The organism is Bradyrhizobium sacchari, assembly GCF_002068095.1.
GTDB classification, from domain to species: domain Bacteria; phylum Pseudomonadota; class Alphaproteobacteria; order Rhizobiales; family Xanthobacteraceae; genus Bradyrhizobium; species Bradyrhizobium sacchari.
In genome coordinates, this window is sequence record NZ_LWIG01000002.1 from 69,288 (window position 1) to 125,442 (window position 56,155).

45 protein-coding genes are annotated in these 56,155 nt (G+C 64.5%); 15 read left to right on the plus strand and 30 right to left on the minus strand.

The window, feature by feature from the left end; genetic code table 11:
- The coding region (locus tag A5906_RS43815) for a DUF4118 domain-containing protein (protein WP_245326590.1) at positions 1-1,754 on the plus strand (1,754 nt) is incomplete at its 5' end.
- The gene (locus A5906_RS04805; RefSeq protein ID WP_080134138.1) at positions 1,751-2,440 is read left to right on the plus strand and encodes a response regulator; all 690 of its coding nucleotides are present in this window, start codon (positions 1,751-1,753) and stop codon (positions 2,438-2,440) included. The genes A5906_RS43815 and A5906_RS04805, both read left to right, overlap by 4 nt.
- Before the next feature lie 132 nt (positions 2,441-2,572).
- Here the strand turns inward: A5906_RS04805 and ku are convergent, their stop codons facing one another.
- Positions 2,573-3,457: a non-homologous end joining protein Ku gene (gene ku / locus A5906_RS04810; protein ID WP_080134139.1), complete on the minus strand. Its 885-nt coding sequence runs from the start codon at positions 3,455-3,457 to the stop codon at positions 2,573-2,575.
- A gap of 118 nt (positions 3,458-3,575) precedes the next feature.
- Between ku and ligD the strand changes: the two genes are divergently transcribed.
- Positions 3,576-6,242 (plus strand): DNA ligase D, encoded by a 2,667-nt coding sequence (ligD, locus tag A5906_RS04815; RefSeq protein WP_080134140.1) that lies wholly within the window; start codon positions 3,576-3,578, stop codon positions 6,240-6,242.
- Positions 6,243-6,354: 112 nt separating this feature from the next.
- On the opposite strand, the gene A5906_RS04820 is transcribed toward ligD, so the two are convergent.
- Complete coding sequence (locus A5906_RS04820) at positions 6,355-6,519, minus strand: DUF3309 family protein (RefSeq protein ID WP_080134141.1); 165 nt, start codon at positions 6,517-6,519, stop codon at positions 6,355-6,357.
- Positions 6,520-6,697: 178 nt separating this feature from the next.
- Between A5906_RS04820 and A5906_RS04825 the strand changes: the two genes are divergently transcribed.
- A complete protein-coding gene (locus A5906_RS04825; protein WP_080134142.1) occupies positions 6,698-7,015 on the plus strand; it encodes a polyhydroxyalkanoic acid system family protein in 318 nt (105 codons plus the stop codon).
- Positions 7,016-7,018: 3 nt separating this feature from the next.
- Here the strand turns inward: A5906_RS04825 and treY are convergent, their stop codons facing one another.
- The 6 genes from treY to A5906_RS04855 are packed head-to-tail and all read right to left on the minus strand — an operon-like array spanning position 7,019 to position 21,028.
- Entirely contained in the window at positions 7,019-9,805 is a 2,787-nt protein-coding gene (gene treY / locus A5906_RS04830; protein WP_080134143.1) for a malto-oligosyltrehalose synthase, read from the minus strand.
- A gap of 1 nt (position 9,806) precedes the next feature.
- Entirely contained in the window at positions 9,807-11,558 is a 1,752-nt protein-coding gene (treZ, locus tag A5906_RS04835; protein ID WP_080134144.1) for a malto-oligosyltrehalose trehalohydrolase, read from the minus strand.
- On the minus strand, positions 11,555-13,633 hold the full coding sequence (gene glgX / locus A5906_RS04840) for a glycogen debranching protein GlgX (RefSeq protein WP_080134145.1): 2,079 nt from the start codon (positions 13,631-13,633) through the stop codon (positions 11,555-11,557). The genes treZ and glgX overlap by 4 nt, the downstream gene beginning before the upstream one ends.
- Positions 13,634-13,636: 3 nt before the next feature.
- Positions 13,637-15,784, minus strand: a complete 2,148-nt coding sequence (gene glgB, locus A5906_RS04845) for a 1,4-alpha-glucan branching protein GlgB (RefSeq protein WP_080134146.1) — start codon at positions 15,782-15,784, stop codon at positions 13,637-13,639.
- Positions 15,777-19,070, minus strand: coding sequence for a maltose alpha-D-glucosyltransferase (gene treS, locus A5906_RS04850; protein ID WP_080134147.1), 3,294 nt, complete (start codon positions 19,068-19,070; stop codon positions 15,777-15,779). The genes glgB and treS overlap by 8 nt, the downstream gene beginning before the upstream one ends.
- 11 nt (positions 19,071-19,081) lie before the next feature.
- Positions 19,082-21,028: a maltotransferase domain-containing protein gene (locus A5906_RS04855; RefSeq protein WP_080134148.1), complete on the minus strand. Its 1,947-nt coding sequence runs from the start codon at positions 21,026-21,028 to the stop codon at positions 19,082-19,084.
- Positions 21,029-21,232: 204 nt separating this feature from the next.
- Between A5906_RS04855 and malQ the strand changes: the two genes are divergently transcribed.
- Together malQ and A5906_RS04865 are read left to right on the plus strand one after the other, a co-directional pair.
- Positions 21,233-23,194: a 4-alpha-glucanotransferase gene (gene malQ / locus A5906_RS04860; RefSeq protein WP_080134149.1), complete on the plus strand. Its 1,962-nt coding sequence runs from the start codon at positions 21,233-21,235 to the stop codon at positions 23,192-23,194.
- A gap of 30 nt (positions 23,195-23,224) precedes the next feature.
- Complete coding sequence (locus A5906_RS04865) at positions 23,225-25,027, plus strand: glycoside hydrolase family 15 protein (protein WP_080134150.1); 1,803 nt, start codon at positions 23,225-23,227, stop codon at positions 25,025-25,027.
- Positions 25,028-25,208: 181 nt separating this feature from the next.
- Here the strand turns inward: A5906_RS04865 and A5906_RS04870 are convergent, their stop codons facing one another.
- From A5906_RS04870 to A5906_RS04895, 6 genes are read right to left on the minus strand one after another with little or no spacing between them, the layout of a single operon-like run.
- A complete protein-coding gene (locus A5906_RS04870) occupies positions 25,209-26,021 on the minus strand; it encodes a Cof-type HAD-IIB family hydrolase (protein ID WP_080134151.1) in 813 nt (270 codons plus the stop codon).
- Positions 26,018-26,524: a gluconokinase gene (locus A5906_RS04875; protein ID WP_080134152.1), complete on the minus strand. Its 507-nt coding sequence runs from the start codon at positions 26,522-26,524 to the stop codon at positions 26,018-26,020. Before A5906_RS04875 ends, A5906_RS04870 begins: the two co-directional genes overlap by 4 nt.
- Positions 26,525-26,546: 22 nt before the next feature.
- Positions 26,547-27,296 carry a 6-phosphogluconolactonase gene (gene pgl, locus A5906_RS04880; protein ID WP_080134153.1) on the minus strand — a complete coding sequence of 250 codons (750 nt, stop codon included), beginning with the start codon at positions 27,294-27,296 and terminating at the stop codon, positions 26,547-26,549.
- A complete protein-coding gene (zwf, locus tag A5906_RS04885; RefSeq protein WP_080134154.1) occupies positions 27,293-28,804 on the minus strand; it encodes a glucose-6-phosphate dehydrogenase in 1,512 nt (503 codons plus the stop codon). Before zwf ends, pgl begins: the two co-directional genes overlap by 4 nt.
- A gap of 40 nt (positions 28,805-28,844) precedes the next feature.
- Entirely contained in the window at positions 28,845-29,843 is a 999-nt protein-coding gene (gene gnd / locus A5906_RS04890) for a phosphogluconate dehydrogenase (NAD(+)-dependent, decarboxylating) (RefSeq protein WP_080134155.1), read from the minus strand.
- 13 nt (positions 29,844-29,856) lie between these two features.
- Complete coding sequence (locus A5906_RS04895; protein WP_080134156.1) at positions 29,857-32,706, minus strand: bifunctional transaldolase/phosoglucose isomerase; 2,850 nt, start codon at positions 32,704-32,706, stop codon at positions 29,857-29,859.
- A 285-nt stretch (positions 32,707-32,991) separates the two neighbouring features.
- On the opposite strand from A5906_RS04895, the gene A5906_RS04900 reads away from it, so the two are divergent.
- The 4 genes from A5906_RS04900 (at position 32,992) to A5906_RS04915 (ending at position 38,510) form a co-directional block, all read left to right on the plus strand.
- Positions 32,992-33,270 carry a hypothetical protein gene (locus A5906_RS04900; protein WP_136614976.1) on the plus strand — a complete coding sequence of 93 codons (279 nt, stop codon included), beginning with the start codon at positions 32,992-32,994 and terminating at the stop codon, positions 33,268-33,270.
- Positions 33,271-33,734: 464 nt separating this feature from the next.
- The gene (locus A5906_RS04905) at positions 33,735-35,678 is read left to right on the plus strand and encodes a PrkA family serine protein kinase (RefSeq protein WP_080134158.1); all 1,944 of its coding nucleotides are present in this window, start codon (positions 33,735-33,737) and stop codon (positions 35,676-35,678) included.
- A 19-nt stretch (positions 35,679-35,697) separates the two neighbouring features.
- Positions 35,698-36,975: a YeaH/YhbH family protein gene (locus A5906_RS04910; protein ID WP_186465165.1), complete on the plus strand. Its 1,278-nt coding sequence runs from the start codon at positions 35,698-35,700 to the stop codon at positions 36,973-36,975.
- Positions 36,972-38,510: a SpoVR family protein gene (locus A5906_RS04915; RefSeq protein ID WP_080134160.1), complete on the plus strand. Its 1,539-nt coding sequence runs from the start codon at positions 36,972-36,974 to the stop codon at positions 38,508-38,510. The genes A5906_RS04910 and A5906_RS04915 overlap by 4 nt, the downstream gene beginning before the upstream one ends.
- Before the next feature lie 230 nt (positions 38,511-38,740).
- On the opposite strand, the gene A5906_RS04920 is transcribed toward A5906_RS04915, so the two are convergent.
- From A5906_RS04920 to A5906_RS04945, 6 genes are all read right to left on the minus strand, one after another.
- Positions 38,741-39,172: a DUF1801 domain-containing protein gene (locus A5906_RS04920; protein WP_080134215.1), complete on the minus strand. Its 432-nt coding sequence runs from the start codon at positions 39,170-39,172 to the stop codon at positions 38,741-38,743.
- A gap of 2 nt (positions 39,173-39,174) precedes the next feature.
- On the minus strand, positions 39,175-39,393 hold the full coding sequence (locus A5906_RS04925) for a hypothetical protein (RefSeq protein ID WP_080134161.1): 219 nt from the start codon (positions 39,391-39,393) through the stop codon (positions 39,175-39,177).
- Positions 39,394-39,436: 43 nt separating this feature from the next.
- The gene (locus A5906_RS04930; RefSeq protein ID WP_080134162.1) at positions 39,437-39,856 is read right to left on the minus strand and encodes an SRPBCC family protein; all 420 of its coding nucleotides are present in this window, start codon (positions 39,854-39,856) and stop codon (positions 39,437-39,439) included.
- Positions 39,853-40,176: an ArsR/SmtB family transcription factor gene (locus A5906_RS04935; RefSeq protein WP_080134163.1), complete on the minus strand. Its 324-nt coding sequence runs from the start codon at positions 40,174-40,176 to the stop codon at positions 39,853-39,855. Before A5906_RS04935 ends, A5906_RS04930 begins: the two co-directional genes overlap by 4 nt.
- Before the next feature lie 216 nt (positions 40,177-40,392).
- Complete coding sequence (locus tag A5906_RS04940) at positions 40,393-40,842, minus strand: DsrE family protein (protein ID WP_080134164.1); 450 nt, start codon at positions 40,840-40,842, stop codon at positions 40,393-40,395.
- 33 nt (positions 40,843-40,875) lie between these two features.
- Positions 40,876-41,496 carry a hypothetical protein gene (locus A5906_RS04945; RefSeq protein ID WP_080134165.1) on the minus strand — a complete coding sequence of 207 codons (621 nt, stop codon included), beginning with the start codon at positions 41,494-41,496 and terminating at the stop codon, positions 40,876-40,878.
- Positions 41,497-41,689: 193 nt separating this feature from the next.
- Here A5906_RS04945 and A5906_RS04950 point away from each other — a divergent pair, with 193 nt between their 5' ends.
- From A5906_RS04950 to A5906_RS04960, 3 genes are all read left to right on the plus strand, one after another.
- Positions 41,690-42,259: an STM3941 family protein gene (locus A5906_RS04950; protein ID WP_080134166.1), complete on the plus strand. Its 570-nt coding sequence runs from the start codon at positions 41,690-41,692 to the stop codon at positions 42,257-42,259.
- 306 nt (positions 42,260-42,565) lie between these two features.
- A complete protein-coding gene (locus tag A5906_RS04955) occupies positions 42,566-44,131 on the plus strand; it encodes an SUMF1/EgtB/PvdO family nonheme iron enzyme (protein ID WP_080134167.1) in 1,566 nt (521 codons plus the stop codon).
- Between the two features lie 17 nt (positions 44,132-44,148).
- Positions 44,149-44,592: a DUF4399 domain-containing protein gene (locus A5906_RS04960; RefSeq protein WP_080134216.1), complete on the plus strand. Its 444-nt coding sequence runs from the start codon at positions 44,149-44,151 to the stop codon at positions 44,590-44,592.
- Here the strand turns inward: A5906_RS04960 and A5906_RS04965 are convergent, their stop codons facing one another.
- From A5906_RS04965 to pqqA, 10 genes are all read right to left on the minus strand, one after another.
- Complete coding sequence (locus A5906_RS04965; protein ID WP_080134168.1) at positions 44,593-45,648, minus strand: 2-oxoacid:ferredoxin oxidoreductase subunit beta; 1,056 nt, start codon at positions 45,646-45,648, stop codon at positions 44,593-44,595.
- A 208-nt stretch (positions 45,649-45,856) separates the two neighbouring features.
- Positions 45,857-47,704, minus strand: coding sequence for a 2-oxoacid:acceptor oxidoreductase subunit alpha (locus A5906_RS04970; RefSeq protein ID WP_080134169.1), 1,848 nt, complete (start codon positions 47,702-47,704; stop codon positions 45,857-45,859).
- A complete protein-coding gene (locus A5906_RS04975; RefSeq protein ID WP_080134170.1) occupies positions 47,674-49,473 on the minus strand; it encodes an FAD-dependent oxidoreductase in 1,800 nt (599 codons plus the stop codon). Before A5906_RS04975 ends, A5906_RS04970 begins: the two co-directional genes overlap by 31 nt.
- Before the next feature lie 358 nt (positions 49,474-49,831).
- Positions 49,832-50,509: a DUF4286 family protein gene (locus tag A5906_RS04980; RefSeq protein WP_080134171.1), complete on the minus strand. Its 678-nt coding sequence runs from the start codon at positions 50,507-50,509 to the stop codon at positions 49,832-49,834.
- A gap of 25 nt (positions 50,510-50,534) precedes the next feature.
- Positions 50,535-51,521: a prolyl aminopeptidase gene (gene pip, locus A5906_RS04985; protein ID WP_080134172.1), complete on the minus strand. Its 987-nt coding sequence runs from the start codon at positions 51,519-51,521 to the stop codon at positions 50,535-50,537.
- A complete protein-coding gene (pqqE, locus tag A5906_RS04990; protein WP_080134173.1) occupies positions 51,511-52,704 on the minus strand; it encodes a pyrroloquinoline quinone biosynthesis protein PqqE in 1,194 nt (397 codons plus the stop codon). Before pqqE ends, pip begins: the two co-directional genes overlap by 11 nt.
- Positions 52,701-53,012 carry a pyrroloquinoline quinone biosynthesis peptide chaperone PqqD gene (gene pqqD, locus A5906_RS04995; RefSeq protein ID WP_080134174.1) on the minus strand — a complete coding sequence of 104 codons (312 nt, stop codon included), beginning with the start codon at positions 53,010-53,012 and terminating at the stop codon, positions 52,701-52,703. The genes pqqE and pqqD overlap by 4 nt, the downstream gene beginning before the upstream one ends.
- An 11-nt stretch (positions 53,013-53,023) precedes the next feature.
- Complete coding sequence (pqqC, locus tag A5906_RS05000; protein WP_430642351.1) at positions 53,024-53,779, minus strand: pyrroloquinoline-quinone synthase PqqC; 756 nt, start codon at positions 53,777-53,779, stop codon at positions 53,024-53,026.
- A 20-nt stretch (positions 53,780-53,799) separates the two neighbouring features.
- A complete protein-coding gene (gene pqqB, locus A5906_RS05005) occupies positions 53,800-54,729 on the minus strand; it encodes a pyrroloquinoline quinone biosynthesis protein PqqB (protein WP_080134176.1) in 930 nt (309 codons plus the stop codon).
- Positions 54,730-54,857: 128 nt separating this feature from the next.
- Complete coding sequence (gene pqqA, locus A5906_RS05010; RefSeq protein WP_007595659.1) at positions 54,858-54,938, minus strand: pyrroloquinoline quinone precursor peptide PqqA; 81 nt, start codon at positions 54,936-54,938, stop codon at positions 54,858-54,860.
- Positions 54,939-55,198: 260 nt separating this feature from the next.
- On the opposite strand from pqqA, the gene A5906_RS05015 reads away from it, so the two are divergent.
- Positions 55,199-55,456, plus strand: a complete 258-nt coding sequence (locus tag A5906_RS05015; RefSeq protein WP_080134177.1) for a DUF6894 family protein — start codon at positions 55,199-55,201, stop codon at positions 55,454-55,456.
- A 212-nt stretch (positions 55,457-55,668) separates the two neighbouring features.
- Positions 55,669-56,155 (plus strand): amidase family protein (locus A5906_RS43820; RefSeq protein WP_245326591.1); only part of this gene is annotated, 487 nt, incomplete at its 3' end.

The following is a 56,155-nucleotide window of genomic DNA, read 5'->3' on the forward strand; positions in this document are numbered from 1 at the left end:
CCATTCCCGCCGTCGGCCGCCGCATCGCCGACGACGTCATCAACTTCGCACACGGCAACAACGTCACCCAGATCGTGATCGGCAAATCGACCCGCTCGCGCTGGTTCGAGATGACGCGCGGCTCGGTGGTGCATGATCTGGTGCGCCGCGCCGGCAATATCAGCGTTCACGTCATCCCCGGCGACGAGCTCTCCGCAGAGGCGGCGCCCAAGACCGCGGTGCAGACCGCAGCGCGATCCGAGCCGTTCGATGCGCGTCCCTATCTGAAGGCGCTCGGGATCACGGCGCTTGGCCTTGCGGCGGCGATGCTCATCAAGCCGCATTTCGGTGTCGAGAACGTCGACCTGATGTTCCTCACCGCGGTAGTGGCCGTTGCCGTGCGCTACGGGCTGTGGCCGTCGCTGCTTGCGAGTGTCGCTGCGTCGCTGGCCTACAATTTCTTCTTCCTGCCGCCGGTCTATACGTTCACCATCACCGATCCGACCAACGTCGCGGCATTCTTCTTCTTCATGCTGATTGCGTTCGTGGTGTCGAACGTTGCGGGACGCGTGCGCACGCAGGCCGATGCGGCGATCGGCCGGATCAGGATGACCGAGCAGCTCTATGCTTTCAGCCGCAAGCTCGCCGGCACGGCCACGCTCGACGACGTGCTGTGGGCGACGGCCTACCAGATCGCGCTGATGCTGAAGGTTCGCGTGGTGCTGCTGCTGCCGGAAGAGGGCCTGCTGACGGTCAAATCCGGCTATCCGCCGGAGGACGAGCTCGATCAGGCCGATCTTGCCGCCGCCAACTGGGCCTGGAGCAACGACCGTTCCGCCGGCCGCGGTTCGGACACGCTGCCCGGCGCAAAGCGGCTGTTCCTGCCGATGCGCACCGGGCGCGGCCTGATCGGCGTCATCGGCATCGACAACGACCGCACCGGTCCGCTGCTGACGCCGGATCAGCGCCGGCTGCTGGACGCGCTGGTCGACCAGGGCGCGCTCGCCATCGAGCGCGTGCTGCTGGTCGAGGACATGGACCGGGTCAAGCGCACCGTCGAATCCGAGCGGCTGCGCTCGGCGCTCCTGACCTCGATCTCGCACGATTTGAAGACGCCGCTCGCCTCCGTGCTGGGCGCGGCTTCGACCATGCGCGATCTCGCCGGTGCCTTGTCCGACACCGAGAAGCGCGACCTGCTCGCGACCGTGATCGACGAGTCCGAGCGGCTCAACCGCTTCATCGCCAATCTCCTCGACATGACGAAGCTCGAATCCGGCGCCATCGTGCCCAACACCGCGCTGCACGATCTCGGCGAGATCGTCGGCAGCGCGCTTCGCCGCGCCAGCAAGATCCTGACCGCGCACAAGGTCGAGCTGGTGCTGGCCGCCGATCTGCCGATGCTGCAGCTGGACGCGGTGCTGTTCGAGCAGGTGCTCTTTAACCTGCTCGACAATGCCGCAAAATACTCGCCGTCCGACACCACGATTGCGATCCGGAGCTGGCGCGAGCGGGACAAAGTCGTGCTGGAGGTTGCCGACGAGGGCGACGGCATTCCGCCTGGCGAGCTCGAGAGCGTGTTCGACAAGTTCTACCGCGCGCAGAAGGGTGATCATGTCCGCCCCGGCACGGGCCTTGGGCTCGCGATCTCCCGCGGCTTCATTGAGGCCATGCGCGGCACGATTTCGGCCGCCAACCGCAATGACCGGCGCGGCGCGGTCCTCACCATCCGTCTGCCGGTTCCGGCCCAGACCAACGCATTGGATACCGCCGCATGAGTGCCGCCGCGATCAAGGTCCTGGTCATCGACGACGAGCCGCCGATCCGCAAATTGTTGCGGATGGGGCTGACGACGCAAGGCTACGAGATATTGGAAGCACCGAACGGCAAGTCGGCGCTGGAAAAGCTCGCTGAAGGGCCCGCGCTGATCATCCTCGATCTCGGCCTGCCCGACATCCAGGGCCATGAGCTGCTGCGCACCATCCGGGCCCGCAACGAGGCCGTGCCGATCGTGGTGCTGTCGAGCCGCGGCGATGAGGCCGGCAAGGTGCAGGCGCTCGATCTCGGCGCCGACGATTACCTGACCAAGCCGTTCGGCATGGACGAGCTGCTGGCGCGGCTGCGCGCCGCGCTGCGGCACCAGCTCCAGGTCCAGGGCGAGCGCCCGGTGTTCCGCACCGGCGATCTCTCGGTCGATCTCGTGCGCCGCATCGTCAAGGTCGGTGAGCGCGACATAAAACTGTCGCCGAAGGAATATGACCTGCTGCGTGTCCTGGTGCAGCACGCCGGCAAGGTGCTGACCCACAGATTCCTGCTCAAGGAGCTCTGGGACGAGCTGACCGATGCGCAATATTTACGCGTCTATGTCCGTCAGCTCCGCCAGAAGATCGAGGCCGATCCGGAGCGTCCGCAATATGTGCTGACCGAGACGGGGATCGGGTACCGGCTGAAGGCGGGGGATTAGGCGCTTCCGTCCCCCACGACGGGAGCTTTGACGGGAGGTCGTACCCACATCGTCATTGCGAGCGCAGCGAAGCAATCCAGGGTCCCTCCGCGGAAAGAGTTTGGATTGCTTCGCTGCGCCCGCAATGACGGATCATCCCGCCTTCCGGTGCCGCGCCGCTGCCCGGTGCGTCTTCCGCGCGCTGCGCTGGCGCCCTGTCGCGCGGCGTGCATGTGACTTCGCCGATGTCTTCTTCCCGCCACGTCCCTTCAGGCTCTGCTTCAGCGCGTCCATCAGGCTGACGACGTTGCTCGGGCGCTCCTCCGGCTCGGGCAATTCAATCTTCTTGCCGCTGGCCTTGCGCTTCACCAGCGCCTTCAGCGCGGTCTCGTACTCGTCCTTGAATTCACCGGGGTCGAAATGCGCGGCCTTGGTGTGCAGGATGTGGCCGGCAAGCTCGACCATGTCCTTCGTGACCTTGGGAGTCTTGATGCCGTCGAAGAACTGGTCCTCGTCGCGGAGCTCGTAAGGGAATCGCAGCGTGGTGCCGAGCAGGCCCTTGCCGAGCGGCTCGATCGCGATGATGTGCTCGCGGTTGGTGAGCACGATCTTGGCCAGCGCCACGCGATCCTGATCCTTCATGGCATCGCGGATCACCGCGAAAGCGTCGACGGCGGCCTTGCCGTCGGGCGCGATGTAATAGGGATGGTTGAGATAGCGCTTGTCGATTTCCTCGCTCGGTACAAAGCTCTCGATGTCGATGGTGTGGTTGCTCTCGATCTGCACCGCCTCGAGTTCCTCGGGCTCGATCTCGACATATTTACCCTTGCGCAGTTCGTAGCCGCGCCCCTTCTGGTCGCTCTCGACGACGTCGCCGGTCTCGGCATCGACCATCTGCTGCTTGAGACGATTGCCGGTCTCGCGGTTGATCATGTGAAACCGGGTCTTCTCGGCGGCCGTCGTGGCGGGATAGAGCACGACAGGGCAACTGACCAGCGACAGCTTCAGCGTTCCCTTCCAATAGGCACGGGGGGCCATTGCATTCTCCAGCGTTCTCAAGACGTTTTGGAACCCCAACCTCGCCATCGGGTTTTGGTTCCGGGTGGGACTTTTGCCGTGATAGGCTTTGAAAACCAATAGAGAAGCGGGACCGGTCGTGCTGCAAAAACTCTCCACCTACCGACGGAAGCGTGACTTCGAGAAGACGCCGGAGCCATCCGGCAAGACCGCCGTGGCGCCATCTCAACAGCGGCGTTTCGTGATCCAGAAGCACGACGCGACGCGCCTGCACTACGATCTCCGGCTTGAATTCGACGGCGTGTTCAAGTCCTGGGCCGTGACGAAAGGGCCCTCGCTCGATCCGCACGACAAGCGCCTCGCGGTCGAGGTCGAGGATCACCCGCTCGACTATGGTGATTTCGAGGGCACGATCCCGGAAGGCCAGTATGGCGGCGGCACGGTGATGCTGTGGGACCGCGGCACGTGGGAGGCGGAGAATCCGGAAGCCGGCTTCAAGAAGGGCGACCTCAAGTTCACGCTCCATGGCGACAAGCTGCATGGCAGCTGGGTGCTGGTGCGCATGCGCAACCGCGGCGGCGAAAAGCGCACCAACTGGCTGCTGATCAAGCATCGCGACGAATATGCCCGCGAGGGTTCGGACAACGACATTCTCGACGAGGACACCTCGGTCGCCTCGGGCCGCGCGATGGGGCAGATCGCCGAAGGCAAGGGCCGCGCGCCAAAGCCGTTCATGCTCGCGAAGGGCGCCAAGGGCAAAGCCGATGCGGTGTGGCAGTCCAATCGGACCGAGGAGACGAAAGGCAGGACTGTCCAGCCGGCGCCGCGCACGGCGTTGAAGGCCGGCAGGGCGGCGAAGAAGGCGACGACGGCCACGAATGCCAAAAAGGTCTCGGCGATGCCGGATTTCGTGGCGCCGGAGCTCTGCACGCCGGTTGATCGGCCGCCGTCCGGTGCGGGCTGGTGCCACGAGATCAAGTTCGACGGCTATCGCGTGCAGCTTCGGGTCGAGGACGGCGAGGCGACGTTGAAGACGCGCAAGGGGCTGGACTGGACCGACAAATTCGCCTCGATCGCGAAGGAGGCGGGCGCGCTGCCGGACGTCATGATCGACGGCGAGATCGTCGCGCTCGATCACAACGGCGCGCCGAATTTCTCCTCGCTCCAGGCTGCGCTGTCCGACGGCAAGACCGAGGATCTCATCTTCTTCGCGTTCGATCTCCTGTTCGCGGAAGGGCTCGACTGCCGCCGCCTGCCGCTCGGCGAGCGCAAGGCGCGGCTCAAGGAGCTACTCGGGGCGCGCAAGCGCAAGTCGGCCCAGATCCGCTATGTCGAGCATTTTGTGAGTGGCGGTGATGCCGTGTTGCAATCGGCCTGCAAGCTCGAGCTGGAAGGGGTGGTGTCGAAGAAGCTCGATGCGCCCTATCGCTCCGGCCGCACCGAGAGCTGGACCAAGGCCAAATGCCGCGCCGGACATGAGGTCGTGATCGGCGGCTACAAGACCACCAACGGCAAATTCCGCTCGCTGATGGCCGGCGTGCATCGCGGTGACCATCTCGCCTTTGTCGGCATGGTTGGCACCGGCTTTGGCGCCGACAAGGTCAAGCGCATCATGCCGTCGCTGAAGGCGATGGAGAGCAAGGAGAGTCCCTTCGGCGGCAAGAATGCGCCGAAGAAGACGCGCGATGTGCACTGGCTGAAGCCGGAGCTCGTCGCCGAGATCGAATTCGCCGGCTTCACCGCCGACGGCAACATCCGCCAGGCCGCGTTCAAGGGCTTGCGGCAGGACAAGCCGGCCGAGGAGGTCGAGGCGGAAACGCCTGTCGACACCGCGCTGGCAAAGCCGTCGGCCAGAAAGCGCGTTGTGCCGAAGACGGGCAAGCGGAAGGACGCCGGCACCGCCGAGGTCATGGGCGTCGTCATTTCCAAGCCCGACAAGGAGCTGTGGCCCGACGACGGCGAGGGCGAGCCCGTTACCAAGCTGGATCTCGCGCGCTATCTCGAAGCGGTCGGGGAATGGATGATCGTCCACCTCAACGGCCGGCCATGCTCGTTGATCCGGGCGCCCGATGGCATCAAGGGCGAATGTTTCTTCCAACGCCACGCCATGCAGGGGACGTCCAATCTCCTGGAGCTCGCCAAGGTCTCCGGCGACCGCAAGCCTTACTTGCAGATCGACCGCATCGAGGGGCTTGCCGCGGTGGCGCAGATCGGCGGCGTCGAGCTGCATCCCTGGAATTGCGCGCCTTACGCCTACGACACGCCGGGCCGGCTGGTGTTCGACCTCGATCCCGCGCCGGACGTCGATTTCGCCGACGTCGTCGAGGCGGCCAAGGAGATGCGGCAGCGCCTCACCGACATCGGCATGGAGAGCTTCTGCAAGACCACCGGCGGCAAGGGCCTGCACGTGGTGGTGCCGCTGCTTCACGGCGCGCGAGACAGGGTGAGCTGGAAGGAGGCCAAGGCCTTCGCGCAAGGCGTCTGCCAGTGGATGGCCGACGACGATCCCGAGCGCTATCTGCTCAACATGTCGAAGAAGCTGCGGAACGGAAAGATCTTCCTCGACTACCTGCGAAATGACCGCATGTCGACGGCGGTTGCGCCATTGTCGCCGCGCGCGCGTGCCGGCGCGACCGTGTCGATGCCCGTGACCTGGACGCAGGTGAAGAGCGATCTCGACCCGAAGAAATACACGGTGAGGACCGTACCCGGCCTGCTGGCGCGCTCGAAGGCGTGGGAGGGCTATGACGATGCGGCTGCGCCGATCAAGGCGGCGATGAAGAAGCTGGCGGGGAGGAAGAAGTAGGCGCTTTCCAGAACGTCATTCCGGGCTGCGCGAAGCGCAGACCCGGAATCCAGAGGTTTGTGGCGCGAGATTCCGGCTTTGCGCTTCGCGCACCCCGGAATGAGCGCCCGGGCTAGATCCGTCCCATCAGCAGCAGGATCAGCAGGACGACGATGACCAACCCGAGGCCGCCGCCGCCGTAATAGCCGGTGCCATAGAACGGGCCGCCGCCGATGCCGCTGAAGCCGCCGAGCAGGGCGATGACCAGAATGATCAGAATGATCGTGCCGATTGACATGCGTGTCTCCTCCAGCCCTTGTAGAAAGGGTCGCTTGCACCTGTCCCGTGTGCGAGGGCAACTTGCCGCAGGTTTTAAAGTTCCGGTTTTGAAACGGGGCGACAGGTGCAAGTTGCATGGAACCTTTATGGCCGCAGACGGCATCACTAAGTGAGGATCAATCAGCAAGGGCCGGGCCATGTCAGCACCGCTTGTCGTTTCCATTCCGCATCGCCTCGGCCGCGAGGAGGCGGTGCGCCGGCTCAAGACCGGGCTTGGCCGCGCCGCCGCCAGCATTCCCGTGCTGCAGGTCGAGGAGGAGCGCTGGAGCGGCGACAGCATGAATTTTCGCATCCGCGCGCTTGGGCAGATCGCGACCGGCCAGGTCGACGTCGCCGAGGATCACGTCAAGGTTCAGGTGGTCTTGCCGTGGTTGCTGCAGCGCTTTGCCGAGATGGCACAGGCGACCATCAGGAAGCGCGGGCAGTTGTTGCTGACCAAGGACGACGGAAAGTGAGCTTCAGGCGCTTACGCGCTGCCGCGCGGGCCTGACGGCGCTTACCGCGCGGGCCGCAATGACGGCCACCGGAAGATCCCGGAAAGCCCGTGCGATCGGCAGTGCGTTGCCCGCAAGGCCCGCCGCGGCATAGCCCGTGATATCGACGGTCGCGTCGAAGCCCTGGAGTGCAGGCCATTCCCGGCCCGCCTGCGTGAACGGCGCAAACTGGCGTCCGACGATGACGATGGCTGCAGCGCGGCCGCGACGTCGCGCGAATGCGATGACGTGGTCGGCGTGCGCGCCGCGCACCTCCAGCTTCTGGTAGTCGCCTTGCGCGAAAACGTCGGCGAGCTCGTTGCGCCGCCTGAGCAGTTGTCGCGTCCAGGCGAGCTTGAGCCGGCCGTCCGGCCAACTCCTGCTCAGCCCGGCCCAGTCCGGCGCTTCCAGTGCCGTCAGCGTGGCGTGGCGCGCGGAAAAATCCACGGGGCGGCGGTTGTCGGGATCGACCAGCGACAGGTCCCAGAATTCGGTGCCCTGGTAGAAGTCGGGCACGCCCGGCAGCGTCGCCTTGAGCGTGAGCTGGCTCAGCGAGTTCAGTGCGCCGAGCAGCGCGACGCGGCGCGCCAGGGTTTGCAGCGCCTCCAGGAATTCGCCCGACAGCGCGGGGTCGAGGATCTTCTCGATGAAGCTCTTGACGCCGCTTTCATAGGCCTCATGCGGGTTGAGCCAGCTCGTCTCCTCCTTGCCTTCGCGCGCGGCCTTCAGCGCATAGGCCTGGATGCGCTCGGCGAAGCTTGCGTCAAGCGGACCCTGCTGCGGCCAGGCACCGAGCAGGGTCTGGTACAGCATGTATTCGAACGTTGCCGACGGCGCGCGCAGATGGCCGTGGAGCGCAAGATGCGGCGCATTCAGGACCTTCCAGCGCGACACCGCGCTGGTCCATTCGCCGGGAATTTCGCTCAGTGCCGCGATCCGGGCACGGGTGTCCTCGCCGCGCTTGGTGTCGTGGGTCGCGGTCGCCGTCATCCCTTGCGGCCACTCCCTGGCCCGCGCCCGCATCGCCTCGTGGAAGGCGGGAATGGCGAGGCCGGTGCTCGCGGGATCGCCGCCGACCTCGTTCAGCGCCAGCAGCCGATGGAATTGGTAGAACGCGGTATCCTCCAGCGACTTCGCCATCATCGGCCCGGTGAACTGCTGCACCTTCAGCGCGAAGCGGCGCACGCGCGGTGTGCTGTGCGGGGGCCGGCCGGGCTTGAGCAGATCCATGGTCAGGGCATCGCGCAGGAAGTCGAAGATGCCCTCGTCGGCGGCGAACCATTCGGCGCGGGCGCGCGCGATGGTGTCCTCGATCAGCTTGCGGTCGTGCGCCGTTGCTCCGGCTGTGGTCAGATAGGTGCGATAGACCGGGAAATGCAGCACGTAGAGCTCGAGTGCCTGCCGCAGGCTGTCGGCCGAGAAGTCGCGCGTCGAATAGTGTCCGTTGGCGATGCGCGCGAGCAGGCGCGTCAGCACGGTGAATTCGCTGGTCAGCAGCGTCTCCAGCACGCGGCGCTTGGCCTCCTTGACGTAAGGCGCAAGCCGCGGCGGCCGGTTGCTGATCTGGCGCCAAGTCTCGTCCAGTGCCTCCAGCCCCCTGGCGTCGACCAGCACCTGCGTGATGACGTTCATCCACTCGTAGCCGGTGGTGCCCTGGACGCCGGCGAAATGCGGCAGCTTCTCGTGCTCGCAGAGGATCTTTTCGATCACCGTATAGAACGGCTTTGTCTTGCCCTGCGCATCGCGCACCAGCCGGCGCAGCCGCTGGCAATATTGCGCGGGATCGCGCAGCCCGTCGATGTGATCGAGGCGGATGCCCTGCAATTGGCCGTTGGCGACGAGCTGCTTCACCAGCCGGTGCGTGGTGGCAAACGTGTCGGGGTCCTCGACGCGGAGGCCCGCGAGCCCGTTGACGTCGAAGAAGCGACGATAGTTGATGTCGCTGGAGGCGAGCCGCCAGTGCCCGAGCTTGTAGTTCTGGCGCTCCAGCAAATGATGCAGCGCCAGCGTCTGCGCGGGACGGTCGCTTGCGGCGCGATAGGCGGCAAGACCGCGGCCGATGATGTCGGCGGCGCCCGCGATCTCCTTCAGCTCCGACTTGAAGCCGGGCGCTTCCTTGCGATTGGGCCGGCGCAATCCCGTGTAGCGCGCCGCAAGCGCGAGCAGGCGTTTGCCGGCCTCCGTCTCGGCGGCGTCCGCCTCCTTCACGATCACGCGCAGCATTTCGCCATAGCGCTCGGGCGCGACGGGTAAGCGATGCTCGAAATACCACGCGGAGAAGCTGCCCTCATCGGAATCGTAGCGCAGCTCGATCTCGCCGCGCTCCAGCGCCTCGCCATAGGATGAGCCGAGGATCGGCAGCAGCACGCCGCCGCGGGCGCGGTGGGGCAAGAGGTCCCAGTCGATATCGAAGGCGGCGGCATGCGGAGAGGCCTGGCCCCATTCCAGCACGTCCAGCCACCAGGGATTGTCGGAAAAATGCACGCCGACGTGGTTCGGCACGAAGTCGATGATGAGGCCGAGATCGTGCTTGGCCAGTGCTTCGCTCAGTCGCGCAAAACCGGCCTCGCCGCCGAGCTCGGGACTGAGCTGGCCGTGGTCGACAGTGTCGTAGCCATGCGTCGAGCCCTTGCGCGCCTTCATCACCGGCGAGGCATAGAGATGCGTGATCCCGAGCTCTTTCAAATATGGAATGATTTCGGCGGCCTTGTCGAAGCCGAAATCAGCGGTGAGCTGAAGCCGGTAGGTCGCAACGGGAGTGGCGAGAGGCATGTCAACCTCCGAGGCGCCAGACCACCGACCAGGGCGGAAGCAGATCGCCGATCACGCCGCCCCAGATCGGCGTGCCCGTGCTGACATTGGGCGTGATCTCGTGGTCCGACAGATTGGCGGCGAGGCGCAGCGTCTTGCCATCGCCCATGCGCCAATGTGCGCTGAGTAGGCCGTTGTCGGCGGCGTCGGCATCGCCGAAGCTCGCGCCCTTCAGCCGCGGCATGATTTCCTTACGGCGAAGGGCGAGCAGGTCACGCACCAAAGCGAGCCGGTTGTTCTGTTCCGGCGTGCGGCCGGTCCAGTCGAGCACCGCCGACTGCAGCGTTGCCGGATCGAGCGGGTCGGGCACCTCGTCGCCGTATGTCTCATAGGCCCAGGCATATTCCTGCTTGCGGCCCTTGCGCACCGCATCGGCAAGTCCGCCCTGGAAATCGCAGAAGAACGGGAAGGGGACCTTCGAGCCCCATTCCTCGCCCTGAAACAGCATCGGCACCATCGGCGCGAGCAGGGTGACTGCGAGCGCGGCCTCGATCTGCTGCGGCGATGCCAGGCTCTCGAGCCGGTCGCCGAGCGGGCGATTGCCGATCTGGTCGTGGTTCTGCAGGAAATTGACGAAGGTTGCGGGCGGCAGCTGGCCGCTCGGCTCGCCGCGCGGCTTCTTGCCCCAGAACTCCGAGATCTCGCCCTGGTAGACGAAGCCCGAGGCGAGCGCGCGTGCGAGATCCATGCGCGGGGTCTGGTAATCGCCGTAGTAACCGGCAAGCTCGTCGGTCAGCATCACGTGCCAGACGTGGTGGTAGTCGTCGTTCCATTGTCCCCGGTATTTTCCGTTCGGCGGCTCCTGCGCGGCGTCGAGCAGGCTGGCGCGATTGTCGCCGTTCTCCAGCACGAGATGGATGTGCCGCCCCGTCGCCTTGGCGAGCTCGCCGGCGGCAACGCTGAGGTCCTGCAGCATCGATTGCTCGCCGGGGACAGCCATGATGTGGTTGGCGGCATCCAACCTCAGTCCGTCGAAGCGGTAGTCAGTCAGCCAGGACAGCGCGTTCTCGACGGCAAAGGCGCGAACCTGCGGCACGCGGTAGTCGATCGCGCTGCCCCAGGGCGTATGCGCTTCGGTGAAGAAGGTCGGCGCATAGCGGCCGAGATAGTTTCCTTCCGGGCCGAAATGATTGTAAACGACGTCGAGGAACACCATCAGCCCGCGCAGATGGGCCTCGTCGATCAGCATCTTCAGATCTTCGGGACGGCCATAGGCGCTATCGGGCGCATACCACAGCACGCCGTCATAACCCCAGCCGCGGCGTCCGGCGAAATCGGCCAGCGGCATCAATTCCAGCGCGGTGATGCCGGTCGCGGCGAGATGATCGAGCTTGTCGATCATGGCGCGGTAGGTGCCTTCGGCAGTGAAGGTGCCGACATGGGTCTCGATCAGCACCGTCTCTTCCCAGGGCCGGCCGCGCCAGTCGCGCGCGCGCCAGTCGAAGGCGTCGTGGTCGATCACCTCGCTCGGGCCGAACACATCTTCGGGCTGGAAAGCCGAAGCCGGATCGGGCACATCGATCTCGTCGTCGATCCTGAATTTGTAGGGGCTGCCGGTGCTGAGGCCGGCGATCTCGGCCACGTACCAGCCGTCCTGCCGTCGCTGCATCGCGTGCCTTCGCTCGAGCAGGAGATCGACGCGGCGCGCGCCGGGCGCCCACAGCCGGAACGACACGCCGTCCTTGGTCGGCCGCGCCCCGAAGGATGGCCTCATGGCGCCCCCGCGAAGGCGAGCACGGAGCGCGGCGGCGCCTTGCTGTCGCTTCCGGACGGGAAGTCGATGGTGTTCAGCTTGGCATCCGTCGTGTTCAGGATCTGCTGCCAGCTCTTGTATTCGGACATGTTGGGCAATTTGAATGCGATCTCTTCGGGCGCGGCGTTCAATACGATAAAGATCGCGGCGCTGCCGGGTTCCATCGGCCCCATCACATAGGAGAGAAACCGCCCATCCGGGAACGTCCAGTCGCTTTCCGTCATCTCGTTGCCTTCGGGCGTCAGCCACAATGCGCCGTAGGAAACACCGTCCTTGGGGCGGCCGTCGAGCCAGCGATGGCTGCGAAGCTGCGAGAAGCGGCGGCGGATGTCGGCGAGGTCGGCGACGAAGTCGACCATGTCCTCGCCCTCCTTGCCGAGATTGTCCCAGGCGATCCAGCCGACCTCGTTGTCCTGGCAATAGGCGTTGTTGTTGCCTGATTGTGAGTTGCCGACTTCGTCTCCCGCGAGAATCAGCGGAATGCCCTGGGCCAGCATCAGGCAGGCCAGCACGTTCCTGCGAAGCTGCCGGCGCAGGGCGAGGATTGTCGGATCGTCGGTCGGGCCCTCGACACCGCAATTGTTGCTGTGGTTGTCGTTGGAGCCGTCCCGATTGTCCTCGCCATTGGCCTCGTTGTGCTTCTCGTTGTAGCTGAAGAGGTCGGCCAGCGTGAAGCCGTCATGCACCGTGATGTGGTTGATGCTGGCGCGCGGCCGCCTGCCGTCGTGGTTGAACAGGTCGGACGACGCCGTCATGCGGCTGGAGATGTCGCCGATCAGGCTGCCTTCGCCGCTCCAGTAACGGCGCATGGCGCTGCGATAGCGGTCGTTCCATTCCGACCATTGCGAGGGGAATGCCCCGACCTGATAGCCGCCGAGGCCGAGGTCCCAAGGCTCGGCGACGAGCTTCACGGCGGCCAGCACAGGATCCTGCCGGATCGCGGTCAGAAACGATATGCCGCGATCAAAGCCGTTCGGCCCGCGCGCGAGCGTGGTGGCGAGGTCGAAGCGGAAGCCGTCGACATGGCAGACCTCGACCCAGTAGCGCAGGGAATCCATCACCATCTGCAGCACGCGCGGATGGGTGAGGTTCACCGACGAGCCGCAGCCGGTGAAGTCGTCGTAATAGCGCGGGTTCTCGCGGTTGAGCCAGTAATAGGAGGCATTGTCGATGCCGCGATAGCACAGCGTCGGGCCGAGGTGATTGCCCTCGGCGGTGTGGTTGTAGACGACGTCGAGCATCACCTCGATGCCGGCATCGTGCAGGCGCGCCACCGTGGTGCGGAAGGAATCGAGCGCGTTGTCCTGGGCGTAGCGCGGCTCCGGCGCGAAGAAGGACAGCGTGTTGTAGCCCCAGTAATTGGCGAGCTTCTTTTCGACCAGGATGCGGTCGTCGACGAAGCTGTGGACCGGTAAGAGCTCGATCGTGGTGACGCCGAGCTTCTTCAAATGCTCGATCATCGCCGGCGAAGACAGGCCGCCATAGGTGCCGCGCAAATTCGGCGGCACGTCGTCACGCTTCTGCGTCAGGCCCTTGACATGGGCCTCGTAGATGATCGTGTCTTCCCAGGGGATGTTCGGCCGGATCTCGCGCCGGCCCCAGTTGAAGGTCTCGTCGACCACGACGGCCTTGGGCATGCCTCGGGCATTGTCGCGCCGGTCGAACGACAGGTCTTCGCGCGGCGAGCCCGTGCGGTAGGCGAAATGTGCGTCGCTCCAGACCAGCCGGCCCGCGAGCCGCTTCGCATAGGGGTCGAGCAGCAACTTGTTGGCGTTGAAGCGGTGGCCGTGCTCGGGCTCGTAGGGACCGTGCACCCGGTAGCCGTAGAGCTGGCCGGGCGAGACGTCATTGAGATAGCCGTGCCAGACGTCCTCGGTCCTTTCAGGCAATTCGATGCGCTCGAGCTCGCGGCGGCCCTGGGTGTCGAACAGGCACAGCTCGACCTTCTGCGCATTGGCGGAGAACAGCGCAAAATTGGTGCCGCGTCCGTCCCAGCTTGCGCCGAGGCGTGCGGGCGATCCGGCGGTCAGGCGCATATGTCAGCTTTCCGGAACGAGGAAGATCGCGGCGAGCGGCGGAATGGTGAGGCGGAGCTCGGGCGTCTTGCCGTCAACGGTCTGGACCTCGCCGATGTTCCCGACATTGCTGCCGCCATAATGGGCGGAGTCGGAATTGAGCACCTCTTTCCACTTGCCGGGCAAGGGCACGCGAACGCGATAGTTGCGATAGACATTGGGGGAGAAGTTGACGATGACGAGGCACCGCGCGTGCTCGTCGAAGCCCTTGCGCAGCCAAGCGAACACGTTGCGGTTGGCGTCGTCCGTGATCAGCCATTCGAAGCCGGCCTGGTCGCAGTCCATCTGATGCAGTGCCGGCACCGCGCGATAGAGCCGGTTGAGGTCGCGGATCAGCGCCTGGATGCCCGAATGGACCTTGTATTCGAGCAGGTGCCAGTCGAGCGACTGGTCGTGATTCCATTCGCGGCTCTGCGCGATCTCGGCGCCCATGAACAGCAGCTTCTTGCCGGGGTGGCCGAACATGAAGCTGTAATAGGCCCGCAAATTCGCAAAGCGCTGCCATTCGTCGCCGGGCATGCGGCCGAGGATCGAGCGTTTGCCGTGCACGACCTCGTCGTGCGACAGCGGCAGGATGAAGTTCTCCGAGAAGGCGTAGTGCAGGCCGAACAGGATCTCGCCGTGATGATGCTTGCGGTGGATCGGATCCTTGCTGATGTAGTTCAGCGTGTCGTGCATCCAGCCCATGTTCCACTTGTAGCCGAAGCCGAGCCCGCCGAATTCGACGGGGCGCGACACCTGCGGCCATGCGGTGGATTCTTCGGCCGCCGTCGTGGCCTGCGGGAAGCGCGCGAACAGCTCGGTGTTGAAACGGCGCAGGAAGTTGATCGCTTCGATGTTTTCGCGGCCGCCATACTGGTTCGGAATCCACGCCCCGGGCGGCCGGCTGTAGTCGAGATAGAGCATCGACGCTACCGCATCGACGCGCAGGCCGTCGATGGCATAGCGCTCGAGCCAGAACAGCGCATTCGACACCAGGAAGTTCGTCACTTCGGTGCGGCCGTAATTGTAGATCAGCGTGCCCCAGTCGAGGTGGCGGCCCTGGAGCGGGTTGGCGTGTTCATAGAGTGCCGTACCGTCGAAACTGCCGAGCCCGTGCGGATCGTCGGGGAAATGGCCGGGCACCCAGTCGAGCAGCACGCCGATGCCTTCGCGGTGGCAGGCATCGACCAGCGCGGCGAAATCCTCGGGGCTTCCGAACCTGCTGGTCGGAGCGTAGAGGCCGGTCGGCTGATAGCCCCATGAGCCGTCGAAAGGATGCTCGCTGACGGGCAGGAATTCGAGATGCGTGAACCCCATGTCGCGGGCATAGGCCGGCAATTGCTCGGCCAGCTCGCGATAGGTGAGCCATTCATTGTTGCCCTTGCGCCGCCACGAGCCGAGATGGACCTCGTAGATCGACATCGGTGCCGACAGCGCGTTGATGCCGTCGGGCGCGGAGCGCGGCCGCGGCAGATGCGCCTCGTCGAACACGATCGAGGCGGTCTTCGGCCGCACCTCGCTCGCAAACGCGAGCGGATCGGATTTCAGCGGCAGCAGATGGCCGTGCGGGCCGATGATCTCGAACTTGTAGTGATCGCCGATCTTCGCATGCGGGATGAAGAGCTCCCAGTACCCGCTGCCGCGCACCCGCATCGGATGACGCCGCCCGTCCCAGAAGTTGAAATCGCCGACCACGGATACGCGCCGCGCATTCGGCGCCAGCACCACGAAGCCGATGCCGTCGACGCCATCGAGCCGCATCGGGTGCGCACCGAGCTTGTCGTAGAGGCGCTGGTGCGTGCCTTCACCGAGCAGGTAGAGGTCGAAATCGGTCAGGATCGGCGGGAAGCGGTAGGCATCCTCGAACTCGACGACGTTGTTGCCGAATTTCGCGCGCAGCTGGTAGTGCTTCGAGCCGTTGGGCAGGGCGCCGATGAACAGGCCGGAGTCATGAACGCGGTCGAGCGGCGCGATCTCGCCATGCTCGCCGACCGCCTCGACATTGGAGGCCTCGGGCAGGAAGGCACGGACCACGCTCTTGCCGCCCTCGGGATGCAGCCCGAGATAGTGGAACGGGTCGGAGTGGCGGCCCTCGATGATCGCGTAGGCTTCGGCTGGCAGTTTAGGCATGGGCTTCGCTCTCGGCACTGGACAGAATGCGAAGCAGTCCGGTCAGCGGCGCATGGAGCCCCTCGGGCCGGTGGGACAGTTCGTACTCTACGTCGTCGAACGCTTGATCAAGCAGGAAAAACCTTAACAGGCCTTGCGCGACTTGCGGATCTTTGGGCCACAGCCGCCGGTCGGTCATGGCCTCGCGATAGGCGTGCAGGAACGTCGTGGTGGCGCGTTCGCGCCATTCGCCAAGCGCGGCCGCAAGGCGCTCCTGTTCGTCGGAGGCGCCCGTGAGCGCCCGGTTGAGGGCGACATTAACCGAAAGATCAATCGATCGGATCAGGCCGGCGACGTCGCGCGCGGCAGGCAGCTTGCGCCGCTTGTCGGCCAACGGCCGGCGCGGATTGCCGTCGAAATCGATGATGAAGATGTCGTCCTTCACGATCAGAGTCTGCCCGAGGCGGAAGTCGCCATGATGACGGATGTTCAACCCGCCGATGGCGGAAGGCAATAGTGCATTGAGGTGGTCGGTCAGGGCCGCGCGCGCTGCGGCGAGCTGGTCGATCAGCGGCCGGTCCGCCTCCCGCAGGCCGTCGCGGCTGTCGGCCAGCTGCTCGAAAACGCGCTCGGCCCGCGCCTTGAGGTCGGAGACCCAACGCCTGGCGTGTTCGGGTTCGATCGCTTCCGGAGCGAGATTGTCCGGCTTTGCCGCGGCCAGAGCGACATGCAGCTCGGCAAGCCGCCGGCCGATCTGCGCGATGAAATGCAGGTAGGGTGCCTGCTCCTGGGTGTCGCGGGGCGCCTCGCCCGCGGGCCAGATCCGCTGCTCGTCGATATAGCGATCGAGGTAACCGTTGGTCACGGTCCAGCCGTCGCCCTGGTTCTCGACATAGGCATGCAGCACACCGAGCGCGCTGCGCTGATCGTCCTCGACCAGCTCGACACTGCCGAGCAGCGCCGGCGTGTTGGCGAAGCGGGCGATTTCGGTGAGGTAGTGACCGATCTCGATCTCGGGACTGGTGCCGCTTTCGAGCTGCCGATAGATCTTGACGACATATTGATTGTCCACGAGCGCGGTGCTGTTGGACTGCTCGATCGCGCGGATGCGTTCGGGCTCCTTGATGGTGTAGTCGGCGAACCGGCTGGTCGCCTTGAACTCGAGCCGCAGATCGTTCTCTTCCACCACCAGGTTCTGCGACAGATTGCGCAGGAACAGGCCGATGAAGATCTGATCGGTTGCAACGTCGAGCAGCGTGCCTTCGCGTGCGCCCTGGCGCACGGCGGCGAGCGCCTTCGGGTTGAAGCGCTCGCGGTCGAAGCGCACCCACTCGATCTGCAGCGGCAGCACGTAACGTGCCGCCGTGTTCCCCTGCCTGGTCTCGAAGAAGGCGATCCAGGGGCGGTTGTCGCCGATGTCGCAGAACGGCACCGCCGAGGTCAACGCGGTCTGGATGTGCTTGGGATTGTGATCGGGATACCACCGCGTCCGCGACAGGAATCCGGGCAGCACGTCGCGCTCGAACACGCCGCGCTCGCGGGCGAGCGAGACCCAGTTCGAATTCACCGGCACGACCAGGGTCTCGAACTCCGGCACCGCGCGCGGCGCCACCGGCTCGGACTTGTCGCGCTCCTGAAGCTGGAACCAGTAGAAGCCATAGGGCCCCAGCGTGATCATGTAGGGCAATTCGCCGATCGCCGGGAAACGGGTCCGGCCCAGCATCTCCTGCGGGATGCGGTCCTTCCACGGCGACAGATCGAGCTCGGTCGCCTGCGCCGCGCGCGAGAGATTGGCGACGCACAGAATCACCTCGTCGCGATACTGCCGGACATAGGCCAGCACGGCGCGATTGGCCGGGCGGATGAAGGTCATGGAGCCGCGCCCGAAAGCGAGCGTCGACTTGCGCACCGAGATCAGCCGCTTGGTGGCGCTGAGCAGCGACGACAGGCTGCGCGACTGCGCTTCCACGTTCACCGATTCATAGCCGTAGACCGGATCCATGATCAGTGGCGCATAGAGACGCGCGGGGTCGCAGCGCGAGAAGCCGCCATTGCGGTCCGGGCTCCATTGCATCGGCGTGCGCACGCCGTTGCGGTCGCCGAGATAGATGTTGTCGCCCATCCCGATCTCGTCGCCGTAATAGATGATCGGCGTGCCCGGGAAGGACAGCAGCAGCGAGTTCATCAGCTCGATCTTGCGGCGGTCGTTGTCCATCAGCGGCGCGAGGCGCCGCCGGATGCCGACATTGATGCGGGCGCGCGGGTCGTTGGCGTAGGTGGTCCAGAGATAGTCGCGCTCGACGTCGGTGACCATCTCCAAGGTCAGCTCGTCATGGTTGCGCAGGAACAGCGCCCATTGGCAGCTCGCCGGAATGTCCGGCGTCTGGCGCAGGATGTCGGTGATCGGAAAGCGGTCCTCCTGCGCGATCGCCATGTAGATGCGCGGCATCAGCGGGAAGTGATAGGCCATGTGGCATTCGTCGCCGCGGCCGAAATATTCCTGCACGTCCTCCGGCCATTGGTTGGCTTCGGCCAGCAGCAGCTTGCCCTTGGAATAAGCGTCGAGCTCCTGGCGCAGGCGCTTGATGATGGCGTGCGTCTCGGGGAGGTTCTCGTTCGAGGTGCCTTCCCGTTCGCAGAGATAGGGAATGGCATCTAGCCGGAAGCCGTCGACGCCGGCATCCAGCCAGCGCTTCATCACCTGGATGATGGCGCTGACTACGCGCGGATTGTCGAAATTGAGGTCGGGTTGATGCGAGAAGAATCGGTGCCAGTAGAAGGCGCCGGCCTCCGGATCCCAGGTCCAGTTCGACTTCTCCGTGTCGGTGAAGATGATCCGGGTGCCCTGGTATTTCTGGTCGGTGTCGCTCCAGACGTACCAGTTGCGGGCGCTCGAGCCCGGATGGCTGCGGCGCGCGCGCTTGAACCATTTGTGCTGGTCGGAGGTGTGGTTGACGACGAGCTCGGTGATGACGCGCAGTCCGCGCTTCTGCGCCTCCTGGATGAAGCGTTTGAAGTCCTTCATCGTCCCGAAATCGGGATTGACGGCGCCGTAGTCGCCGATGTCGTAACCGTCGTCGCGGCCGGGCGAGGGGTAGAACGGCAGCAGCCAGAGCGCGGTGACCCCGAGCTCCTGGAGATAGGGCAGCTTCTCGGTCAGGCCGGCGAAGTCCCCGATGCCGTCATTGTTGCTGTCGGCAAAGGCCTTGACGTGGAGCTGGTAGATGATGGCGTCCTTGTACCAGAGCTCATCCACGACGTCGGCAGCCTCGGCCTTCTTGGTATCGACGGAAGACAATACGTTCATGGCGTGAACCCTTACGCCAGGCAGCGGAACAGGAGCGCCGGATCGCGGTCGGGATCGATACGCAACCTGATCCCGCCCCATTCGATGCGGGACTGTTCGCCGGTGAGGAGGTTTTCGAGTGCGGTGACGTGGCGGCGCTCGCCGCCGACGTCGGTGGTGAGGTCGCCGAACGACAACCAGAATTCGCGCACATGACGGGAGAGCGCAACCACGACGACGACGGTGTTCGCCGGGTCGGCCGCCTCCTTGGCGAAAGCGATCGTCTCGCCGTCCTCGACGCCGAGGAAGCGCAAGCTTGCTGTCTGCTGCAGCGCCGCGTTGTCGTTGCGGATGCGGTTGAGCGCGGCGATGTAGGGCTTGATGTTGCCGGGCTTGTCCCAGTCGCGCGGCTTGATCTGGTATTTTTCGGAATCGAGATATTCCTCACGGCCGGGCACCGCCTCGTGCTCCAGGAGCTCGAACCCGGCAAAGATGCCGTAATTGCCCGACAACGTCGCCGCCAGCGCGAGCCGCGATTTGAACACCCAGGGCTCGCCGCTCTGGAGATGATAGGGCAACAGGTCGGCGGTGTTGACGAACAGGTTCGGACGATAGAAGTCCCGCTCGGGATAGGCTGTCAGCTCCCCCAGATGCTGCTCCAGCTCTGCCTTCGTCGTGCGCCAGGGAAAGTAGCTGAAGGACTGCGCGAAGCCGAGCTTGGCGAGGCCCTTCATCAGCTTCGGCCGTGCAAAGGTCTTGGAGAACAGGATCACCTCGGGATGCCGGTGGCGGATGTCAGCGATCAGCCACTCCCAGAACGGCAGCGGCGCGGTGTCGTGATTGTCGATGGCGAAGATGGTGACGCCATGGTCGATCCAGAACAGCATGGCGTCGCGAAACGCGTTCCACAGCCCGGCTCGATCGACCGAGCCGAAATCGGGGATGACGATGTCCGAATAGGGTCCGTCCGCCGCCCGCACCGAGCGGTCCGGCCGCCATTTGAACCATTCCGGATGCTGCGTCAGCCAGGGATGGTCCGGCGAGCACTGCACCGCGAAATCGAGCGCGAGCTCGAGCCCGTATTCGAGACATGTGGCGACCAGCGCGCGAAAGTCCTCGACCGTGCCGAGCTCGGGATGCAGCGCATCGTGCCCGCCTTCGGCGGCGCCGATCGCGTAGGGCGAACCCGGATCGCCTTCGCTCGCCACCGGCGCGTCGTTGCGGCCCTTGCGGTGGGTGCGGCCGATCGGGTGGATCGGCGTGAAGTAGAGCACGTCAAAGCCCATCGCGGCGATATCAGGCACCCGCGCAATGCAGTCGCGGAGCGTGCCGTGCTGGCCGGGGATCTCGCTCTGGCTGCGCGGCATCATCTGGTACCAGGCGCCGAAGCGCGCTCTGTCGCGATCGATCATCAGCGGGAAGAGCGGCGAGCGCGTCAGGTCGGGCCGCGACTGGCTCTCCGCCATGGCTGCGTCAAGCTCGGTCGCCAGCAGCGGGGTCACGTCGCCGGTCTGGAGATAATCCTCGCATCGCTTGATGATGATCGCTGCGGCGTCCTGCCGCGCGCCATGCGCCTTGGTCAGCAGCGCGGCGCCCTCGATGGCATCGAGGCTGACATCGGCGCCCGTGCGCTGTTTTCGCGCGGTTGCGTGCGACCAGGTGGCGAACGCGTCGGTCCAGGCTTCGATCGCGTAAACATATCGACCAGGCTCAACGGGCGTGAACGCGCCGGACCAGCGGTCATTGCCGTGATGGATCATCGGCTCGCTCTGCCATTCGCGGTCCTGCTCTGCTCGCCAGATCAGCGCGGCGGTGATCACGGCCTCACCGTCGCGGTAGATGTCGGCCCAGACCTCGACCCGCTCGCCCGCGATCCGCTTCACGGCGAAGCGGCCGCCGTCGATCAAGGGATAGACGTCTTCGATGAGGAAAGCGCTGCCGGCTGCGGCACTCTCGACAGTTTGAATTGTCTTGTTCACGGTGATGCCATTGACAAGAAAGCAGGAGCCCGTTTCCCTTGTCGGGAACCCACGCTTGGTACCATTATAGAAAGCCGCTTGTGTGTCATTGGTTCCCTCGGGAACGGCGAGCGCAGTTTGCGAGTTACCCCTGACTAACCTCTTCCGCGACCTCGTTAAAATCCCTGCCCCCGGCCAAATCATGGCCTGCAAGCTGCGTGCCGAATGGATCTTTTAGCTCAAGCCCGGATCAAGGGCGTTCAGTCCGAATTCGTCGACGCCCTCGGCAAGCTGCGGGTCACCGCGCCCGAGGCGCTCAAATCCATCCTCGATGCCCTGCCGGAGAAGCGGATCTACCGCTTCGTCAGCGGGCCTGTCGTGGTGCGCGCCCTCGGACATCCACGCACCGAACTGGCGGCGACCGGAAGGCCGCCGCTGCAATGGAAAATCCACGGCAACGGCCATGTGATCGCGCAAGGCGAGACGCGTGAGCCCGTCATTGCCTGGCCTGACGGCCTGCCGCTCGGCTATCATCGTCTGACGCTGACGGATGCAGCGGGCGCGAGCGAAGAGGTGCCGATGATCGTGGCGCCCGAGCGCGCCTTCGGCGGCGATTTCGATCGCGGCTGGCTGCTCGCCGTGCAGCTCTACAGCGTCCGCTCCGACCGCAATTGGGGCATCGGCGATTTTACCGATCTCGCCGGTCTCGTCCGGCTCGCCAAGCAGCTCGGCGCCGACGGCGTCGGCCTCAATCCGCTGCACGTGCTGTTCGACGACCAGCCGGCCGATTGCAGCCCCTATTCGCCGAACAGCCGGCTGTTTCTCAATCCGCTCTATATCGACGTCGAAGCGATCCCGGAATTTTCCGCCGATCTCGTCCCTGATGCGGCCGCGACCGCCGCGCGGCTGCGTGAAGGCGACCGCGTGCCCTATGCCGACATGGCGGCGCTGAAATGGCCGGCCTTGCGCGCCGCCTTCAACAGCTTCGTGACAAGCGCCAGTACGGCGCGCCGCCAGGCGTTTGACGCCTTCCGCGCCGCCCGCGCGCCGCTATTGTCCCGCTTTGCCTGCTTCGAGGTGCTGCGACATCGCTTCAACCGGCCATGGTGGGAATGGCCATCCGAATGGCAGCAGCCGGACGAGGCCAAATGCACCGAATTGCGCAACGGGCCTGACAAGCGCGAGGTCGAATTCGTCGAATTCGTGCAATGGACGGCGGACGGCCAATTGCATGCCGCCAAGGAGCTGGCCAGCCAGCTCGGCATGCGCGTCGGGCTCTATCTCGACGTTGCCGTCGGCGTGCAGTCGAACGGCTTCGATGCCTGGAACGAGCAGACCGCGATTTCCCGCCACCTCGCCGTCGGCGCTCCGCCGGACGTGCTCAACACCATCGGCCAGGACTGGGGCCTCGCCGGCTTCAATGCCGGCGGTCTGGAAGCGCAATCCTTCGTTCCGTTCGCCGACATGCTGGCGGCGTCGATGCGCCATGCCGGCGCCATCAGGCTCGATCACGTGCTCGGCTTGAAGCGGCTTTATCTGGTGCCGCGCGGCTTCAAGCCCGACAACGGCGCCTATGTGCAGATGCCGTTCGAGGCGCTGCTCGCCGCGGTGGTGCGCGAGAGCGCGGCCCACAAATGCATCGTGATCGGCGAGGACCTCGGCACCGTGCCGGAAGGCTTCCGCGAGACCATGCAGGATTTCGGCATCTGGTCCTATCTCGTCATGATGTTCGAGCGCGACGATGCCGGCCATTTTCGCAATATCGATCATTACCGGCCCAACGCGCTAGTGACGCTGAACACGCATGATCTCTGCACCTATGCGGGCTGGCGCTCCTTCAGCGATCTCACGATGAAGCGCTCGCTCGGACTCGATCCCGGCGAGGACGATCAGGCGCGCTGGGACGCGCTCGGTGCGCTCGACGAGATCCTGCGCCAGAACGGCATCACTGCCAACGACCTCTATTCGGTGCTCGCCTTCCTGTCGCGCACGCCCTCGCGCCTGCTTGCGGTGTCCATGGAGGACCTGCTCGGCGTGATCGATCAGCCTAACATCCCCGGCACGATCGACGAGCACCCGAACTGGCGCCAGCGCCTGCCTGTCGCGCTCGACAAGATCGCCTCGAAGGTTGATCTCACGGCCTTGAGAGCGGCGACGCGGGAACGTTCGCTGACCGGCGGAAGTTGAGCAGCCGGGGCTTCCCAGGCTCGTAAGACATTGACGCAGAGGATCGAGGACTATGCGCTGATCGGCGACTGCGAGACCGCGGCGCTGGTCGGGCGCAACGGCTCGATCGACTGGCTGTGCTGGCCGGCCTTCGATTCCGACGCCTGCTTTGCCGCCATCCTCGGCACGCACAGGAACGGCCGCTGGCTGGTCGCGCCCGCCGAGGATGTCACAGCGACCTCGCGCCGCTATCTCGGCGATACCCTCATCCTCGAAACGCGGTTTGAGACCAAAAGCGGCACCGTTGCGCTGATCGATTTCATGCCGCCGCGCGGCAAGGCGTCCGACATCGTGCGTCTGGTCCGCGGCGTCAGCGGTACCGTAAAGATGCGGATGGAGCTTGTCATCCGCTTCGGCTTCGGCGTGGACATTCCCTGGGTGCGACGGATCGACCATTCGCTGCTCGCGATTTGCGGCCAGGACATGACGGTGCTCCGCACGCCGGTTGAAACGCGCGGCGAGGATCTGACCACGGTGTCAGACTTCGAGGTGAGGGCGGGCGAGAGTATCCCCTTCGTGCTGACCTATGGGCCCTCGCACCTCGATCCCCCCGAGCCGATCGACCCGGAGGTCGCGCTTCAGGAGACCGAAACGTTCTGGAAGGATTGGTGCCGCCAATGCACCCGCAATGGCGATTATCATGATCTGATCGTGCGCTCCCTGATCACGCTGAAGGCGCTGACCTTCGGCCCCACCGGCGGCATCGTCGCCGCACCCACGACGTCGTTGCCGGAAAAGCTCGGCGGCAGCAGGAACTGGGATTACCGCTTCTGCTGGCTGCGCGATGCCACTTTCACACTGCTGGCGCTGATGAACTCGGGCTACACCGAGGAAGCCTCCGCCTGGCACAATTGGCTGCTCCGCGCCGCCGCAGGCTCGCCGTCGAACATGCAGATCATGTACGGCATCTGGGGCCAGCGGCGGCTCCTGGAATGGGAGGCGGGCTGGCTCGCCGGCTACGAGGGCGCGCAGCCGGTGCGTATCGGCAATGCCGCGCATGCGCAGCTCCAGCTCGACGTCTATGGCGAGCTGATCGACGCCTTCCACCAGTCGCGCATGGCCAGGCTGAAGCTCGACGAGGAGAGCTGGGCACTGGAATGCGCGGTGCTCAACCATCTCGCCGAGGTCTGGGACCGGCCCGACCACGGCATCTGGGAACGGCGCGGGCAGCCCCGGCACTACGTGTTCTCGAAGGTCATGACCTGGGTCGCCTTCGACCGCGGCATCAAGAGCGCCGAGACCTTTGGCTTCAAGGCGCCGCTGTTGCATTGGTGCACCTTGCGCGAAGCCATTCATCGCGACGTCTGCAACAACGGTTTCGATGCGGAGGAGAACGCCTTCGTCGAGTCCTATGGCGCAAAGTTGCTCGATGCCAGCGTGCTGCTGCTGCCCGCCGTCGGCTTCCTGCCGGCGGAGGACCCGCGTATTAGCGGCACCATCGCGGCTGTCGAGAGATGCCTGATGCGCGACGGTTTCGTATTGCGGCACGATCCGCGCGAGCTGGCCGCGGGCCAGCCACCGCTCGAAGGGGCGTTCCTGGCCTGCACCCTGTGGCTCGCCGATGCCTGTGTGCTGTCGGGCGATCTCGACAAGGCGCAGGTCTTGTTCGATCGCGTGGTCGGCGTTGCGAACGATGTCGGGCTACTCGCCGAGGAATACGACTCCGTGGCCCGCCGCCAGACCGGCAACTTCCCGCAGGCGCTGACCCACATCGCGCTGGTCAACACCGCGCATAACCTGTCGGCGGCAAGGCAGAAGAGCGAGAAGCCGGCGATGCAGCGGTCGAAGCAGTAGCAAGAGCCGTCAGGCTCTTTTGCCTCCACGAGGACGGTGCACTCCCTCTCCCGCTTGCGGGGGAGGGTTGGGGTGGGGGTGTCTCCGCTGGGCGAGAACCCCCAAGAGGAGAGAACCCTCACCCGCCGCTACGCGGCGACCTCTCCCGCAAGCGGGAGAGGTGACACAACTGGCAGCCCGTCTAGCCCACCCCATTCCGCTTCAAGATCATCTCCATCGCCTCGGCAAAGCCGTCCTGCTCGTTGCTTGCGGTGACGTGGGTGGCTTCGTCCTTGACGTTGTCGGCGGCGTTGCCCATGGCGATCGAGGTGCCGCTGACGCGGAACATGGCGAGGTCGTTCTGCATGTCGCCGATGGTGGCGACCGCGTCGGTCGAGATGCCGAGGCGCTTGGCCATGGCCTCGACGAACGTGCCCTTGTTGAAGCCGGGCGGGGTGATGTCGAGATAATAGGTCTGCGAGCGCACCGCGGTGGCCTCGCTGCCGAGCGCCTCCTGCATCGCTTTTTCGCAACGCTCCAGGCCCGCGGCATCGGCGCTGGCGCCGACGATCTTGCAGGCGCTGGCGAGGTACGGCGAGAAATCAGTGATGATGGTCGGGTCGGAGCGGATCGTATGCTGCTCGTGCGCGACGTATTTGCCGCTTGGATTGTCGATCAGCCATTTGTCGGTGGTGAACAGCCAGATGTCGGCGCCGAACTCCCGTAGGATCTTTAGCGACCGCTCGGCAGCGCCCGGCGGAATCAGGTGCTGCTCGACCGGCCTCATCTCGGTATCGACGATCGAGGAGCCGTTGAACGGGCCGACCGGCAGCCACAGCGCCAGCGGCTCGATCAGGAAGCGCATGCCGATCGCCGGGCGGCTGGAGGTGATGGTGAAGCCGACGCCGGCCTGGTGCAGCCGCTGCACCGCGCTCCGCGCACGCTCGGTCAGCGTCTTGTCCTTGGTCAGCAGCGTGCCGTCGACGTCGGAGACCACGAGTGAGATTTGCGTCATGGCAGAACCTTGGATATTGCCCCGCCGAGCTTCAATTGCCGCACGATGCCGTCCACGATTGCCTCGACAGTCTCGTCGATCGAGACGGTGAGGACGTGCTCGCCCGCCTCCGGCGGCTCCAGCGTGTCGAACTGGCTCGTCAGCAGCCCGGGCGGCATGAAATGGCCCTTGCGCTGCGCGAGCCGCTCGGCGATCAGCTCTTTCGTCCCCTTCAGGAACACGAAGCGGACGTCACTGCGTCCGCGCAGCAGCACGTCACGATAGGTGTGCTTCAGCGCCGAGCAGGCGATGATGACGTGCTCGCCGCGTCCGCACACCCGCTCGATCTCGTCGGCGATGGCGTTGAGCCAGGGCCAGCGATCCTCGTCGGTGAGGGGATGGCCGGCCCGCATCTTCTCGACATTGCTGGCGGGGTGGAAGCTGTCGCCGTCCTCGAAGCGCCAGCCGAGCCGCTCGCCAAGTGCCCCCGCAACCGTGCTCTTGCCCGAACCCGACACGCCCATCACGATCAACGCACAAGGTGCTTCAACGCGGCCCACGAATTTCCTCCGGAAGCGCGGCCCTGTCGACCAGCCAGACGGTCTCACCATTCGAGCGCGCGCGTAAGGCCGGCAGATTCTCGCCATTGAGGAGGCGCGTCAAGATCGGCTGCTTGTCGTGCCCGGCAATCTGAAACAGCATTTCGCGGCAGGAGGCCAGAGCGGGCAGGGTGAGCGAGACCCGCGGCACGAAGGGTGCGACGTTGGCCTTGGGAACGCCGACGACCCAGTGCCGAGCCTCCTCGATCTCGGGGTACCCGGGAAACAGCGAGGCGGTGTGGCCATCCGGGCCTGCGCCCATCAGGACGAGGTCGAACAGCGGCCGCGCCGGATCGAGCCGGTCTGCGCCGTAGAAGGCCTGCAGCTCGCGCGCATAGGCCTGCGCACCGGCATCGGGATTTTCGGTCGTGGTCGGGATCGGGTGGATATGGCCGGCAGGCGCATTGCGATCAAGAAATGTCGCCCGGGCCACCGCCATGTTGTTGAGAGGATCGTTCGGTGGCACGAAGCGCTCGTCACCGATGAACCAATGCACGCGGTCCCACGGGATTCTGCCGCGCCAGGCATCGCTGCCGAGCAATTGATAGAGCTTCTTCGGGCTCGAGCCGCCGGTCAGGCAGATCGCGAGCCGCCCGGGATTGGCGCCGACCCGCGCCATCACCCGCTCGGCCGCGGCCTGCGCCAGCGCCTCGGCATCGGCCGCGACGATCAGCTTCCGCTGCCCGTCCGCCATCACGTAGATTTCCGCCAGCTTCGTCCGTCGCGCCGGAGCAGCTCGTCGGCGCAGGCCGGGCCGTCGCTGCCGGCTTCATAGGTCTCGATGCCGTTGGTGCCCGCGCTCTTCCAGGCATCCAGGAACGGCTGCACCGCCTGCCAGCCGGCCTCGATGCCGTCGGCGCGCTGGAACAGGATGTTGTCGCCGATCATGCAGTCGTAGATCAGCGTTTCATAACCGGTCGAGGGATCGGCGCGGAAATAGTCGCCGTAGCGGAATTTCATCTCGACGCCGTCGATGGTGATGCTCGGCCCCGGGATTTTGGCGTTGAACTGCAGCTCGATCGTCTCGGTCGGCGCGATGCCGATGGTGAGGAAGTTCTGCGACAGGCGGTCGACGTCGGTGCCCGAAAACATCGACAGCGGAGCCTGCTTGAACTTGATCGCGACTTCGGTGCGCTTGTGACCCAGCGCTTTGCCCGTGCGCAGGTAGAAGGGGACGCCGGCCCAGCGCCAATTGTCGATCATCAGCTTGAGCGCGACGAAGGTCTCGGTGGTGCTGTCGGGCTTGACGTCCTCGGTCTTGCGATAGTCCGTGATCGCGTCGTCGCCGATGCGGCCGGCGAGATATTGCGCGCGCACCGAATTCCTCAGCGCCTCCTCCCGGCTCGGCTGCTGGATCGATGTGAGCACGTCGGCCTTCTCGGAGCGGACGGAATGTGCGTCGAAACGCGCAGGGGGCTCCATCGCCACCAGCGACATCAGCTGGAACAGATGGTTCGGCACCATGTCGCGCAGCGCGCCGGTGGCATCGTAGAAGCCGCCGCGATGGCCGACGCCGAGCTTCTCCTCCACCGTGATCTGGATGTGGTCGATGTGGTTGCGATTCCAGATCGGCTCGAACATGCCATTGGCAAAGCGCAGCACCAGGATGTTCTGCACCGTCTCCTTGCCGAGATAATGATCGATCCGGTAGATCTGGTGCTCGTCCATGATCTTCAGCAGCTCGGCATTCAGCGCCTTGGCCGATGCGAGGTCGGTGCCGAACGGCTTTTCGATCACGAGCCGTCGCCAGGCACCGTTCTCCTTCGTCATGCCGGTGCGGCCGAGCTCGCGCGCGGTCGGCGCGAACGCGGCGGGCGGCGTTGCCAGATAGAACAGCCGGTTGCCGCCGGTGTCCTGCGCGCATTCCAGCGAATCCAGATGCTCGCGCAGGCGGTCGAAGGAGGGCGGATCCTTCGGATCGGCCTCGACGAAGGTCACGCATTCCAGCAGCCTCGTGGCGATGTCGTCATCCACCGGCCGCGTCGCGAACTGGCGCAGGCCCTTCAGCAGGCTGTTGCGCAGTTCGTCATCCGACTGGCTTCTCCGGGCCACGCCGACGACGCAGAACTTTTCCGGCAGCAGATGCTCGGCCGCCAGATTGTAGAGCGATGGCATCACGAGACGATGGGTGAGGTCGCCCGTGACACCAAAGATGACGAAGGCGCAATTTTCCGGCTTGCGCTTGGCTTGCGGGTCTTTTGTCACGAACTGTCGGCCTTCGCTCTGTTGCTCGTTGCGTCAGGTCTTACTTCGGCTTCGAAGCGCCCGGCTGCTTCGGCTCCTTGTGGCCGCCGAAACCCGCGCGCATCGCGGAGAGAATTTTTTCGGCAAAGGTGTGTTCCTTGCGGGAACGGAAACGTGTGTAGAGCGCCGCTGTCAAGACTTCGGCCGGCACGGCCTCGTCGATCGCGGCATTCACGGTCCAGCGTCCTTCCCCGGAATCCTCCACGAAGCCGGAATATTCCGTCAGTTGCGGGCTGTCGGCGAGCGCCGTCGCGGTGAGGTCGAGCAGCCAGGACGGAATCACGCTGCCGCGCCGCCACACCTCGGCGATGTCGGCGAGATCGAAGTCGTAGCGGTGATCTGCCGGCAGGGCGTCGATATTGGCGTTCTTGAGGATGTCGAAGCCTTCGGCATAGGCCTGCATCAAGCCGTATTCGATCCCGTTGTGGATCATCTTGACGAAGTGCCCGGCGCCGACGGGGCCGGCATGGATGTAACCCTGCTCGATGCGGGGATCGCGTCCTTCGCGTCCCTCTGTGCGCGGAATGTCGCCGGCGCCGGGCGCCAGCGCGGCGAAGATCGGATCGAGCCGGTCCACCACCTGCTTCTCGCCGCCGATCATCATGCAATAGCCGCGGTCGAGTCCCCAGACGCCGCCTGACGTGCCGACGTCGACATAGTGGATGCCGCGCGCCTTCAGCGCCTTGCCGCGGCGGACGTCGTCCTGCCAGAAGGTGTTGCCGCCGTCGATGATGACGTCGCCCTCCTGCATCACGCCCGCGATCGTGTCGATCGTCGTCTCGGTGATGTGTCCGGCAGGCAGCATCACCCAGGCCGTGCGCGGCCGCTCGAGCTTCGCGATGAACTCTTCCAGCGTTGCCGAGCCCACCGCGCCGTCTGCGGCAAGGCCAGCGACGGCCTTGGCCTCCTTGTCGTAGACCACGGTCGAATGGCCGTGGCGCATCAGGCGGCGAACGATGTTGCCGCCCATCCGGCCGAGGCCGATCATGCCGAGTTGCATGTGAGAGATTCCTCTAATTCAGTGCGTCGTTGAGCGCCGCGTTGAGCGCGGCGAGACCTTTCTTGAGCCCGCCCTTCAGGTGGACCCGCAATGCGCGCCGGCCGCGCTCGGTGAGTACGTCGAAATCGCCGCGCGCCTGCGCCGCCTTGATCACGCCGAAGCTCGCCTTCTGGCCCGGCACGGCCAGGTCCTTGGCATCGTCGGCCGTGATCTGGAGGAACACGCCGCTGTCGGGGCCGCCCTTGTAGGCCTGTCCCGTCGAGTGCAGGAAGCGCGGGCCGAATTCGGCGCAGGTCGCGACATGCCGCTTCTCGCGCACCTCCAGTCGCATCGCCTGGAGCGCATCGATGGTGGCCTTGTCACGTGCGATGTAGCCGAGCAGGGCGACGTAATCACCCTCGCTGGATCGCGACAGATGCGCCTTCAGCCAGGAGGTGAGGTCGCCATTTGCGCCGGCGGCGCGGAGCGCGGCGGCGTTGGCCTCGTCGGTGAAGAGATCGGCTTCCTTGGTGCTGACCACCGGCTCTTCTGCCGGCAGCGCGCCGGTTTTCTCGAACGAGGCGGTGAGCTCACGGGTCTTGATCTTGGCAGCTTCCACGTCCGGCTGGTCGAACGGGTTGATGCCGAGAATCGAGCCCGCCACGGCCGTGGCCATCTCGAAGCGGAAGAACTCCTGGCCGAGATGCTCGATCGACTTCATGACGATGCGCACGACCGGATGGCCGGCTGCTTCGATCGCGGCAAGCTGCGGGTCGTGTGCAGCGTCGGCTTCGCCTTCGATGCGGATGTCGATGAAGAAGCGGTCGTTGCCGTAGACCGAGGGATCGCCCAGCGGCTCGCCGTCGATCGGTATCAGGCCCTTGCCCTCCTTACCGGTCGATTCCGCGATCAGCTGCTCGGCCCAGGCGCCGAAATCGGCGATCTTCTTCGAGGACAGGATTGTCACCTTGTCGCGGCCTTCGAGCGCGGCCAATCCCATGGCAAGGCCGAGCTGCACGCCAGGGTTTTCGGACGGCGGCACGTCCGGTCCGCAGGAGCGGGCCATCGACAGCGCGTGCCTGACGAAGGTCTTGACGTCGATACCGGCGGTTGCCGCCGGCACCAGGCCGAACGGCGAGAGCACCGAATAGCGTCCGCCGATCGAGGGCTCGCCATGGAAGATGCGGGCATAGTTCAGCTTCTTCGCCGCCTTCTCCAGCGACGAGCCCGGATCGGTCACCGCGATGAAGCGATGGCCGGTCTTCACCTTGGGGCCGACCGCCTGCGCGACGCGCTCGTGGAAATAGTCCTTCATCGCGTTCGGCTCGGTGGTGCCACCGGACTTGCTGGAGACGATGAAGACGGTGCTGGCGATGTCGATCTTGTCTTCCATCGCCCGCACCTGCGCGGGATCGGTGGAGTCAAGCACGTGCAGCTTCGGGAAGCCCGGCTTCTTGCCAAAGGTCTCGGCCAGAACCTCGGGTCCGAGGCTCGATCCGCCCATGCCGAGCACCACGGCGTCGGAGAATTTCTGGCCCTTCACGCGGCCCGCATAGTCCTCGTAGTCGGCGACATCGGCCTTGGCCGCGCTGTCGAGCCAGCCGAGCCATTTGTCCTCGTCGGTGCCGGTCCAGATCGATTTGTCGCGCTGCCAGAGCCTGCGGATTTTTGCGGCCGCGCGCCACTCCTCGGTGCTCTTGGCCACGGCCTTGCCGAGCCCGTCGCCCAGCGAAAGCTGCTGGCGGTCGAGCGCCGGCCCGAGCACGGTGGCGCGCTTGTGCGCGACCGCGCCGTAGAGCTTGTCGGCGGCGTCGGCAAACAGCTTGACGCCGTCCTTGACGAGCTCCTCGGTGATAGCTTCCAGCGAGATGCCGGAGCGCTCCAGCTCGTCCAGCACGCGCCTTGCGTCCTCGACATTCTCTTCCAGGCTGTCGCGCGGCTTGCCGTGGTCGCGGAATGCATCCAGCGTCGCGGGCGGCACGGTGTTGATGGTGTCGGGGCCGATCAGCTCCTCGACGTAAAGGACGTCGCTGTAGTCCTTGTTCTTGGTGCCGGTGGAGGCCCACAGCATGCGCTGCGGCTTGGCGCCCTTGGCGGCGAGCTTCTCCCAGCGGGGGCCTGCGAACAGGCGCTTGTAATCCTGATAGGCGACCTTGGCGTTGGCGATCGCGACCTTGCCCTTCAGCGCGGCGAGCCGCTCCTTCTCGGACGGATCGTTGGCGCGCGCGATCTTCTCGTCGAGCTGCTTGTCGACGACCGAGTCGATGCGGCTGACGAAGAAGCTCGCGACGCTGGCGACATGCGATGGATCGCCGCCGCCGGCGACGTATTTCTCGAGACCCGCCAGATAGGCCTCGGCAACCTCGAGATAGACCGCCTTGGAGAACAGCAGCGTGATGTTGATGCTGATGCCGTCGCCGATCAGCGTCTCGATCGCCGGCAGGCCTTCCGGCGTCGCCGGCACCTTCACCATCAGGTTCTTGCGACCAACGTCCTTCCACAGCCGCCGCGCTTCAGCCACGGTACCGGCGGTGTCCATCGCCAGATAGGGCGACACTTCCAGGCTGACATAGCCGTCGCCGCCCTCGAGGCGGTCATAGACCGGTCGCAGCACGTCGGCGGCATTCTGGATGTCCTCGATCGCGACGGCCTCGAACAAATCGGCCACGGTCCGGTCGCCGCGCTTCAGCGCCTTGCCGATCGGGGCGTCGTATTCGTCCGAGCTGCCGATCGCCTTCTCGAAGATCGAGGGGTTGGAGGTGACGCCCTTGACGCCGTCGGTGTCGATCAGCCGCTTCAGGTCGCCCTTGGCGATGAAGCCGCGGGCCAGGAAGTCCAGCCAGACGGCTTGTCCGTGCTTTTCCAGTTCTTTGACGGGATTCATGATGCTTATTTATCTCCAAGCCTGCGGGCGAGGGGTTTCCGCGCCGGTCCTGACGCGCTATCCTCTAGCTTACATGCTCCCGGGAGGGAACCAATCAAGGGCGTGCGAGTCATACCCTCCGGTGTAACTCTGCCGCGATCATGGCGATCCAGGCGGCAGCGGCTGTGTTGTGTAAAAATCTGCTTGACCGGAAGAGGTGCGGCCGAGGTTTCCTTGCGCTCTTTGCGTAACGGCTATCGGCCGCCGCACCGCGGGTCGTCAGCTGCTTCCGGTCCGACCGAATCCTTGCTGGCCCGGTCGCGGATGGCGAAGCTGGGGGAATACATGCACCCGCATCCTGACGGCTCTTCGCTCGCCATCTTCGAAAGCCCGCAATCGATCCTGCGGACCGTGGCGTCGGACGATCTCGAAATCCCCATGCGCGACACGTTTGCGGCTGCTGGTCGCGGTGGGCGTTGCGATGATGAATTTCTCCTTTTGGAGTCGATTGCCGGGATTTCGACCGAGCCGCGCCGCGGGCACAGGATGATCGCGCTGGCGCCGACACCGGCCTTGCGGCGATAGCTCTCTTGCGTCGGGACCCGGCTGCGAGAGACATCGCGCGGCGTGCAGGACGATCGCATCCTCATTCGCCCGACGGACAGGCGACCGATTTTGAGACATTGCGGCGGAGCGCGATCAAGGCATGCGAGACTCAGAGGCACAAGGCTTGGCCGTACAAGCGTCATAAAGCTGCCGCCGCCAGGCGCCTATGCTGCACCGCCGGATGATCTGATCCCCGGTAATGCCCGGATGTTGCGGCCGAGTGACATTTTCTGGAAATGAGCGAAGATATACATAGATTCGCATAAATAACAGGCAGGTGCCTGTTCGTAACTCACCCGGTTGCCTACGTTGTGCGTTGCGTGGAGTCGGCCCCCGGGTGTCCAATGATCGTCATGTGCTCACGCTGATTCGAAACGGCCTGAGGAACGGTCCGGCAACTGCTTTCGTTTCAGCTTGTAGCGGAACTCACGCGGAGAGGGATCATGTACAACGATTCTCTATTCAACGCTTTCGCTCGGTCGTTCGAGGCGAGAAGCCAGCACGACATGTCGATGGCGGAATATCTGGAATCGTGTCGAAGCGATCCCATGAAATACGCCAACGCGGCCGAACGACTGCTAGCAGCGATCGGCGATCCGCAGACGATTGACACGGCCAAGGACCCACGCCTTGGCCGTATTTTTTTGAACCGCACCATCCGCACCTATCCGGCCTTCGCCGGCTTCTACGGCATGGAAGAAACCATCGAGCGCATCGTCGGTTTCTTCCGGCACGCGGCCCAGGGTCTCGAAGAACGCAAGCAGATCCTGTATCTGCTGGGTCCGGTCGGCGGCGGCAAATCCTCGCTCGCGGAGCGGCTGAAGTCGCTGATGGAAGTGCAGCCGATCTACGTGCTCAAGGCCGGCGATGAACTCTCACCCGTGTTCGAAAGCCCGCTCAGCCTGTTCGATCCCGATCATCTCGGGCCGATGCTGGAGGAGAAATACGGCATTCCGCGTCGTCGTCTCACCGGCCTGATGAGCCCGTGGTGCTACAAGCGGCTGGAAGCCTTCGGCGGCGACATCTCGCAATTCCGCGTCGCCAAGATCCAGCCGTCGCGGCTGCGCCAGATCGCGGTCTCCAAGACCGAGCCGGGTGACGAGAACAACCAGGACATCTCCTCACTGGTCGGCAAGGTCGATATCCGCAAGCTCGAGACCTACGCGCAGAACGATCCCGACGCCTACAGCTATTCCGGCGGACTCAATCGTGCGAACCAGGGCATCCTTGAATTCGTCGAGATGTTCAAGGCACCGATCAAGATGCTGCACCCGCTGCTCACCGCAACGCAGGAGGGCAACTACATCGGCACCGAGAACATCGGCGCAATCCCGTTCACCGGCGTCATCCTCGCGCATTCCAACGAGGCGGAGTGGGCGAGCTTCAAGGCCAACAAGAACAACGAGGCCTTCATCGACCGCATCTGCGTGATCAAGGTGCCTTACTGCCTGCGGGTCACCGAAGAGCAGAAGATCTACGAGAAGCTGATTCAGGGCTCCGAGCTCGCGTCCGCGCCGTGCGCGCCCTCGACGCTGGAGACGCTGGCGCGGTTCTCGGTGATGTCGCGCCTGCGCAAGCACGAGAATTCCACGGTGTTTGCCAAGATGCGGGTTTACGACGGCGAAAGCCTGAAGGAATCCGATCCCAAGGCGCGCAGCGTCCAGGAATACCGCGATGCCGCCGGCGTCGACGAAGGCATGGATGGCGTCTCCACCCGCTTTGCCTTCAAGATCCTGGCCGCGACCTTCAACCACGATCCGCAGGAGGTCGCCGCCGACGCCGTGCATCTGATGTACGCGCTGGAGCAGTCGATCCGCAGGGAGCAGCTGCCCGAGGAAGTCGAGAAGCGCTACCTCGAATTCATCAAGGCGGAACTGGCGCCGCGCTACGCCGAGTTCATCGGTAACGAGATCCAGAAGGCTTATCTCGAATCCTACTCGGATTACGGCCAGAACTTGTTCGACCGCTACGTCGACTACGCCGACGCCTGGATCGAGGATCAGGACTTCAAGGACCCCGACACCGGCCAGCTGCTGGATCGCGAATTGTTGAACCAGGAACTGACCAAAATCGAGAAGCCGGCCGGCATTGCCAACCCCAAGGACTTCCGCAACGAGGTCGTCAAATTCTCGTTACGGTCGCGGGCCCAGAACGGCGGCAAGAATCCGACCTGGACATCCTACGAGAAGATTCGCGACGTGATCGAAAAGCGGATATTCTCCCAGGTCGAGGACCTGCTTCCGGTCATCTCCTTCGGGTCGAAGAAGGACGGCGAGACGGAGAAGAAGCACGGCGAGTTCGTCGCACGCATGGTGGAGCGCGGCTACACCGAGCGTCAGGTTCGCCGGCTCGTCGAATGGTACATGCGCGTGAAGCAGGCCGGTTGAGGCGGATGGGAAAGTGGCCATTCACATTATTGACAGGCGCCTGAACCCAGGCGGCAAGAGTCTTGAGAACCGGCAGCGGTTCTTGCGTCGGGCCAAATCCCTGGTGCAGGGCGCCGTCAAGAAGACCTCGCAGGAACGCGACATCAAGGACGTCCTGGAGGGTGGTGAGGTCACGATCCCGCTCGACGGGATGCACGAGCCGCGTTTCCGCCGCGAAGGCGGGACGCGGGACATGGTGCTGCCCGGGAACAAGAAATTCATCGAGGGCGACTATCTGCAGCGCTCCGGCCAGGGCAGCGCCAAGGACTCCGGTCCCGGCGAAGGCGACAGCGAGGACGCCTTCCGCTTCGTCCTGTCCCGCGACGAGTTCGTCGATCTCTTCCTCGACGACCTCGAGCTGCCGGATCTTGCCAAGCGCAAGATCGCGCAGACCGAGAGCGAGGGCATCCAGCGTGCCGGCTACACCACGTCGGGCTCGCCCGCCAACATCTCGGTGAGCCGCACGGTGAAACTCGCGCTGGCGCGCCGCATCGCGCTCAAGCGTCCCCGCAAGGAGGAGATCGAGGAGCTGGAGGCGGCGATTGCCGCCTGCACGGACGAGGACGAGCGGGTTGAGCTCGTCGCCCAGCTCGACGCACTGAAGGCGAAATCCAAGCGCATTCCCTTCATCGATCCGCTCGACATCCGCTACCGCCGCTTCGAGATGGTGCCGAAGCCCGTCGCACAGGCCGTGATGTTCTGCCTGATGGACGTCTCGGGCTCGATGTCCGAGCACATGAAGGATCTCGCCAAGCGCTTCTACATGCTGCTCTACGTGTTCCTGAAGCGGCGCTACAAGCATGTCGAGATCGTCTTCATCCGGCACACCGACCGCGCCGAGGAGGTGGACGAGCAGACCTTCTTCTACGGCCCGGCCTCGGGCGGCACGCTGGTCTCCAGCGCGCTGCAGGCAATGCACGAGATCGTGCGCGAGCGCTTCAATCCGTCGGACTGGAACATCTACGCCGCCCAGGCCTCCGACGGCGACAATTCCTATTCCGACGGCGAGCTCACCGGGCTGCTGCTGACCGACAAGATCCTGCCGGTCTGCCAGTTCTTCGCCTATCTCGAGGTTGGGGAATCCGGCGGCAGCGCCTTCGATCTCTCCGACTCCTCGCTCTGGACCCTCTACGAGCGCCTGCGCAACAGCGGCGCACCGCTCTCGATGCGCAAGGTCTCCGAGCGCAGCGAGATCTTCCCGGTGTTCCACGACCTGTTCCAGCGCCGCGAAACTGCTCAGGAGAAAGCCGCTCCATGACTGAACGTTTGTTCGAAGGCGCGGATTGGGATTTTCGCACCTTGCAGCGCATCACCGATGCCTGCGAGGAGGTTGCGTTGAAGGATCTCGGGCTCGACGTCTATCCGAACCAGATCGAGGTCATCACCGCCGAGCAGATGCTGGACGCCTACTCCTCGGTCGGCATGCCCCTGTTCTACAAGCACTGGTCCTTCGGCAAGCATTTCGCCTTCCACGAGGCCTCCTACCGCAAGGGCCTGATGGGCCTCGCCTATGAGATCGTGATCAACTCCTCGCCCTGCATCTCCTATCTCATGGAGGAGAACACGGCGACGATGCAGACGCTGGTGATCGCGCACGCCGCCTTCGGCCACAATCACTTCTTCAAGAACAACTATCTGTTCAAGCAGTGGACCGACGCCGACGGCATCCTGGACTATCTCGATTTCGCCAAGAACTACGTCATGCAATGCGAGGAGCGCTACGGCCGCACCGAGGTCGAACGCACCCTCGACGCCGCGCATGCGCTGATGTCGCACGGCATTGATCGCTATCCCGGCAAGAAGAAGCTTGACCTGCGCGCCGAGGAGAAGCGGGCGGGGCGCAGGCGCCAGCACGAGGAGGAGGTCTTCAACGACCTCTGGCGCACCGTGCCGGCAGGCAAGAGCAAGAGCCGTTCGACGCTCAGCATCGAGCGCCGCCGTAAGCTGCTCGGCCTGCCGCAGGAGAACCTGCTTTATTTCCTGGAGAAGAGCGCGCCGCGGCTGGCGCCCTGGCAGCGCGAGCTCCTGCGCATCGTCCGCCATATCGCGCAATATTTCTATCCGCAGAGCCAGACCAAGGTGATGAACGAGGGGACGGCGACCTACGTCCACTATCGCATCATGACCCAGCTGCATCAGCAGGGCCGCATCACCGACGGCAACTTCCTCGAATTCCTGGGCTCGCACACCAACGTGGTGTTCCAGCCCGAATTCGACGATCCCCGCTTCTCGGGCTTCAATCCCTATGCGCTCGGCTTCGCGGTGATGCAGGACATCGAGCGCATCGTCACCAGTCCGGAGGACGAGGACCGCGAGTGGTTCCCCGACATCGCCGGCAAGAACGACGTCATGGGCGTGCTGCGCGACGTCTGGGCCAACTACCGCGACGAGAGCTTCATCGGTCAGTTCCTGAGCCCCAGGCTGATGCGGCACTTCCGCATGTTCCATCTCCACGACGATCCCGAGGAGCGCGCGGGAATCCGCGTCGATGCCATCCACGACGAGCGCGGCTTCCGCCGCGTGCGGCGCGAATTGGCGCGGCAGCACGATGTCGGCTATATCGACGCCAATATCGAGGTGGTCGACGTCGATCTCTCGGGCGACCGCCGGCTGATCCTGCACCACCACGTCATCAAGGGCTCGCAGCTCAACGAGACAGACGCCAAGCGCGTGCTGCAGCACCTGGCCGATCTCTGGACCTACGACGTCGCGCTGATCGAGGTCGACGCCAACGACAAGGTTTTGCGCGAATATGTCGTCAGCCCGCGCCCGATCCCGGCCGCGGTGGCCTGAGGGCGGCTGATTGCGCTTGGCGCTTGATGGTGAGTCTCTGCTTAGTGCGCCGACGAAGGTGCGTTCCCTCCCCCTTGTGGGGGAGGGCTAGGGAGAGGGGTAGCTCAGCAACAGGTGACAGTTGTTGACGATGCGCCGATGACGGTGCGCGACGGAAACAATCCCCGTGTGGCGCCCCCCTCCCTGACCCTCCCCCACAAGGGGGGAGGGAACGGAGAGAGCGTTGCCATCTAGCGCTTCGTCGGCTTCTTCCTGGATGCATTCAGCTCCACCGCCGCGCGGATCAGCGTCTTCAGCGCCTTCTCGTTGATTGTCTCGCCCTCGCGAATATCGATCGCGCGGCGCACATTGCCCTCGAGGCTGGAGTTGAACAGGCCGGTCGGATCCGCCAGCGCCGCACCCTTGGCAAAAGTCAGCTTCACCACTTCCTTGTAGGTCTCGCCGGTGCAGATGATGCCGTCATGCTCCCAGACGGGAACGCCGCGCCATTTCCATTCCTCGACCACGTCGGGATCGGCCTGCTTGATCAGGCCGCGGACCCGCGCCAGCATCTCGCCGCGCCAGTCGCCGAGCTCCCTGATCCTGCCGTCGATCAGTTTGGAGGGCGAGGCACCCTCCGTCTTCGTCGCGCTGCTCTTCTTTGCTGTCACCGCCTTCTTCATGATCACGCCTCTTGCCGCGCGCCGTCGCGGCGGCCGACATAGGGCAGCGCGAACAAGTAGAGCCCGGTCGCGAGCAGCGGGATCAGCGGGACGAGCGCCAGGAAGCCGATCCAGACGGCCTGCACCTGCATGATCATGGCGACGATGTTGGCGATGACCGCAACCGTGAATGCCATCGACAGCCAGCGATGAATCTGCCGAATCCACATGTTCGTGCTCATTGGGACCTCCTTTGGGAATGATCGGAAGAGAGACGGCGGCGGGCTAGACTGTCCGCGCCAGCAGCTCATCGAGCTTGTTGAAGAACTGCTTCCAGCCCGCATACGCGCCGCCATAGGCCTGCTTCTGTGTCGGGCTGAAGCCGGCCTGCTCGACGCGCAGATGCGTGCCCGCGCCCGTCGGCGTCAGCGTGAACGTCACGACGCTTTTCAGGTCGAAGGCGGCGTCCTCATGCGAGAAATTCCAGGTATAGGCGAGCGACTTCTGCGGCTCGATGGTCAGCACCTCGCAATCCAGCACGCCGCCCCATTCGCCGCGCAGGTTGAAGCGATGGCCGACCTCGGGCTTGAAGTCGTTCTTCATCAGCCATTCCTCGATCAGATGCGGCTGCGTCAGCGCCCGCCACAGCCGCTCCGCCGGAAACGCAAACTCGCGCTCGACGACGACGGATCGTGTTTCGGTCATTGGTCCATCCTCTTCAGGAGATCATCGAGAGCGTCGAGCCGGTTCTGCCAGAAGCCGGCCATCTGGCTGGTCCAGTCGACCAGCGGATTGAGCGCGCCGGGCTGCGCGCTGTAATGCGTCTGGCGTCCCTCGTGCCGGTCGCGCACCAGGCCCGCCTGTTTCAGCGCGCCGAGATGTTTCGAGACCGCCGGCTGGGAAACGCCCGATCGCGCCGTCAATGCCCCGACCGTCTGCTCACCCTCCCGGCACAGCCGCTCGAAGATCGCCCGCCGGGTCGGATCGGCAAGCGTCCTGAACAGGACATCGTGAGCGGCGGACATGGGTAATCCATAACTTGGAAGTTATGGATAATTCATAACCGTAGAGTTATGGGTAAGTCAAGGGCTAGGGAGGGTAGTCGTTATGGCGCGCAACCCCCTCCACCGTCATTGCGAGGAGCCCTTGCGACGAAGCAATCCAGTCCGCCCCCGCGGAAGAAGGCTGGATTGCTTCGCTGCGCTCGCAATGACGGTGGAGAGAGAATGCCTTCCGCAACCCTAAGGCCGCAGATACAGATACCCCTGTGACTGCAGCTCGGCCAGGCGAACCACGCCGCCTTTCTCCGCGCTGACGAAGCCGGGCAAGAGATCCCTCAGCGTGACGTTCTGCGCCTTCATCGTGTTGCCGCAGGCGGCGAGCTCGACGCCGTCCTTGGAGAAATCGCCGACGCGCTTGCTGACATCGGGATTGGCCTGCGCCCAGTGAAACGCCTTCAGCGCCGGCCCGTGGATGACAAGCGCGATCGTCACGTGCTCGGGGCCACCGACGCCGTCGATGTGGTTCTGGATGTTGCCGAGCACGAAATTGACCTTATCGGCGTCGCTGAGGTGATAGACCACATTCAGCTTGTTCGACGGCGCGGCCTCGCTCGCAGCTTTCACACTGGAGGCGCCAAGCGCGGCGCCCGATGCCGAGATGGCGCTCCACAACATGTTCCTGCGGTTCATGACATCTCCCTAGCCTGACTTGCCAGACAGATATCACTTGTGCCGCAGCGCCGCGAGTTCCTTGCGGTCGGTCACGAGCGAAGCGCACTCGCCGTTGTCGACACGGTCGAGCCGAAAGATCCTGTCGTCGGCGCCGCCCACCAGCGACTGTTCGGCGTCGTCATCGGGCTTGTTGTTCTGCCAGACCCTGACCCGTTCGAGCCGCACGATCGCCGACTTGTCGTCCTTGGAGAGCGCAACGCCGATGCCGCCGCCCTCGCAGTCGACGCCGCAGCCGAAGCGAACCTCGTTGCCGCTGTCTTCGAACACGGCGTGGCTGCACGAACCGCTGGAATCGAAATCGCCGGAGCGGTGACGGTACTTGAAGCCCAGGCGGAAGGAATAGCCGAGGTCCTTGACCTCGCTATCGTATTCGGCCGACATCAACAGCTTCATCGAAGCGACCTTCTGCTTCGGGTGCCGCGCGAGGTGATCGGCATCGTAACGGCGGACGAAACAGGCATAAAGCTTCCTGCCGGGTGGACCGGCGAACACCCGCTCGCTGAAGGCCTCGGCCTCGGCCTTGGTGGCCTCGCGGATATGGACGTCGTCCTGTGCATGGGCGGCGCCGGCGAACGCGGCAAGGATCGTCGCAATGACAACAGCAAGCTTCATGATCGCACCGGGCGCGTGAACCGTCGTCCACCTGCGGGCCGACTGGCTGTTAGTCGCAGGCAGCGAACGGCGCGTTCAAGCGCACCGGCGGCACGCCTTGCGGGCAGCCTCGCGCAAGGTTCCCGCTTTAACAATTTGGAAGGAGGGGCCTTGGTAAGCCCCTGGTTGTTGCAAATGACTGGTGGCGGTCAAAATGTCCGTAAGTCAGAGCTTGCCCAACCTTGCGATCGGCTATTCCCTTCCGCGGCTGTTCAAGTTGCTGGCGGCCGGCCTGTTGGCGACGCTGCTGTGCGGCGCGCTCGCATTCAGCTGGCACTATGGCAAGGACATCGCCACGATCCAGATCGCGCTCAGCTATTTCGGCGTCGTGTTTTTCGGCCTGGCCACCTGCAGGACGCTCTGGACGTTGATCTCCGCCAGGGAGCCGGTCCTCTTCATCACCCGTATCGGCATTCGCGACACCAGGATCGCCGATGACACCATCTCGTGGAGATCTGTGAGGGACATCTCGATCTTTCGGTATCGCAGCCAGAGGATCGTCGTTCTTCAGGTCGATCCTCTTCTTGCCGAGCGGTTCGAAGGCAGCTTTCTGAAGCGCGTCTTGTCGCTGCTGAACAAGCCGATTGGCGCGGACGGCGTGCTCGTCACGGGCGGCCTGACCATGGACGGCGAAACGCTGTTCGAGACCTGCAAGCAATACTGGACGGCCGGACGGCTGGCCTATACGGGTCGCGCCGCAGCTGAGCCCGAGCCTGTCAGCTAGTCCAGGCCGCAGCCGGGCGGATCGCGCTGCTTTTACGAAACACCGCGTGTTGGCAGTCGCCGCGAGCGTGCCGCGCTCACCCCGCATACACGCGCCGAGCGGAGCGGGCGGACTGGTTCCATGGGCGGCCTTAGTCGAACCTCACGCCAGGAAGGTTCAATCGCCGCGAACCCTTCGTTTTTTGGGAACTCGATGCCGTCGACCATTCGACATTGTCCCCATTCGTCGATGTGATAGCCTTCACAGGCGATTGCTCTTGGCAGTCGTAGAGTGGGGCCGCCTCTCGTCGCGCGTGGAGTCCCCGCAATGGGCGAAATTCGCAACTTCAGATCCGGAAATCAGGACGAGCCGCCTCCACACGGCCCCATGCCTCGTCGTCTCGCGGCGATCATCGTCGGCGACATCGCTTCCTACAGTCGCATCATGCAGGCCGACGAGGAGGGAACGCATGTCCGCGTCAAGCGGATCGAGCGGGATATCATCCAGCCCAGCATCGTCGAGCACCATGGCACGCTGGTGAAGACGACGGGCGATGGCTTCATCGCCATCTTCGATAGCCCGGTCGAGGCCGTTCGATGCAGCATCGTCATCCAGCAGAATCTCATCGGCCGCAACGCCCCGCTTCCCAAGCATTCGCGGCTCGAATACCGGATTGGCGTCAATCTCGGCGACGTCATCGTGGAGCCGGATGACGTCTACGGCGACGGCGTCAACATCGCCACACGTATCGAAGGCATTGCCGAGCCCGGTCAGGTCTATATCTCGGGTGCGATCTACGAGCAGATCAAGCACAAGGTCGTATGCGGCTACGAGTCGCTCGGCGATCGCAAGGTCAAGAACATCACGGATCCCGTACGCGTCTATCGCGTGCTGCCGGACGCAGACGCAGTCGGCAGGACGCGTGGTCGGCGCGAGAGTGTCCTGCTCTTTCTTCTGATCACGGCATTGCTGGTGATTGCCGGCTACGTGCTTTGGTACGTGCTGGCGCAGCACCGCAGCCAGGTGGGGCAACAGGCTGCCGCTCCTCCGATCGCGGCGCCGTCGGCTTCGCCGATGCCGCAATCCGTTCCGTCGTTACCGAGCCCGCCGGTACCGGCGCCACAAGCCGCACCCGCGGCGTCGCCGTTGCCCACGACGGCGCCATCGCCCGCAGCATCGCCTTCACCATCCCCGGCATCCGCTCCATCGGTGACGGCGGTCCGAGAACCCGAGATGATCGCCATTCGCGGCGGCAGCTTCGCCATGGGAAGCAATGACGATCCGACGGAACGCCCGGTCCATCAGGTCGCGATCAAGCCGTTCTCGATCGGCAAATATCCGGTGACGGTGCAGGAGTGGAACGAATGCGCCGCTGCAAAGGCGTGCTCTTTCACGGCCACCGGCAAGGACGATGCGCCGGTCAGCAATGTGAGCTGGACCGATGCGCAACAATATGTAGCGTATCTCTCCAAGGCGACGAAGAAGCCGTACCGGCTTCCGAGCGAAGCCGAATGGGAGTATGCGGCGCGCGGCGGAACGCAGAGCAAGTATTGGTGGGGCGACAAGCTCCAGCCGGGCATGGCCGGCTGCAAGGATTGCGGCAGTCTCGGGGCCGAGCAGCCGGCGAAGGTCGGCAGCTTCAAGCCGAATCCGTTCGGGCTGTACGACATGGGCGGCGCGATCGACCAGTGGGTCGAGGATTGCTGGCACAAGAGCTATCAAGGGGCGCCCGGCGACGGCTCGGCATGGGCCGGCGGCGACTGCTCCTCGCATGTCCTGCGCTCGGGCTCCTGGAAGAACGATTCGCGATATGTGCGGCCGTCCAACCGTGATGGTTACGACACCAATGTCCGTTACCCCACGCATGGATTTCGGGTCGCGCTCAGTCCGTAGGTGCTGGAGTGGGTTTGATGAAGATCATTTTTTGCGCCGCATTGGCGGCGGCGATCGCATTGCCTCCGGGTACGGCCTACGCGCAGGGCAAGACCGCGCCCAAGGACGCCAAGCTCTATTTCATCAGCCCGCGTGACGGGCAGAAGGTTCGCGGCGGGTTCTGGGTCCGGTTCGGTCTGCGCAACATGGGCGTGACGCATGCCGGCGACGATTACCAGAACGCCGGCCATCATCATCTGCTGGTCGACGTCAACGAAGTCATCGATTCCAAGGAGCCGATCCCGCAGGACAAGTCGCACCTGCACTTCGGAGCCGGGCAGACCGAAACTATGCTCGAGCTCCCACCGGGGACTCACACGCTGCAACTGGTGCTCGGCGACGCCAAGCACTATCCGTTCGAACCACCCATCGTGTCCGAGAAGATCACCATCCGTGTCAGGCAACCGCTTGCCGCCAAGTGATCAGCGCAGGCTGGCGTTGATCTTGTCGAGCACCGCCGAGCCCGGGCACAGGGTGTCGGCTTCCAGCGTGTTGAGCGGGGTCTCGACCGTATTGAGATGCTCGTGCAAATCCTCGGCATCAGGATCGACATAGAGCAGGCCGGTGACGATCTGGCCCTTGGCGGCGTGCTTGGCGAGGAAGGTCTGGGCCCCCAGCCGGTCATGCGGATCGTAATCGGCGTCGATCTTGCGCAGCGCGATCTTGCTGCCGTCATGCTGCTCGACCACCTGCACCGTGCCCGGCGCGTAGTCGACCGCGATCGGATCGCGGCCGACCAGCACGTCGAGCCGGTTGACGGCGTCATTGTGTTCACGGACATAGTCAAAACTCTTGGTCGAGCCGGCGTGGTTGTTGAAGGCGATGCAGGGGCTGATGACGTCGATGAAGGATGCGCCCTTGTGGCCGATCGCGGCCGCGATCAGCGGCACCAGCTGGCCCTTGTCGCCGGAGAACGAGCGCGCGACGAAGGTTGCGCCCAGCTGCAGCGCGATGGCGACGAGGTCTATGGCGTTGTCGGTGTTGGTGACGCCCTTCTTGCTCTTCGAGCCGCGGTCGGCGGTGGCCGAGAACTGGCCCTTGGTCAGGCCGTAGACGCCGTTGTTCTCGACGATATAGGTCATGTTGACGCCGCGCCGGATCGAATGCGCGAACTGGCCGAATCCGATCGAGGCGGAATCCCCGTCGCCGGAGACGCCGAGATAGATCAAATCGCGATTGGCGAGGTTGGCGCCTGTGAGCACGCTTGGCATGCGGCCGTGCACGGAGTTGAAGCCGTGCGAATTGCCGAGGAAATAGTCGGGCGTCTTCGACGAGCAGCCGATGCCGGAGATCTTCGCCACCCGATGCGGCTCGATCGAGAGCTCGTAGCAGGCCTCGATGATCGAGGCCGTGATGGAATCGTGGCCGCAGCCGGCGCACAGCGTCGAGATCTTGCCCTCGTAGTCGCGATGCGTGTAGCCGAGCTCGTTCTTCTTCAGGCCCGGATGATGGAATTTCGGTTTTGCGATGTAGGTCATGACCGTTTCTCTCTGCTCCCTTACCGCAATCCGACGTCTCTTTGCACATGGCCGGGCTGTCGCAACCGCACTTCGTCATTGCGAGCGCAGCGAAGCAATCCAGAGTCTTTCCACGGAGGCAGTCTGGATTGCTTCGCGGAGCCTGTCATCGGGCCGCGCGTCGCGCGGACCCGTTGGCTCGCAATGACGATGTTGATGCGGTCTACAATCATGACACGGCCTTGCGGAGCGGGGTCACCTTGAGGTGATCCTGGTGGTCGCCAATGGCTTTTGCGATGAAACGGGCGGTGATCGGCGTGCCGTCGTAATGCACGATCGGAACGAGCCGGACCGGATCGATGCCGTTCTCGTTGACGATAAGCTGGCGGAGCTGGCTGTCGCGGTTCTGCTCGACGACGTAGACGAAGTCATGCTCGGCGAGGAAGCTCGCCACGCTCGAATGGAACGGGAAGGCGCGGATGCGCAGGCGATCGAGCTGATGCCCGCGCGCTTCCAGCAGTCCGATCGCCTCGTCCATCGCCGGCGAGGTCGAGCCGAAATAGATCACGCCATATTTGGTCGGCCGTTCCGCATTGGCCTGCAGCGGCCGCGGCACGAGGTCCTGCGCGGTCTCGAACTTGCGCACCAGGCGCTGCATGTTGTCAGCGTAGACGGTGCCTTCCTCGGAGTAGCGCGCGTAGCGATCACGCGAGGTGCCGCGGGTGAAATAGGAGCCCTTGGTCGGATGCGTGCCGGGGTAGGTGCGGTAGGGAATGCCGTCGCCGTCGACGTCCAGATAGCGGCCGAAGTCGCGGCCCTCTTCCAGCATCTCCGCCGTCATGATCTTGCCGCGGTCATATTGCCTTGCGTCATCCCATTTCAGCGGACGGCAGAGCCGGTGGTTCATGCCGATGTCGAGGTCGAGCATCAGGAAGATCGTGGTCTGCAGCCGCTCGGCGAGATCGAACGCTGCGGCCGCGAACTCGAAGGCTTCGGCCGGGTCTTCCGGGAACAGCAGCACATGCTTGGTGTCGCCATGGGAGGCGTAGGCGCAGGCGATGATGTCGCATTGCTGGGTGCGGGTCGGCATGCCCGTCGAGGGGCCGGCGCGCTGGATGTTCATGATCACCGCGGGAATCTCGGCAAAGTAGGAGAGGCCGATGAATTCCGTCATCAGCGAGATGCCCGGGCCCGAGGTCGCGGTGAAGGCGCGCGCGCCGTTCCAGGAGGCGCCGATAACGATACCGATGGAGGCGAGCTCGTCCTCGCCCTGCACGATCGCGTATTTCGCCTTGCCGGTCTCCGGATCGTGCCGGTACTTCTTGCAATGGGCGGTGAAGGCCTCCGCCACCGACGATGACGGCGTGATCGGATACCATGCGCACACGGTGGCGCCGCCATAGACGGCGCCGAGCGCGGCGGCGCTGTTGCCCTCGATGAAGATGCGGTCGCCGACCTTGTCGGACTTCTTCACCCTGAGCCCGATCGGGCATTTCAGGTTCTGCAAAGCCCAGTCGCGGCCGAGATGCAGCGCGTGGACGTTGGAGGAGAGCAGCTTCTCCTTGCCCTTGTACTGTTCGCCGATCAACTGCTCGATCAGCTTCGGATCCATGTCGAGCAACGCCGAGAGCGCGCCAAGATAGATGATGTTCTTGAACAGCTGGCGCTGGCGCGGATCGGTGTAGGTCGAGTTGGTGATCGCGGTCAGCGGCACGCCGATCACGGTGATGTCGTCGCGGAATTTGGTCGACGGCATCGGCTTGGTGGAATCGTAGAACAGATAGCCGCCGGGCTCGATGCCGGCGACGTCCTTGTCCCAGGTCTGCGGGTTCATCGCCACCATCATGTCGACGCCGCCGCGGGCGCCGAGATGGCCGGCTTCCGTCACGCGCACCTCGTACCAGGTCGGCAGGCCCTGGATGTTGGAGGGGAAAATGTTGCGCGGGGACACCGGCACGCCATGGCGCAGGATCGCGCGCGCGAACATCTCGTTGGCGCTGGCCGAGCCCGAGCCGTTGACGTTGGCGAAACGGACGACGAAGTCGCTTACGCTGCTGATCGGCTTTTTGTCGGACATGTCGAACCTGCGTGGGTCATATCGATGAAATATTTCTGCATGTCCCAGGCGCCGGTGGGACAGCGCTCGGCGCACAGCCCGCAATGCAGGCAGACATCCTCGTCCTTCACCATCACGCGCCCGGTCTTGAGGTCGGAGGAGACGTAGAGGTCCTGGTCCGGGTGCGGCGAGGGCGCCTTCAGGCGCTGGCGCAGGTCATTCTCTTCGCCATTGTTCGTGAAGGTGATGCAGTCCATCGGGCAGATGTCGGCGCAGGCATCGCACTCGATGCAGAGCGAGGTCGAGAACACGGTCTGCACGTCGCAGTTCAGGCAGCGATGCGCTTCGCCAAGCGCCAGCTTGACGTCGTAGCCGAGCTCGACCTCGGCGCGGATGTCCTTCAGCGCGACGACCTTGTCGCGATGCGGCACCTTGAAGCGCTTGTCGACCGAGATGTCGTTGTCATAGCTCCATTCGTGGATGCCCATTTTCTGCGAGGAGATTTGCACCTCCGGCAGCGGCCGTTCGGTGATGTCTTCGCCGGAGAGCATCTTGTGGATCGACAGTGCGGCGTCATGGCCGTGCGCCACCGCCCAGATGATGTTCTTGGGCCCAAAGGCGGCATCGCCGCCGAAAAATACTTTCGGGTTGGTCGAGGCGAAGGTCTTGGGATCGACCTTGGGCATGTGCCATTTGTCGAACTCGATGCCGCAATCCTGCTCGATCCAGGGGAAGGCATTCTCCTGGCCGACCGCGACCAGCACGTCGTCGCATACGATCGTCTCGTCGGGCTCGCCCGAAGGCACCAGGTTGCGCCGACCCTTGGCATCGTATTCGGCCTTCACCTTCTGAAAGGTGACGCCGATCAGCTTGCCGGCGACGTGCTTGAAAGCCACCGGCACCATGTAGTTGAGGATCGGGATGTCCTCGTGGAGCGCGTCCTCCTTCTCCCAGGGCGAGGCCTTCATCTCTTCGAAGCCGGAACGCACGACCACCTTGACGGTCTCGCCGCCGAGCCGGCGCGCGGTGCGGCAGCAATCCATCGCGGTGTTGCCGCCGCCGAGCACGATCACGCGCTTGCCGATCTTGTCGACATGGCCGAACGACACGTTGGCCAGCCACTCGATGCCGATATGGATGTTGGCGGCGGCCTCTTTCCGGCCGGGAATGTCGAGCTCACGGCCGCGCGGCGCGCCGGAGCCGACGAAGATCGCGTCGTATTTCTCCGCCAGCAGCGACTTCATGCTCTCGATGCGGTGGCCGCCCTTGAACTCGACACCAAGGTTGAGGATGTAGCCGGTCTCCTCGTCGATCACCGAATTGGGCAGGCGGAATTTCGGGATCTGCGAGCGCATCATGCCGCCGGCGTCGGGATCGCCATCGAACACGGTGCAGCGATAACCGAGCGGCGCGAGATCGCGCGCAACGGTCAGCGAGGCGGGGCCGCCGCCAACGAGCGCGATGCGCTTGCCGTTCTTCGGCGCGGGGCGCGGCAGGCGCTGCTTGATGTCGTCCTTGAAGTCGGCGGCAACGCGTTTGAGACGGCAGATCGCCACCGGCGTTTCCTCGACGCGTCCGCGGCGGCATGCCGGCTCGCACGGACGATCGCAGGTGCGTCCCAGGATTCCGGGAAACACGTTCGATTTCCAATTGATCATGTAGGCGTCGCTGTAGCGGCCTTGTGCGATCAGTCGGATGTATTCGGGAACCGGGGTGTGTGCAGGACAGGCCCACTGGCAATCGACCACTTTGTGAAAGTAGTCGGGGGCCGCAATATCGGTCGGTTTCATTCCTACCCTGTCCGCGCAGGCTCAAAGACCCCCGCGGCCTTTTCTTGAGCTTGGCGAGCGCTTTAGCGCGCTTCGATCCGGTTTCTGAATGACGTCATTGGGTTAGCTTATTAGAACCGTTCCGAAGCACAACGGCAAATTTGGGTGATCACCGGCTTTCATGGGAGCTGCGCGTGCACAGCATTAACGCGCCGCGCGCGACATGCGGCGATGCAATATGTTGCGATGCGCTCGAACCTCGTCATTGCGAGGAGCCCTTGCGACGAAGCAATCCAGAGTGCCGCCGCGGCTGCAAGCCTGGATTGCTTCGCTGCGCTCGCAATGACGGGCTTGGCGGGCAGCGCAGCATAGCCCCACGTTAGCTCGGCGCGATATCGCTCTTTGCGAGATCCCACATCAGGCTGTAGGTGCCGACGGAGACCGGAGGCGGGAAGGGGGATGCTGCGGGACCGGTGAAGCGCTCGGCGATGACTGCCGAGACCGCGCCGATATGCGTGCCGTCGATCAGCACGAACCAGTCGCGTGCACCTTCGTTGCGCACTGCCGGAATCTCAGGCGTTGTGCCCGACAATTCCGGCTCGCTCTCGAGCAGATGCATCGAGATGATGCCGGCGTGCTTTTCCGGTGCCAGCCTTTCTTGCAGTGCATCACGCCATGGCGCGGCATTGTCCAGCGTCGGCCGCAGCCGCACCACGCCGAGCGCAGCCGCGCGGCCGGTGCCGTTGCTGATCGTGATGCGCGCCACGACACGCAGCATGTCCTTGAAGCGCGCCATGGTCTGCCGCGACCAGTCGGTCGGATTGGCGAGCCGCGCCTTGTAGGCGGGGCTGTCGAGCACGTCGAGTGTCGCGGTCGAATAGAGGCAGAGATATTTGGGATTGGCGGCGTGCGCGACATAGCGCCGCGCCTCCAGGAAGCCCTCGATCGCGACGCGCTCTTCCAGATGCTCGCGATCGTACCAGCGATTGAAATCGGCCTCGTCTGAAGCGTCGATGTTCATCGACGTCAGCAGCATGCCTTTTCCGGCGAGCGGCATTTTCTTGTTGTCCCTTTATTGCGCCTCAGCGCGCGGCCTTCGAAGCAAGGTCCGCGATCGACCTCATGACCGCGTCCCGCACGCCACCATCATAGAGCGAATGGCCGGCTTCTTCCACGACGCGAATCTCGGAACCGGGCCAGGCTTTCGCAAGCGCATGCGATGTCTCGGGTGGGCACAGGAGGTCGTAGCGGCCCTGGACGATGATGCCGGGAATGCCTTCGAGCCGCCCCGCATTCCGCAGCAGCTGGTCTGCGGTCATGAAGCTGTCGTTGAGGAAGTAATGCGCTTCCATGAACGGTGTCGCCGGCAATGTGCGCCAGACGTTCAGCGAGGCGAGGTCGAGCCGTGTCCTTGCGGGCTTGTGCTCGGACAGGATGCGCTCGGTGTCGTGCCAGGCCTTCGCCGCCGGGCCATGCACGGCAGGGTCGGCGGCGAGGATGCGGCGCCAACAGGCGTCCACCGGCCGGTCCCGCTCTTCTGGCGGCAGCACACTGAGGAAATCCTCGTAGAGGGCGGGATAGAATTGCGACAGGCGGCTCGTGAAGGCGGTCACGACCTCGGCCCGCGTGCCCAGGAAGGTTGCACGGAGCGCGAGACCCAGGACGCGCTCCGGATGCGCCTCTGCATACGCCAGCGCCAGCGTCGCGCCCCAGGAGCCGCCGACCACCATCCAGCGTTCGAAGCCGAATCTTTCGCGGATCTTTTCCATGTCCGCGATCAGGTGCGCCGTCGTGTTGTGCTCGCGCGATCCCTTGGGACGGCTGCGGCCGCAGCCGCGTTGGTCGAACAGCACGGCATGGAGACGCTCGGGATCGAACAGCCGGCGATGATCGGGCTGGCAGCCGCTGCCGGGCCCGCCATGCAGATAGACCGCTGGGATTCCGTCGGCGCGGCCGACGCTCTCGACATAGAGCTCATGGCCGTCGCCGACATCGAACATGTCGGAAGTCAGTGGCGCAAAGGGATCGGCCCGCCTGACCGAGCTGGCGGCGTCGGCGTCAGGCGTCATTCTCGGATTCCAGCGTGCCGCCGGCGAAGTTGCGGTAGAGGAAGCGGTTGGTCTCGCCTTCGGCCTCGCGCTCGGCCTGCTTGAAGATGGTCTCGTGCAGCGGCGACAGCGCGCAGGCCGGATCGGTGTTGGCGGCATCGCCCGTCAGCGCAAAGGCCTGGCACCGGCAGCCGCCGAAATCGATCTCGCGGAATTCGCAAGACTTGCACGGCTCCTTCATCCAGCCGGTGCCGCGATAGCGGTTGAAGGCCTCCGAGTTCTGCCAGATCCAGGCGATCGAATGGTTGGAGCGCACCGACAAGAAGTCGAGCCCGGTGATGCTCTCGGCGGCGTGGCAGGGCAGCACCTTGCCGGCGGGGGAGATGTTGAAGAACTGCCGGCCCCAGCCGCCCATGCACTTCTTCGGCCGCAGCGCGTAATAATCCGGCACGACATAGTCGATCGCGAGCGTACCCTTCAGCCGCTCGCGCGCCTCCTCGACGAGGCGGGTGCACTCATCTAACTGCGCCACGGTCGGCATCAAGGCGGCGCGGTTCTTCAGCGCCCAACCATAATATTGCACATTGGCGACCTCGAGCCGGTCGGCATCGAGATCCACGGCCATCTGGATGATCTCAGGAAGCTGATGCAGGTTCTGCCGGTGCATCACCGCGTTCACGGTGAGCGGCAGATCGAGCTCGCGCGTCCACTTTGCGACCTCGAGCTTTTTGCGATGGCCGTTCCTGTAGCCGGCGACCCGATCGGCGAGGCCGTCCTCGACGCCTTGGAACGAGATCTGCACGTGGCAGAGCCCGGCATCCGCGAGATCGCTGAGCCTCTCGCGCGTCAGCAGCACCGCCGAGGTGATCAGGTTGGTATAGAGGCCGGCGTCGCTGGCATGCTTGACCAGCTCGACGAGGTCTTTCCGCGCCGTCGGCTCGCCGCCGGAGAAATGCACCTGCAGCACGCCGATCTCGGCGAGCTCGCTCAGCACCTTCTTCCATTCCTCGGTGGTCAGCTCCTTGCCCGAACGGTCGAGCTCGACCGGGTTGGAGCAATAGGGGCATTGCAGCGGGCAGCGATGGGTGATCTCGAGCAGCACGGCGAGCGGGATGCCGAACGTCTCGGCCGTGGAGCGCTGTTTCTCCAGCACGGCGAGGCTGTCGCTGGTCTCGGGCGGGATGTTGCCGAGCACGTCGCTCATGACGTCTTCTCCCGGGCCTCGGTGAGGAAGCCCTTGTCGGCGAGATCCTGCAGCATGGCGATGACGTCAGCCAGGATCGCCTCGCGCGGCGCGGCGTATTTCGCCGCCAATCGATCCGCGACGTCGCCGACATTGCGCTCGCCGTTGCAGAGCTGCAAGACCTCGACCGCGATCTCATCCGGCGCCAGCACCCGCTCCGGCGCCAGGATCACCCAGACTTGTCGCGTCTCGTCGTATTTCAGCCTGGCATGCCGCGGCAGCACGGGGCGGCTTGCCTCGCTGACGCTGATGTTCCGCGGCCCGGCCATTGCTCTAATCCTCAGCTCGCTTTGGGCACGAACGCACCCGGCGGAATGTGGCCCTCGACATAGGCGTGCTGCAGCGCATCGAGCTGCACCCATAGCACGTTGGTCTTGAAGATCAGCGCGTTGCAAACCTGCGCGCGCTGCTCCGGCGTCGTGGCGTGCGTCTTGACATAGTCGAGCGCGAAATTGGCATCGCGCGGCGCCTGCGTCAGGCGGCGCTTGAAGTAGCTCATGATGTCCGGATTGACGAAGTCGTAATGCTCCAGCATGCCGGCGATGCGCTCTTCATGCAGGTTCGGCGCGAACAGCTCGGTGAGCGAGGAGGCGATCGCCTCCAGCGGGCTCTTCTCGCGGCAGTAGTGCACGTAGGCCTCCACCGCGAAGCGCGTCGCCGGCAGGATGCCTTCGGTCGATTCCACGTAGGCGGTATCGAGCCCGAGCCCTTCGGTCAGCTTGAGCCAGCGTTCGATGCCGCCCTCGCTGCCGACATCGCCGTCATGGTCCTCGATGCGATGACGCCATTCGACGCGCGTGGCGCGGTCGCGGAAGCGTGAGATCACCACCGCGTCCTTGATCGGGATCGTGCTCTGGTAATAGTAGCGGTTGAGGGCCCAGGCCTGCACCTGGCCCTTGTTCAGCTTGCCGCCATGCAAGAGCTTATGGAACGGATGCAGGCTGTGATAGCGCGTCGCGCCGATATGGCGCAGCGTCGCCTCGAGCTCCTCGGCGCTGGTGAGCTTGATATCCTTGCCGATCGAGAGCGCAGTCATTCCAGTCATTGACGCGGCGTTCACAGCACGATCTCCGTTCCATCCCCAGGTATCTGCCAGCCCGCTTGTTCGACCATTTTCCGCTCCGGCGAGGCGGGCAGCAGCGCCGGGTTCGAGTTATTGACATGCAGAAATATCTTCCTGTCGATATCGAGGTCGGCGAGCCGCGCGATCGCGCCATCGGCGCCGGACATCGCGACATGGCCCATGCTCTTGCCGGTCTTGTGGCCGAGCCCGGCTTTGATCATCTCGTCGTCCTGCCAGACGGTGCCGTCGAAGAACACCAGCGCGGCGCCGTCGATCTCGGCCTTCAGCGCATCGGTGACCTCGGCGCAGGCGGCGATGAAATAGAAGCACTTGCCGGAGGCCTTGTCGGTGATCTTCAGCCCCAGCGTATCGCCGTCGCCGGTCTCGCCGCCGGGATGGGCCTTGCCCTCCAGATACCAGGCCGACTTGCCGGGCACGGCAAAGGGCAGCACCTCCAGCCCCGAACGCGCACCACCGGTCAGTCGAGGCTCGAACGGCTCACCGATGCCAATCGGCTGACGCTTGACGTTCTTCTCATTCAGAACGTTGAAGATGCTGTTGCTGGCAAGGATCGCCAGCACCTTCTCATGCGCATAGATGGTGAAGGGCGAGCCTTCGCGCATCGAGAGCAGGCCCGCCACGGCATCCACTTCGCTGTTGGTCAGGATCACGCCTGCAATCGGCGTATGGCGCAGCGCGCCCGCCTTCGGGTGCAGCTGCGGCGTGGCGTTCAGTTGCTGGCGAAGGTCGGGCGAGGCGTTGATCAGAAACCAGTGCTCACCGTCGCCGCTGAAGGCAACCGAGGCCTGGGTTCGATACAGCTCTTGTCCATTCGCACGGGCCGCGCGGCAACCGTCACAGCCGCAGTTCCATTGCGGCACCCCGCCGCCGGCCCCGGCGCCCAGGACGACGACGCGAAGCATGATCCGTCTCCTGGAGGCAACGTCGCGAGGTGGATCTCAGGCCAAAAATCCATCTTCCGGACATGCGTCGTGACCGAAAGTGCTCGACCGCAAGAACCACCTGCGCAGAACGTGTACACACCAACCGCTTACTTGCGGGTGGCGCTCACATACATGTTGATCTCCATGCCGCAGGGCACTTCGACGATCTTCGGGGCTTTCCAGGCCATTTGGCTCTCCATTTTCGCGAAACCGGACGTATCCGCCCGCTGATAAAGTAATGCGGGCCGAAAAGTTCGCCAGTGAAATTTTCCCGACCTAGGTAGTAGACCGGCGAATTGTTGCGCTGCAAAGAGAGCGTATTGCGGCCGTAAAGATGAGCGAATGACATACGCAAAATGGCCGATGGGTCGTGATCCCTGTCGGGATAAACCAGTTGTGAGTATGGAACGGCTTTCAATCGGCTACAGGCGACCCCATTGGATCAGGCATGCCCAGATATTTCTTCAACACCCGTATCGGCGAGGAATTGATCGTGGATCCTGACGGCGAGGACCTGCGCAATCCCGATCGCGCCTGGGAGGTCGCCCGACAGATGATCCTGGAGGTCCTCAAATCGGAAGGAACCCAGCCGGCGCTGCTTGAGGCGGTCATCGAGGTCACCGATTCCGACGGGGACATCGTGCTGGAGTTTCCCTTCACCGAGGCCCTGCTGGACATGCCGGACCAGTCGGCAACAAGGCATTAGAGCGGTCCGCCGCTCTCTCCCCGTCATTGCGAGGAGCCCTTGCGACGAAGCAATCCAGACTGTCTCCGCTGAGGGACTCTGGATTGCTTCGCTTCGCTCGCAATGACGAAAGATGCGGCAATTGGGCCTCCCGTCGCCCTTCGCCCCTGCGAAATCCGCATGGCTTTGCCGCGTTCCCGGCGCTAAAAGACGCCGGTCATACGGAGCAAGCCATGCAAGATCTCTGGCGCCTGTCGGCCGCCGACCTCGCCACCCTCGTCAAGGCCAAAAAGGTGTCCGCCCGGGAGGCGGCAAAGGCTGGCCTCGACCGTCTGGATGCCGTCAATCCCGCCCTCAATGCCGTGATCGACCACCGCCCGGAGGACGTGCTCAAGCAGGCTGATGCGGTCGATGCCGCCATCGCCCGGGGCGAGGACCCCGGCGTCCTCGCCGGCGTGCCCGTCACCATCAAGGCCAATGTCGACCAGGAGGGCTTTGCCACCACCAACGGCCTGAAGCTGCAGCGCGACCTGATCGCGCGCGAGGACAATCCGGTGGTCGCCAATTTCCGCAAGGCCGGCGCCATCCTGCTCGGCCGCACCAATTGCCCGGCCTTCTCCTATCGCTGGTTCACCACCAATCTGGTCCATGGCGACACCAAAAATCCCCGCGATGCCTCGCTGACCCCGGGCGGCTCCTCCGGCGGCGCCGGCTCGGCGG

Bases quoted from the DNA above. Each gene is read 5' to 3' on its own strand.
- treZ (WP_080134144.1), bottom strand. From the start codon at position 11,558: ATGAGGCCATCCTTCGGGGCGCGGCCGACCAAGGACGGCGTGTCGTTC.
- treS (WP_080134147.1), bottom strand. From the start codon at position 19,070: ATGAACGTATTGTCTTCCGTCGATACCAAGAAGGCCGAGGCTGCCGAC.
- A5906_RS04950 (WP_080134166.1), top strand. From the start codon at position 41,690: ATGTCCGTAAGTCAGAGCTTGCCCAACCTTGCGATCGGCTATTCCCTT.
- A5906_RS04965 (WP_080134168.1), bottom strand. From the start codon at position 45,648: ATGACCTACATCGCAAAACCGAAATTCCATCATCCGGGCCTGAAGAAG.
- A5906_RS04935 (WP_080134163.1), bottom strand. From the start codon at position 40,176: ATGTCCGCCGCTCACGATGTCCTGTTCAGGACGCTTGCCGATCCGACC.
- A5906_RS05015 (WP_080134177.1), top strand. From the start codon at position 55,199: ATGCCCAGATATTTCTTCAACACCCGTATCGGCGAGGAATTGATCGTG.
- A5906_RS04915 (WP_080134160.1), top strand. From the start codon at position 36,972: ATGACTGAACGTTTGTTCGAAGGCGCGGATTGGGATTTTCGCACCTTG.
- A5906_RS04960 (WP_080134216.1), top strand. From the start codon at position 44,149: ATGAAGATCATTTTTTGCGCCGCATTGGCGGCGGCGATCGCATTGCCT.
- treY (WP_080134143.1), bottom strand. From the start codon at position 9,805: ATGCCTCTCGCCACTCCCGTTGCGACCTACCGGCTTCAGCTCACCGCT.
- A5906_RS04920 (WP_080134215.1), bottom strand. From the start codon at position 39,172: ATGAAGAAGGCGGTGACAGCAAAGAAGAGCAGCGCGACGAAGACGGAG.
- pqqD (WP_080134174.1), bottom strand. From the start codon at position 53,012: ATGGCCGGGCCGCGGAACATCAGCGTCAGCGAGGCAAGCCGCCCCGTG.
- ku (WP_080134139.1), bottom strand. From the start codon at position 3,457: ATGGCCCCCCGTGCCTATTGGAAGGGAACGCTGAAGCTGTCGCTGGTC.
- A5906_RS04975 (WP_080134170.1), bottom strand. From the start codon at position 49,473: ATGAAACCGACCGATATTGCGGCCCCCGACTACTTTCACAAAGTGGTC.
- A5906_RS04940 (WP_080134164.1), bottom strand. From the start codon at position 40,842: ATGAACCGCAGGAACATGTTGTGGAGCGCCATCTCGGCATCGGGCGCC.
- A5906_RS04805 (WP_080134138.1), top strand. From the start codon at position 1,751: ATGAGTGCCGCCGCGATCAAGGTCCTGGTCATCGACGACGAGCCGCCG.
- pip (WP_080134172.1), bottom strand. From the start codon at position 51,521: ATGACGCCTGACGCCGACGCCGCCAGCTCGGTCAGGCGGGCCGATCCC.
- pqqC (WP_430642351.1), bottom strand. From the start codon at position 53,779: ATGACTGCGCTCTCGATCGGCAAGGATATCAAGCTCACCAGCGCCGAG.
- A5906_RS04875 (WP_080134152.1), bottom strand. From the start codon at position 26,524: ATGGGCGTGTCGGGTTCGGGCAAGAGCACGGTTGCGGGGGCACTTGGC.
- A5906_RS04825 (WP_080134142.1), top strand. From the start codon at position 6,698: ATGTCAGCACCGCTTGTCGTTTCCATTCCGCATCGCCTCGGCCGCGAG.
- A5906_RS04925 (WP_080134161.1), bottom strand. From the start codon at position 39,393: ATGAGCACGAACATGTGGATTCGGCAGATTCATCGCTGGCTGTCGATG.
- A5906_RS04945 (WP_080134165.1), bottom strand. From the start codon at position 41,496: ATGAAGCTTGCTGTTGTCATTGCGACGATCCTTGCCGCGTTCGCCGGC.
- pqqB (WP_080134176.1), bottom strand. From the start codon at position 54,729: ATGCTTCGCGTCGTCGTCCTGGGCGCCGGGGCCGGCGGCGGGGTGCCG.
- A5906_RS04980 (WP_080134171.1), bottom strand. From the start codon at position 50,509: ATGCCGCTCGCCGGAAAAGGCATGCTGCTGACGTCGATGAACATCGAC.
- A5906_RS04895 (WP_080134156.1), bottom strand. From the start codon at position 32,706: ATGAATCCCGTCAAAGAACTGGAAAAGCACGGACAAGCCGTCTGGCTG.
- pqqA (WP_007595659.1), bottom strand. From the start codon at position 54,938: ATGGCCTGGAAAGCCCCGAAGATCGTCGAAGTGCCCTGCGGCATGGAG.
- glgB (WP_080134146.1), bottom strand. From the start codon at position 15,784: ATGCCTAAACTGCCAGCCGAAGCCTACGCGATCATCGAGGGCCGCCAC.
- glgX (WP_080134145.1), bottom strand. From the start codon at position 13,633: ATGCGCCTGACCGCCGGATCGCCCGCACGCCTCGGCGCAAGCTGGGAC.
- A5906_RS04955 (WP_080134167.1), top strand. From the start codon at position 42,566: ATGGGCGAAATTCGCAACTTCAGATCCGGAAATCAGGACGAGCCGCCT.
- A5906_RS04820 (WP_080134141.1), bottom strand. From the start codon at position 6,519: ATGTCAATCGGCACGATCATTCTGATCATTCTGGTCATCGCCCTGCTC.
- A5906_RS04930 (WP_080134162.1), bottom strand. From the start codon at position 39,856: ATGACCGAAACACGATCCGTCGTCGTCGAGCGCGAGTTTGCGTTTCCG.
- A5906_RS04905 (WP_080134158.1), top strand. From the start codon at position 33,735: ATGTACAACGATTCTCTATTCAACGCTTTCGCTCGGTCGTTCGAGGCG.
- A5906_RS04870 (WP_080134151.1), bottom strand. From the start codon at position 26,021: ATGACGCAAATCTCACTCGTGGTCTCCGACGTCGACGGCACGCTGCTG.
- A5906_RS04970 (WP_080134169.1), bottom strand. From the start codon at position 47,704: ATGTCCGACAAAAAGCCGATCAGCAGCGTAAGCGACTTCGTCGTCCGT.
- pqqE (WP_080134173.1), bottom strand. From the start codon at position 52,704: ATGAGCGACGTGCTCGGCAACATCCCGCCCGAGACCAGCGACAGCCTC.
- malQ (WP_080134149.1), top strand. From the start codon at position 21,233: ATGGATCTTTTAGCTCAAGCCCGGATCAAGGGCGTTCAGTCCGAATTC.
- gnd (WP_080134155.1), bottom strand. From the start codon at position 29,843: ATGCAACTCGGCATGATCGGCCTCGGCCGGATGGGCGGCAACATCGTT.